Source organism: Actinacidiphila oryziradicis (genome assembly GCF_005047355.1).
Taxonomy (GTDB): Bacteria; Actinomycetota; Actinomycetes; order Streptomycetales; family Streptomycetaceae; genus Actinacidiphila; species Actinacidiphila oryziradicis.
Genome location: NZ_SUMC01000006.1, coordinates 113,152 through 170,822, shown reverse-complemented (window position 1 = coordinate 170,822; position 57,671 = coordinate 113,152). Strand labels below are relative to the sequence as shown.

At 69.7% G+C, this 57,671-nt stretch carries 40 protein-coding genes; 13 read left to right on the top strand and 27 right to left on the bottom strand.

From position 1 onward, the window contains the following. Window positions 1-111 precede the first annotated feature (111 nt). The 6 genes from FCI23_RS08975 to FCI23_RS08950 all read right to left on the bottom strand — a co-directional run bounded on the left by FCI23_RS08975 (window position 112) and on the right by FCI23_RS08950 (window position 9,239). Complete coding sequence (locus tag FCI23_RS08975; RefSeq protein WP_246143570.1) at window positions 112-1,680, bottom strand: amidase family protein; 1,569 nt, start codon at window positions 1,678-1,680, stop codon at window positions 112-114. A gap of 372 nt (window positions 1,681-2,052) precedes the next feature. Beyond that, window positions 2,053-3,687 carry a dipeptide ABC transporter ATP-binding protein gene (locus tag FCI23_RS08970; RefSeq protein ID WP_136722936.1) on the bottom strand — a complete coding sequence of 545 codons (1,635 nt, stop codon included), beginning with the start codon at window positions 3,685-3,687 and terminating at the stop codon, window positions 2,053-2,055. A 10-nt stretch (window positions 3,688-3,697) separates the two neighbouring features. After that, the gene (locus tag FCI23_RS08965; RefSeq protein ID WP_246143568.1) at window positions 3,698-4,585 is read right to left on the bottom strand and encodes an ABC transporter permease; all 888 of its coding nucleotides are present in this window, start codon (window positions 4,583-4,585) and stop codon (window positions 3,698-3,700) included. Beyond that, entirely contained in the window at window positions 4,582-5,538 is a 957-nt protein-coding gene (locus tag FCI23_RS08960; RefSeq protein WP_136722935.1) for an ABC transporter permease, read from the bottom strand. Before FCI23_RS08960 ends, FCI23_RS08965 begins: the two co-directional genes overlap by 4 nt. A gap of 3 nt (window positions 5,539-5,541) precedes the next feature. Next, window positions 5,542-7,014, bottom strand: a complete 1,473-nt coding sequence (locus FCI23_RS08955; protein ID WP_211265254.1) for an ABC transporter substrate-binding protein — start codon at window positions 7,012-7,014, stop codon at window positions 5,542-5,544. A gap of 368 nt (window positions 7,015-7,382) precedes the next feature. Further along, the gene (locus tag FCI23_RS08950; protein ID WP_136722933.1) at window positions 7,383-9,239 is read right to left on the bottom strand and encodes a gamma-glutamyltransferase family protein; all 1,857 of its coding nucleotides are present in this window, start codon (window positions 9,237-9,239) and stop codon (window positions 7,383-7,385) included. 220 nt (window positions 9,240-9,459) lie between these two features. On the opposite strand from FCI23_RS08950, the gene FCI23_RS08945 reads away from it, so the two are divergent. The 5 genes from FCI23_RS08945 to FCI23_RS08925 all read left to right on the top strand — a co-directional run bounded on the left by FCI23_RS08945 (window position 9,460) and on the right by FCI23_RS08925 (window position 15,727). Next, window positions 9,460-10,347 carry a LysR family transcriptional regulator gene (locus FCI23_RS08945; RefSeq protein ID WP_136722932.1) on the top strand — a complete coding sequence of 296 codons (888 nt, stop codon included), beginning with the start codon at window positions 9,460-9,462 and terminating at the stop codon, window positions 10,345-10,347. A gap of 212 nt (window positions 10,348-10,559) precedes the next feature. After that, window positions 10,560-10,916 (top strand): hypothetical protein, encoded by a 357-nt coding sequence (locus FCI23_RS08940; RefSeq protein WP_136722931.1) that lies wholly within the window; start codon window positions 10,560-10,562, stop codon window positions 10,914-10,916. Further along, window positions 10,913-11,776, top strand: coding sequence for an FAD binding domain-containing protein (locus tag FCI23_RS08935; RefSeq protein WP_136722930.1), 864 nt, complete (start codon window positions 10,913-10,915; stop codon window positions 11,774-11,776). Before FCI23_RS08940 ends, FCI23_RS08935 begins: the two co-directional genes overlap by 4 nt. Further along, window positions 11,773-14,751 carry a molybdopterin-dependent oxidoreductase gene (locus FCI23_RS08930; RefSeq protein ID WP_211265253.1) on the top strand — a complete coding sequence of 993 codons (2,979 nt, stop codon included), beginning with the start codon at window positions 11,773-11,775 and terminating at the stop codon, window positions 14,749-14,751. Before FCI23_RS08935 ends, FCI23_RS08930 begins: the two co-directional genes overlap by 4 nt. 37 nt (window positions 14,752-14,788) lie before the next feature. Further along, complete coding sequence (locus FCI23_RS08925; RefSeq protein WP_136722928.1) at window positions 14,789-15,727, top strand: NAD(P)-dependent oxidoreductase; 939 nt, start codon at window positions 14,789-14,791, stop codon at window positions 15,725-15,727. Between the two features lie 191 nt (window positions 15,728-15,918). On the opposite strand, the gene FCI23_RS08920 is transcribed toward FCI23_RS08925, so the two are convergent. From FCI23_RS08920 to FCI23_RS08905, 4 genes are read right to left on the bottom strand one after another with little or no spacing between them, the layout of a single operon-like run. Then, a complete protein-coding gene (locus FCI23_RS08920) occupies window positions 15,919-17,196 on the bottom strand; it encodes a TIGR02679 family protein (RefSeq protein ID WP_136722927.1) in 1,278 nt (425 codons plus the stop codon). A 7-nt stretch (window positions 17,197-17,203) separates the two neighbouring features. Continuing rightward, entirely contained in the window at window positions 17,204-21,259 is a 4,056-nt protein-coding gene (locus FCI23_RS08915; RefSeq protein ID WP_246143566.1) for a TIGR02680 family protein, read from the bottom strand. Continuing rightward, window positions 21,256-22,716, bottom strand: a complete 1,461-nt coding sequence (locus FCI23_RS08910) for a TIGR02678 family protein (protein ID WP_136722925.1) — start codon at window positions 22,714-22,716, stop codon at window positions 21,256-21,258. Before FCI23_RS08910 ends, FCI23_RS08915 begins: the two co-directional genes overlap by 4 nt. Further along, window positions 22,713-24,224: a TIGR02677 family protein gene (locus tag FCI23_RS08905; protein ID WP_136722924.1), complete on the bottom strand. Its 1,512-nt coding sequence runs from the start codon at window positions 24,222-24,224 to the stop codon at window positions 22,713-22,715. The genes FCI23_RS08910 and FCI23_RS08905 overlap by 4 nt, the downstream gene beginning before the upstream one ends. Window positions 24,225-24,883: 659 nt before the next feature. Between FCI23_RS08905 and FCI23_RS08900 the strand changes: the two genes are divergently transcribed. The 6 genes from FCI23_RS08900 (at window position 24,884) to FCI23_RS08875 (ending at window position 33,189) form a co-directional block, all read left to right on the top strand. Then, complete coding sequence (locus FCI23_RS08900; RefSeq protein WP_136722923.1) at window positions 24,884-25,960, top strand: hypothetical protein; 1,077 nt, start codon at window positions 24,884-24,886, stop codon at window positions 25,958-25,960. Next, window positions 25,957-26,346, top strand: coding sequence for a hypothetical protein (locus FCI23_RS08895; RefSeq protein ID WP_169316726.1), 390 nt, complete (start codon window positions 25,957-25,959; stop codon window positions 26,344-26,346). The genes FCI23_RS08900 and FCI23_RS08895 overlap by 4 nt, the downstream gene beginning before the upstream one ends. Window positions 26,347-27,085: 739 nt before the next feature. Further along, entirely contained in the window at window positions 27,086-28,354 is a 1,269-nt protein-coding gene (locus FCI23_RS08890; RefSeq protein WP_136723036.1) for a nucleotide sugar dehydrogenase, read from the top strand. Next, window positions 28,351-30,132: a glycosyltransferase family 2 protein gene (locus tag FCI23_RS08885; protein ID WP_407645940.1), complete on the top strand. Its 1,782-nt coding sequence runs from the start codon at window positions 28,351-28,353 to the stop codon at window positions 30,130-30,132. The genes FCI23_RS08890 and FCI23_RS08885 overlap by 4 nt, the downstream gene beginning before the upstream one ends. A 103-nt stretch (window positions 30,133-30,235) precedes the next feature. Continuing rightward, window positions 30,236-32,380 carry a polysaccharide deacetylase family protein gene (locus FCI23_RS08880; RefSeq protein ID WP_136722921.1) on the top strand — a complete coding sequence of 715 codons (2,145 nt, stop codon included), beginning with the start codon at window positions 30,236-30,238 and terminating at the stop codon, window positions 32,378-32,380. Continuing rightward, on the top strand, window positions 32,377-33,189 hold the full coding sequence (locus FCI23_RS08875) for a hypothetical protein (protein ID WP_136722920.1): 813 nt from the start codon (window positions 32,377-32,379) through the stop codon (window positions 33,187-33,189). Before FCI23_RS08880 ends, FCI23_RS08875 begins: the two co-directional genes overlap by 4 nt. A 344-nt stretch (window positions 33,190-33,533) precedes the next feature. On the opposite strand, the gene FCI23_RS08865 is transcribed toward FCI23_RS08875, so the two are convergent. Continuing rightward, window positions 33,534-35,672 carry a UvrD-helicase domain-containing protein gene (locus FCI23_RS08865; RefSeq protein ID WP_136722918.1) on the bottom strand — a complete coding sequence of 713 codons (2,139 nt, stop codon included), beginning with the start codon at window positions 35,670-35,672 and terminating at the stop codon, window positions 33,534-33,536. Window positions 35,673-35,910: 238 nt separating this feature from the next. Here FCI23_RS08865 and FCI23_RS08860 point away from each other — a divergent pair, with 238 nt between their 5' ends. Then, entirely contained in the window at window positions 35,911-37,566 is a 1,656-nt protein-coding gene (locus FCI23_RS08860; protein ID WP_136722917.1) for an N-6 DNA methylase, read from the top strand. Between the two features lie 109 nt (window positions 37,567-37,675). On the opposite strand, the gene FCI23_RS08855 is transcribed toward FCI23_RS08860, so the two are convergent. Further along, on the bottom strand, window positions 37,676-38,881 hold the full coding sequence (locus FCI23_RS08855) for an McrC family protein (RefSeq protein ID WP_136722916.1): 1,206 nt from the start codon (window positions 38,879-38,881) through the stop codon (window positions 37,676-37,678). Continuing rightward, complete coding sequence (locus FCI23_RS08850) at window positions 38,878-40,749, bottom strand: DUF4357 domain-containing protein (RefSeq protein ID WP_246143564.1); 1,872 nt, start codon at window positions 40,747-40,749, stop codon at window positions 38,878-38,880. Before FCI23_RS08850 ends, FCI23_RS08855 begins: the two co-directional genes overlap by 4 nt. A 350-nt stretch (window positions 40,750-41,099) precedes the next feature. Between FCI23_RS08850 and FCI23_RS08845 the strand changes: the two genes are divergently transcribed. Further along, complete coding sequence (locus FCI23_RS08845; protein WP_246143563.1) at window positions 41,100-41,510, top strand: hypothetical protein; 411 nt, start codon at window positions 41,100-41,102, stop codon at window positions 41,508-41,510. A 171-nt stretch (window positions 41,511-41,681) separates the two neighbouring features. Here FCI23_RS08845 and FCI23_RS08840 read toward each other — a convergent pair whose 3' ends face one another. From FCI23_RS08840 to FCI23_RS08765, 14 genes are all read right to left on the bottom strand, one after another. Then, window positions 41,682-43,319, bottom strand: coding sequence for a hypothetical protein (locus FCI23_RS08840; protein WP_136722914.1), 1,638 nt, complete (start codon window positions 43,317-43,319; stop codon window positions 41,682-41,684). Between the two features lie 46 nt (window positions 43,320-43,365). Beyond that, window positions 43,366-43,743 carry a hypothetical protein gene (locus FCI23_RS08835; RefSeq protein WP_136722913.1) on the bottom strand — a complete coding sequence of 126 codons (378 nt, stop codon included), beginning with the start codon at window positions 43,741-43,743 and terminating at the stop codon, window positions 43,366-43,368. Further along, complete coding sequence (locus FCI23_RS08830) at window positions 43,740-44,270, bottom strand: hypothetical protein (RefSeq protein WP_136722912.1); 531 nt, start codon at window positions 44,268-44,270, stop codon at window positions 43,740-43,742. The genes FCI23_RS08835 and FCI23_RS08830 overlap by 4 nt, the downstream gene beginning before the upstream one ends. 633 nt (window positions 44,271-44,903) lie before the next feature. Next, a complete protein-coding gene (locus FCI23_RS08825; RefSeq protein ID WP_169316725.1) occupies window positions 44,904-46,838 on the bottom strand; it encodes an ATP-binding protein in 1,935 nt (644 codons plus the stop codon). Between the two features lie 254 nt (window positions 46,839-47,092). After that, window positions 47,093-47,605 (bottom strand): DUF6879 family protein, encoded by a 513-nt coding sequence (locus FCI23_RS08820; protein ID WP_136722910.1) that lies wholly within the window; start codon window positions 47,603-47,605, stop codon window positions 47,093-47,095. A 503-nt stretch (window positions 47,606-48,108) separates the two neighbouring features. Next, on the bottom strand, window positions 48,109-48,504 hold the full coding sequence (locus FCI23_RS08810) for a fic family toxin-antitoxin system, toxin component (protein WP_136722908.1): 396 nt from the start codon (window positions 48,502-48,504) through the stop codon (window positions 48,109-48,111). After that, on the bottom strand, window positions 48,501-48,797 hold the full coding sequence (locus tag FCI23_RS08805; RefSeq protein ID WP_246143561.1) for a type II toxin -antitoxin system TacA 1-like antitoxin: 297 nt from the start codon (window positions 48,795-48,797) through the stop codon (window positions 48,501-48,503). The genes FCI23_RS08810 and FCI23_RS08805 overlap by 4 nt, the downstream gene beginning before the upstream one ends. A gap of 38 nt (window positions 48,798-48,835) precedes the next feature. Continuing rightward, window positions 48,836-49,321 carry an ATP-binding protein gene (locus tag FCI23_RS08800; RefSeq protein WP_246143559.1) on the bottom strand — a complete coding sequence of 162 codons (486 nt, stop codon included), beginning with the start codon at window positions 49,319-49,321 and terminating at the stop codon, window positions 48,836-48,838. Between the two features lie 325 nt (window positions 49,322-49,646). Further along, on the bottom strand, window positions 49,647-49,871 hold the full coding sequence (locus tag FCI23_RS08795) for a hypothetical protein (RefSeq protein ID WP_136722907.1): 225 nt from the start codon (window positions 49,869-49,871) through the stop codon (window positions 49,647-49,649). A 69-nt stretch (window positions 49,872-49,940) separates the two neighbouring features. After that, the gene (locus FCI23_RS08790) at window positions 49,941-51,908 is read right to left on the bottom strand and encodes an NACHT domain-containing protein (protein ID WP_169316724.1); all 1,968 of its coding nucleotides are present in this window, start codon (window positions 51,906-51,908) and stop codon (window positions 49,941-49,943) included. A 332-nt stretch (window positions 51,909-52,240) separates the two neighbouring features. Next, a complete protein-coding gene (locus tag FCI23_RS08785; RefSeq protein WP_136722905.1) occupies window positions 52,241-53,680 on the bottom strand; it encodes an MFS transporter in 1,440 nt (479 codons plus the stop codon). A gap of 120 nt (window positions 53,681-53,800) precedes the next feature. Continuing rightward, a complete protein-coding gene (locus tag FCI23_RS63020) occupies window positions 53,801-55,894 on the bottom strand; it encodes a 4-hydroxythreonine-4-phosphate dehydrogenase PdxA (RefSeq protein WP_322973814.1) in 2,094 nt (697 codons plus the stop codon). Beyond that, entirely contained in the window at window positions 55,891-56,367 is a 477-nt protein-coding gene (locus FCI23_RS08770) for an aromatic-ring-hydroxylating dioxygenase subunit beta (RefSeq protein ID WP_211265252.1), read from the bottom strand. Before FCI23_RS08770 ends, FCI23_RS63020 begins: the two co-directional genes overlap by 4 nt. Further along, on the bottom strand, window positions 56,364-57,635 hold the full coding sequence (locus tag FCI23_RS08765) for an aromatic ring-hydroxylating dioxygenase subunit alpha (RefSeq protein WP_211265251.1): 1,272 nt from the start codon (window positions 57,633-57,635) through the stop codon (window positions 56,364-56,366). The genes FCI23_RS08770 and FCI23_RS08765 overlap by 4 nt, the downstream gene beginning before the upstream one ends. Window positions 57,636-57,671: the final 36 nt, after the last annotated feature.

The window sequence follows — 57,671 nt, the reverse complement described above, 5'->3', positions numbered from 1 at the left end:
GGATGGGAGGGGCCCCGCACGGCGAGGTTCGACACTGTTCCTGCCGGTATTCCAGCCCGGAGTGCAGGGGCCGCCCTACGTCGTGGGAGCGGCCCCGCAGAGGCGGAAGGATCAGGGTGCGCAGGAGCCGCTGGAATTCGCGGAGTCGGCGGAGTCGGCGGAGCTGGTGAGAGCGGTGCAACGGTACGGTGCCGGGTTGATCACCGTTGGCGGCCGGCGCAGCTTGGTGGCCTGCTCGTAGTCGTAGGCGTAGCCGATGAGGGTGGGCTCGCTCCACGCCTGGCCGAGGAACGAGATGCTGAACGGCCGTCGGTTGGCGGCCTGGTAGCCGGCGGGGACGCTGATCGTGGGATAGCCCGCCTTCGCGCCGATGGCCGCGCTGCCGCTGTTGGCGAAGAGCAGCGCCGTCAGGCTGTTGTCCTTCATGACTGTGTCGATGCGGTCCTTGCTGTCGGCCAGGTCCTGGGCGCGGTCCGCCTCGTAGGTGGCGGTGTCGGCGCTGTCCGGGCTGTGGTCCATGGCCTGCGACTCCAGCGCGTGGACCTGCCCGAACTTCAGCGCCTGCGCCGCGTGCGCGTTGTTGTGGGCGATGATGTCGGCGAGGCTCTTCATGGGGGCGTTCGCCGGCAGCCTGGCCAGGTAGGTGTCCAGGTCGCGCTGGAACTCGTAGGTCAGGACGGTCGAGGGGTGCCCCGTGGTGTCGAGGGTGACGTCGACGAGCGTCGCGCCCCGCGCCTTGAGCGCGGCGATGGCCGCGTCCCACAGGGTGCGGTTGTCGGTTCCCGTGGCCGGGACCTGGCCGGCGACGACGCCGATGCGGGCCCCTTGCAGGGCGGTGGCCGACAGGTCCTTGGTGAAGTCGTGCCCGACCAGCGGGTTGGAGGCGGTGGCAGGGTCCTCCGGGTCGGTGCCATCGATGGCGGTGAGCGTGGCCGCGGCGTCGGCGACCGTGCGCGTGAGGGGCCCCGCCGTGTCCTGGCTGGCGGCGATCGGAACGATGCCCGTGCGGCTGGCCAGCCCCACCGTCGGCTTGATGCCGACGACGGAGTTGGAGTACGCGGGGCTGAGGATGGATCCGGAGGTCTCGGTCCCGATGGCGACTGCGGCGAGGCCGATCGACGCCGCGACGCCGGAACCGGCGCTGGATCCGCTCGGGGTCTGGCTCGCGTCGTAGGCGTTGAGCACCTGCCCGCCGAGCGAGCTGTAGCCGCCGGGCATGCCGGTGGTCAGGTAATTGGCGAACTCGGTGAGATTGGCCTTGCCGATGATGACCGCTCCGGCCTCGCGGAGCCGCGCGACGACAGGTGCGTCCTTCGCGGGACGGGAGTCGGTGAGCGCCACCGACCCGGCGGTGGTCGGCAGGCCCGCGACGTCGATGTTGTCCTTGACGATCACCGGTATACCGAGCAGGGGGCTGTGCGGGCCCTTGCCACGCCGTACCTTGTCGGCGGCGGCTGCTTCCTTCATGGCGTCGGGGTTGAGCGCACGTACCGCGTTGAGCGAGGGCCCCTGGGAGTTCAGAGCCTTGATGCGCTCGATGTAGGCCTCGGTGAGCGTGGTGCTGGTGACCTTGCCGGCGTCGAGGAGAGCGGTCAGCTGCGCGACGGTCACCGTCTCAAGATCTACGGGGAACGGCTTCCCGCCGGGGCGGTCGGCCGCGTCGGCTCTGGACGTGGTCACCGATGTCGTACCGGCGACGGTCATCGCGGCAGTCGCGATGGCTACGGCGTGGCGCCGGGTGAACGGTGTGCGCGGGAGCGATTGGTCGTTGATTGTGTGCTCCTTTGACGAGGGATAAACCGGTGGGCTTGGTCATGAAAACGGCGGTGATTGTCCCGTGCGTATCAATCCGATGTCGGTCACGTTTCCATGGCGGCAAACAGGCTCGGTTCAGGGAGTGGGTGAATATGCGCTGACCCGACCCACACGGAAGTGACCTCACGTCAGGAAGTCATTGCCGAGGGTGCGTTGTTCGTTGCGGGTGGGAGCCGCCGGTCGCCCGCGCTGACGCGACAGGCACCGCCCCCTGACCGCGTACACCAGGAAGTGAGGTCAGTTGAACATCCCCGCACCGGGGATCGCCTCAAGAAGCTGTTGTGTGTAGGCATCCGCCGGCGAGTTGAGCACCTGGTCGACCGGACCCTGCTCGACCACCCGGCCGCCGCGCATGACCACGACGTCATGGGCGATGGACCTGACGACGGAGAGATCGTGCGAGATGAACAGATAACTGAGCCCGAGTTCGTGCTGAAGGGTGTCGAGCAGCTTCAGAATCTGGTCCTGCACCAGTACGTCCAGCGCTGAGACCGCCTCGTCGCAGACGACCAGCCGGGGACCGAGCGCGAGCGCGCGGGCGATCGCCACTCGCTGGCGCTGGCCGCCGGACAGCTCGTTCGGGTACCGCTGAGTTACGGCGGCCGGCAGCGCGACCTGCTCCAGCAGTTCCAGCACCCTGGCCCGGCGTTGGGCGCGGTCGCCGACGCCGAAGATCCGCAGCGGCTCGGTGATCAGCCGCTCGACCGTGAACGTCGGATCGAGCGACGCGTACGGGTCCTGGAAGACCGGCTGCATGGCCCGGCGTGCCGCACGCAGCCGCGCACCGCGGAGTCCGACCATTTCCGAGCCGTCGAGCCGGATGGCGCCGCTGGTCGCCGGGACAAGCCCGAGCACCATCCTGGCCGTCGTGGTCTTGCCCGAACCCGATTCGCCGACGATCGCCGTCGTACGTCCGCGTCCCACGGTGAAGGACACCTCATCGACGGCACGCAGCACGCCGCCCCGCCCGGGGATGCGGTACTCCTTCGATACCCGGTCGACCTCCAGCACCGTCTCTTCGCTGTGCTCGCCGGGCACGCTGGGCTCGCCGGGCACGACCGCCCGCCGGCGTGGAGTCGCGAGAGAGGGCGCGGCAGCCACCAGTCTTCTGGTGTACTCGTGTTCCGGATCGGTGAGGATCTGCCGTGCGGGGCCCGCTTCCACCACCTTGCCCTTGGACATCACCACCACCTGGTCGGCCCGGTCGACCGCCAGGCCCAGATCGTGCGTGACCAGCAGCAGCGCGGTGCCCAGCTCGTGGGTCAGGTTCTCCAGGTGGTCGAGGATCTGCCGTTGCACGGTCACATCGAGCGCGGAGGTCGGCTCGTCCGCGATCAGCAGATCCGGCCGGCAGGCCAGGGCGATCGCGATCAGCACGCGCTGGCGCATGCCGCCGGACAGCTCGTGCGGGTACTGACGCGCCCGGCGGGCCGGCTCCGGGAGTCCGGCCTGCGCCAGCATCTCGACCGCGCGTGCGGGTGCTTCACGCCGGCCGGCCATGCCGTGCACCACCAGGGTTTCCGCGACCTGCCGCCCCACCCGCGCGACCGGATTGAGATTGGACATCGGGTCCTGCGGTACGAGCCCGATCTCGCGCCCGCGCAGCCGCCGCAGCCGCTTCTCGCCGGCATGCGTGATGTCCTCGCCCCGCAAGCGGATCCGGCCACCGATGATCCGGCCCGAAGCGGGCAGCAGACCCATCACGGCGTGTGCCGTGGTCGACTTGCCGGAGCCGGACTCGCCGACCACCGCGACCCGCTGTCCAGGCATCAGCCGGAAACCGGCACCCCGCACGGCGGGGACCGCGCCGCCCGCGAAGGACACCTCGAGATCGCTCACTTCCAGCAGCGGCTCGGCATCGGATTTCGTCATCACTCAGCCCTCACTTTCCGGTCTTCGGATCGAGCGCGTCCCGCAGGGCGTCGCCGAACAGGTTGAACCCGAGGCAGATCAGCGCGATCGCGATGCCGGGGAAGACCGCCGGCCACGGAGTGCGGAACAGATACTGCTGGGCGTCGGAGAGCATGATGCCCAGGCTCGGGTCCGGGGGCTGGATGCCCAGCCCGAGGAAGGACAGGATGGCTTCGCCGAGCACGGCTGCCGGCATGATCACCGTGGCCTGCACGATGATCGCGGACAAGGCGTTGGGCAGGATGTGCTGCCCGAGGATCCGAAATGCTCCCGCGTCCATGGTGTGCGCGGCGAGCACAAAATCGGTGTCCTTCAACCGCAGGGTCTCGGCGCGGACCACACGGATCATGGTGGGAACGTTGGCTGTGCCCAGCGCGATCGCCGCGTTGCCGAGCCCGCCGCCGTTGATCGCCGCGAGGCCGACCGCGAGGATGAGAAAGGGGAACGCGAGCATGAGATCGGCGAGCCTGGACACCAGAGCGTCCAGTCGGCGCCAGTAGCCCGCGAGCAGTCCGAGCGGCACTCCGACGACGATGGCGAGCAGCACCGACAGCACGCCGACCTCGAACGAAGCACGCGTGCCGTACAGCACCCGGGACAGCACATCCCTGCCGAGGTCATCGGTACCCAGCGCGAAACCGACGGTGTCCGGCTGCTGGAACGGCGTCGAGAAGTGCACCTCGGCCGGCGGGTAGGGCGCGAGCCAGGGCGCGAACACCCCGGCGACGATCACGATCAGCAGCAGCGCGCCGCCGACCAGGCCCATCGGGTTGTGCGACAGCTTGCGCAGCACCCGCCCGCGTACCCGCCCGAGAGCGCCGGCGGAGGCTTCGGCGAGAGTTTCGGCGATTGCGGTCACTGCGCCCTCCCGGACACTCGAATGCGTGGGTCGATGACCGTGTAAAGGAGATCGACCAGCAGATTGATCACGATGTAGGACGCCGTGACGACCAGGACGACGGCCTGGATGACCGGGTAGTCCCGGCTGAGCAGCGAGTCGAGGGTGAGCTTGCCGATGCCGGGCAGGGTGAAGATGCGCTCGGTGACCACCGCGCCGGCGATCAGGCCACCGAGTTGCAGGCCGATGACCGTGGTCACCACGATCAGGCTGTTGCGCAAGCCGTACCGGAAGATCACGGCGCCGCGGCCCAGCCCCTTCGCCCGCGCGGTGCGCACGAAATCGGCGGTGAGGGTCCCGACCATCGCTGCCCGGGTCTGCCGCTGGACGACCGCGGCATGGGTCATCCCGAGGATCACCGCCGGCAGGATCAGGTAGTAGATCCCGCGCAGCGGATCCTGGAAGGGGGAGACGTAACCCGATGCCGGAAACCAGCCCAGCTGCACGGAGAGGTAGAGGATCGCGAGGATGCCGAGCCAGAAGGTCGGCACGGACAGCGCGAGCAGGGAGAAGCCGTTCGCCAGCCACTCGGGCCACCGGCCCCGGAAGACCGCCGCGAGCACGCCCGCCGACATCCCGGCCAGTACGGCGATGACCATCGCGAAGACCGCGAGCTGGATCGTCACCGGCAGCGTCGCGCCGATCATCTGGTCGACCGGCGTACCGGTCCGGACCGAATTGCCGAAGTCACCGGTCAGCGCGTGGCCGGCGAACCGGAAGTACTGCACCGGAAGTGAATCGTTCAGGCCGAGTTGGGCCCGTACCGCCGCGATCGTCGCGGGGTCGGCTCCATCCCCGGCCATCGCCACCGCCGGGTCACCCGGCAGCGCACGCACACCGACGAACACGACGATCGACCCGAGTAGGAGTGTGACGGCGGACTGCCACAGGCGGTGCAACAGGTAGCGCAGCAAGGTTCAGCCCTTCTGTTGTGAGACGAACGCGGCCTTGCCGAGCCGGACCAGGCCGTCGGAGTACACCTCGACGCCGGCGACCCGGGTGGAATACACGGTGATGTTGCGCATCCGGTAGAGGTACACGATGGGGTTCTCCCGCTGAATCAGCTGTACGGCCTGCCCGTACAGCGTGGCCCGTTGTGCGGTGTCGGTGATCTGCGCGGCCCGGGAAAGCAGGTCGTCCAGTTGCGCCGAGGAAAATCCGCCGTAGTTGGAGCTCGCGGACGTGGCAAGGAAACTCGAAGTGTTCGCGTCCGGGTCGATTCGCCCGGACCAGCCGATTTGCATCAGCTCAAAGCCACCGCGCTTGCGCACATCGAGCGAGGTGGCGTATTCGACCGGGACGATGCGCAGATCGAAACCGCCCTCGGCGACGCTGGCCTGTAGCGCCTGCGCATACCGGAGCTCGTCCTGGGAGTTGGCCACCGTGAGAGTCACCTTGAGCGGCACATGGACGCCCGCTTCCTTGAGCAACTGAAGTGAGCGCTTCGGATTGAACGCCGGGCAGGCATTGCTGGCCGCCGAGGCATACGGGGTCGTGGGAGCGATGGGGGAGCACGCAGGTTCGAACCAGTTGTTGAACACGGTGTTGACCAAGGTCTTGCGGTCGACGCTGTAGCCGAAGGCCGCCCGGACTCTGGAGTCCGCGATCGGGGTGTTGATGGTCTTCGGGGGCGTTCCGGCGCCGTCCACATTGCCGGTGTTGAACGTGATTCCCCGGTATCCGAGAAAACCGGACTGGAGCACCTTCAGATTCGGATCCTTGGCCAGCGCGTCGACGTCCTGCGGGGAGATGGTGTCGGCCACCTGGATGTCGCCGGAGCGCAGGTTCGCGGCCCGGATGTTCGCGTCCGTCATGATCCGGTAGGTGATCGTGTCGAGGTGGACGTGGGCGGCGTCGTAGTACAGCGGGTCGCGCTTGACCGTGATGGAGGTCTGCGGGACGCGGTTGACGAACTTGAACGGACCGACGCACACCGGTGAGTTGCCGAAATTGTCGCCCTTCGCGGCCAGCGCGGCCGGCGACATGACCATCCCGGCCCGGTCGGCGAGTGCTGCGGTGATCGGCGCGAACGGGCGCTTGTAGTGGAGCACCACATGGGTCGCGTCGGTTGCCTCGATGCTCTTGATCGGGCCCATTTCGGTGGTGCGCTGCGAAGTCTTCATCGTGAAATCGCGCTGAAGGCTGGTGCGCACGGCGTTCGCGTTGAACGGGGTGCCGTCGGCGAACACGACGCCGGTGCGGACCGGAATCGTCACGGTCAGCCCGTCGCGCGAGATCGTGGGCAGCTGGGTCGCGAGTTGCGGGACGATCCGGCCGCTCGCGTCGAGGTCGTACAGCTTCTCGCAGATCGCGCTCATCACGTTGCGCGTCAACGACGAGCTGGACGTGGTCGGGTCGAGCTGGTCCGGTTCGGCGGACAGGCCCACCACGAGATCACCGCCCGCACGGACCTGTCGGTTTCCTACGGGGGCGCCGTAGACGTCGGTGTGATCGCCGACGACGCCGACGTGCTGTATGGGGACGCAAGAGGTGAGTACTGCCGCGGCCAGGCCGATCGCCGCAAACCGAATCGGGGCACCTCGCGCAAACTTAGAACACCGGAGGAACATGAAACAAACTCCCAGCGCTTCGTTTTATGTGAAGCTCAAGGTAGTTCCTGTGTGCCCGTAGTCGATTGCGGAGAGGTTAAGTACTGTTACGACTTGCATTTATGAAAAGGTGGCACGAATAGCGAATAGAGAACGGCGAATAGCGGCCCGGACCCGGGCCGCTATTCGCCATTCACCCCACCCGTCGGCTATCGCCCAACGGCGTAGCCCTGCATGCCGCGCGGGTTCGCGCCTGCCGACAGGATGCCGGTTTCAGGGTCGCGGGCGACCGCGCAGAGCCGGCCCTCCGACCATGGTTCGCCGACCGTGACCTCGTGCCCGCGGCGTCGGAGTTCGGCAATGGCGAAATCGCCGATTCGCGATTCCACGGTGACGCTTCCCGGCTTCATGACGCGTGGATAGAAAGAACTCGGAAAACTGTCGTTGTGCCAGTTGGGTGCGTCGATCGCACCTTGCAGGTCGAGCCCGCCGCGTACTTTCTCCCGCAATGCGACGGCGAGGAAGAAATGTACGCTCCACTGGTCCTGCTGATCACCACCCGGAGTTCCGAATGCCATGACCGGCTCTCCTTCGCGGAGCGCCATGGACGGTGTGAGCGTGGTGCGCGGGCGCCGCCCGGGGGCCAGGGAATTGGGCAGTCCGGGCTCGAGCCAGGCCATCTGCAATCGGGTGCCCAGCGGGAAGCCGAGGCCGGGCACAGTGGGGTTGGATTGCAGCCAGCCGCCGCTCGGGGTGGCCGCGATCATGTTGCCCCAGCGGTCGACCACGTCCAGGTGACAGGTGTCCCCCCGGGTGGAACCGTCCTTCTCCACCGTCAGTTCACCGGCGTCGGCGGCCGGCTCTCCGGCCGGATGCCCCCAGTGGACCTTCGCCACCGTCGGTTCACCGGCGCCGGCGGCCGGCGGCAGGTCCACCGCGCCGTTGTCGGCGACGTGGCGGGCACGCTTGCTCAGTCGGGGGACCCGGCCGCCGGGGCTGCCCGGCCGCAATTCAAATGAAGCCCGCTCTCCGATGAGGGCGCGCCGGGTGTCGTTGTACTCGGCGGAGAGCAGCGTCTCCAGCGCCACGTCCGCGCTGTCGCCGTACCAGGCCTCACGGTCGGCCATCGTGAGTTTCATGCCCTCGATGAGGGTGTGCACGTAGTCCGGCGTGCCGTAGTCCAGCTCGGTGCCGCGCAGCAGGGCGAGCTGCTGGAGGAACACCGGACCCTGGCTCCACAGACCCGGTTTGGCCACCGTCCAGCCGTTCCAGTCGTAGGTGGCGGGCTCCTCGTAGGTCGCGGAGAACGCGGCGAGGTCCGCGCCGGTGAGGGTACCGGCATGCCGCTCGCCGGATGTGTCCATGGTGGGGCGTGCCGCGAACTCGGCGACAGCCTCGGCGATGAATCCCTCGCGCCACACCCTGCGGGCCGCGTCGATCTGGGTCTCGCGGCCGGAGCCCGCCGCTTCGGCTTCCGCGATGACCCGCCGCCAGGTGCCGGCCAGCGCCGGATTCTGCAGCAGGGCGCCGGGGGCGGGCGATTTGCCGTCGCGGAGATAGAGCTCGGCCGACGTTGTCCACTCGGTTTCGAAGAGCTCCCGCACCGTTTCGACGGCTGCCCCGATGCGCTCGACGGCGGGGTGCCCGTGCTCGGCGTAACCGATGGCGTACTTCAGCACGTCGGAAAGCCGCTTGGTTCCGTGATCGCGCAGCAGCAGCATCCAGGCGTCGAACGCACCGGGCACGGCGGCTGCCAGCGGACCGGTGCCGGGGACAAGGTCCAGGCCGAGTGAGGTGTAGTGCTCGATGCTCGCTCCGGCGGGCGCCGGGCCCTGTCCGCAAAGGACCTGGGGGCGATGGCCGGCCGGGGCCAGGATCATCGGCACTTCGCCCCCGGGTCCGTTCAGGTGCGGTTCGACGACGTGCAGCACGAAAGCGGCGGCGACCGCCGCGTCGAAGGCGTTGCCGTCGTCCTCCAGTACCGCCATGGCCGTCGAGGAGGCGAGCCAGTGGGTGGAGGACACCATGCCGTGGATGCCTTGCAGGGTCGGTCGGGTGGTGAACAACTTGGTCCTTTCCGTTCACGTTCTCAGTGCTGTCCAAGAACGCGCGACAGCTTCCCCGGGCGCGTTCCTCGACTCACCTCACGCAGGTCCCACCAGTTCTAGAACGATCTTTTAGGAAGTAAACACCCGCCGCTACTTTGCGTCCAAGACATCTATGACACCATTCAGATAGCCAATCGCTATCAATCCCTATCGCTATCGATCAGTTCGTGAGGACTCCATGGAACGCCGCCAGCTCGAGTACTTCGTGGCTGTCGTGGAGCAGGGCGGTTTCACCCACGCCGCACGGTCGCTGCGCGTCGCCCAGCCGTCGCTGTCGCGTGCGATCCAGAAACTCGAACGCGACCTCGGGGTCACGCTCTTCCACCGGGTCGGCCGCAACGTCGTGCTCAGCAACGCCGGGGAGATGCTGGCCGACAGGGCGAGGCTCGTGCTCCGCGATCTCGACGCCCTGCGTGCCGCGGCGCGGTCGATCGGCCATGGAACGGTGGGCAGGGTGGATGTCGCGGCGACGTCATCCTCGGCGCTGGAGCCCGTGACGAGCGTTGTCGCCGAACTCCGCGAGCGTCATCCGGGTGTCACGGTCAGCACCTCGTCCGCCCTGTCGGCGGCCGAAGTGATCGCCATGGTGCTCCAGGGCCGCTGCGAGGTCGGGGTCTCCGGCAGCGCCGAGCGCCCCACCGGCCAGGGGCTGGTCGCACATCACCTGCGAGACGAAGAGTTCCTGCTCGTAGTGCCACCGAACACGATGGCGGACACCGGGCCCACGGTGACTCCCGAGGCGCTGCGCGGCATGCGGTTCGTGGTGACCAAGCCGGCGACGGCGGTCCGCGCCCTGTTCGACCGGCTCGCCGCCACCGTCGGCGATATGACCATCGCGGCGGAGGTCGGTGACCGGAGCGTGGTCCTGCCCATGGTGCTCAAGGGAATCGGGGCCGGCCTGATGCCGGACGGCTGGGCTGATCTCGCCAGGCGGGCCGGTGCGGAGGTCTACCGGTTCTCGCCCGCGGAAACACTTCCGCAGTGGCTCATATACCGGGGTGGCCCCGTCACCGCCGCGACCCAGGCCTTCATCGACACCACGTTGGCCGCCAGAGACGGCCAGTGACCGGTGATGCCTCCGAGGGGGGCGGCATGGGCTTCCATGCCTTGGCCGACGCGCTCCCGCACGGGGCGGGCCCCCGGCCCGGTCCACTCAAGCGGGATCTATGCTCATAGAAAATGCGTCCGAGTGACGCGACACAAAACTCAACCGCCATGAGGCACGAACCGCACACTGCCCTGAGTATCGGCACGGTGCGCGGGGCACGGAGGTCGGAAATGTTCGGACTCACGACTCGCTGGTCCCTGGCCGGCACCGGGTCGGACGTCAGTGATCGGCTGCGGGAGTACGTAGGCAAGGAGTCGCAGCCGAGGTTCACCGGTCGGCCCGGGCTGATCGAGAAAATCTGGACCATGCAGCCCGGGGGATTCTTCGCCGGCAACTACCTGTGGGCCACGGAGCAGGCACGAAGCGAGTTCGTGGCATCGCTGGCCACGACACCCTCGAAGGTCACCGAGATCGTCGGCCACGGCCCCGACATCATCGTGGAGTTCGAGGTCATCGCTGTCGCCGAAGGCGGCGAGGGCATGGCCGGCATCACCGAGCTGGGCACCGCCTTCCGCGCCTCGGCATGAAACCGGCACCATTCGACTACACGCGCCCGCGCCACCTGGCCGAGCTGCTCGGCACGCTGGTCGATGGTGATGTGCTCCTCGCCGGTGGACAGAGCCTGCTGCCTGAACTGAACGAGCGGAAGCGCAGCCCGCGGCGGCTCGTCGACATCAACGGGATCGGCGGGTTGCAACGCCTCGACGTCCGGCCGGACACTGTCGTGCTGGGTGCGCTCACCCGCCACCAGACTCTGGCCGACAGTCCGGAAGTGCGTGCTGCGGTCCCGGTGCTGTCGTGCGCGGCGGCCCGCGTCGGACACGCGGCGGTGCGCACCCGCGGCACCCTTGGTGGCAGCATCGCCAATGCCGACCCGGCCGCCGAGCTGCCCGGCATCGGCGTACTGCTGGGCGCTTCGGCGCAACTGCGCTCGCCGGACAGCTCCCGCACGGTCGGCGTCGGGGAACTGCTGCACCCGAGGGCGATCGGGGAGCAGGAGGTGATCGTCGCCATCGAGCTGCCCCGCATGACTGGCCGGGACGGATGGGGTTTCCGGGAGGTGAGCCGGCCGGGCGCCTACGCCTTTCCGCTGGTGACCGTCGCGGCCACGCTGAGGCTGGCGGTCGACGGCACGGTGTCGGCGCTGCGGGCCGCTGTGACCGGGGCCGCCCCCGTGCCCTACGCCCTGGGCGACGCCGCCGGTGAACTGATCGGCCGGAGACCTGACCAGGAGTGGTTCGGCGTGGTCGCCGACCTCCTCGTAGGGCGCGCCGACCCTGTGACCGACCTGTACGCGAGTGCGGCCTATCGCCGTCGGCTGATCCGTCACCTGACCCATGGGGTGCTGGCGGACGCCCTCCAGCGCGCCCGGGAGGCGATGTCGTGACCGGCGTGGGGATCAACGTCAATGGCCGAAAGTACGGACTCGAAGTCGAACCGCGCACTCTGCTGTCCGATGCGCTGCGTGACGGCTGCGGCCTGACCGGCACGCATGTCGGCTGCGAGCACGGTGTGTGCGGGGCGTGCACGGTGCTGATCGAGGGCCGGCCGGTCCGCTCGTGTCTGATGCTCGCCGTTCAGGCCGACGGGCAGGACGTCACCACCGTTGAAGGGCTGGCCGGAGCGGACGGGCTGAACCCGTTGCAGGAAGCCTTCCGCGCCGAACACGGCCTGCAGTGCGGGTTCTGCACACCTGGGATCCTGGTCACCCTGACCGCCCATCTGGCCGATCACCCGGATGCGACCGAGGCGGAACTGCGCCACGCGGTGTCCGGGAACCTGTGCCGGTGCACGGGCTATCAGAACGTCATCGCGGCCGCGGTGCGCGCCGCGCGGTCGGCATCCGCGCGTTCGGCATCCGTGCGGTCGGCATCCGCGCGGCCGGACGAAACCGAACCGACGGCGACCGGTCCCGGCGAAACCAACACGGCGCCCACCGGACCGGCGGCCACCGGACCGGTCGGAACCGAACCGGCGACCAGCGGGCCGCTGGGGGCGGCGATCACCCGGCGCGAGGACCATCGGCTGCTCAGCGGCACCGCGACCTTCGTCGATGACATCGCGCTGCCCGGCGCGCTGCACACCCATTTCGTGCGCAGCCCGCACGCCCACGCGTCCATCGTCACCATCGACGCCTCGGCCGCTCGTGGAATCCAGGGCGTCGTCGGAGTGTTCACCGGCGCGGATCTGGCCGCCTGGACCGTTCCGCTGCGGATCGCCCCGCCGATCGACGGCCTGGTCCCGTTGGAGACCGAATCACTGCCGACGGCCAAGGTGCGCTTCGTCGGCGACCCGGTCGCGGTCGTGGTGGCCGACAGCCGGTACACGGCGGAGGACGCGGCCGCACTGGTCAGGGTCGAGTACGAACTGCTCCAACCCGCGCTCGACCTGGCGGCGAGCCTGGAGGGTCTCGCGCCCCTGGTCGACGAGACGGTGGACTCCAACGTCGTGTTCCGCGAGCACTTCTCCGCGGGGGATGCGGCGACCGCCTTCGCCGGGGCGCACCGGGTGGTCCGGACCCGGTTCTCCCACCAGCGGATGACCCACGCTCCGATGGAGACACGGGGCTGCGCGGCGGTCTGGGACGCGGGCCGCGCCGAGCTGACCATGTACACCGGCACGCAGGTGCCGCACCCATATCGCACGCAGCTGGCCGCGCGCCTCCGGCTGGCCGAGCATCAGGTCCGGGTGATCGTGCAGGATGTTGGAGGTTCCTTCGGGCAGAAGCTCATTGTGCACCGGGAGGAACTGGCGGTGGCCGCCCTCGCCCGCCACCTGGACCGCCCGGTGCGTTGGCGGGAGGACCGCGTTGAGAACCTGACCGCTGCCCTGTCGGCCCGTGAGGACTCCGCCGAAGTGGAGACCGCGGTCACCGCCGACGGCCGGATCCTCGCCATGCGGGCCCATCTGACCAGCGATTTCGGTGCCTACGCGCTCTTCCCCGCGAACTACATGCTGCGGGTCGTCGCGATGATGATGCCGAACGCCTACCGGTTGGCCGACTACGAGTACGACATGACCGTGGTGCTGTCCAACAAGATCCCGGCTTCTCCGATGCGGGCGCCCATGGCGATCTGCACCTGGGTCACCGAGGGCACCATCGACGCGATCGCCCGGGATCTGGGCCTGGATCCGGTCGAGGTACGCGAGCGCAACATGCTCCGCGAATCCGAGTTGCCCTATGTCACCGCGGTTGGCGAGACCTACGAGGAGATCACTCCGTACCGGACCTACCGGACCGCGCTGGATGCCTACGGCTACGCCGAGTTCCGCCGGCGGCAGCGCGCCGATCGCAAGGCCGGGATCTACCGCGGCCTGGGAATCGCCTGCCTCGTGGAGCCGACGACCTACGGGTCGGCGTTCTACCGCGCGGCCGGCATTCCCGGCTCGGGGCACGAGTCGGCCTGGGTCCGGATCGACCCGAGCGGTGCCGTGGTGGCCTCGGTGGGCATCGCCCCGGCCGGCCAGGGACACGAGACGACCATCGCGCAGGCGGTCGCGGCAGGGCTGGGCGTGCGGCCCGAGGACGTGGCCGTACGGCTGGGCGACACCGAGGTCGCTCCGTACGGGATGGGAACCCGGGGCGCCCGCAGCGGCACGGCCGGTGGTGGTGCCGCACTGCTCGCGGCGCAGCGCCTGAAGGACAAGGTGCTGGCCATCGCGCGGGAGCAGCTGGGTATCTCCGGCGCCCTCGGAAGCGGCGCCGCGGACGAGTCCGGGCTGGACGTCCGCGACGGCGAGATCGTGCGGGCCAAGGACGGCGGCGTCGTCGGCACGGGCGTCGCCCTCGTCGACATCGCCCGTACCGCCTACCTCGACCCGCTGTCGCTGCCCCCGGGAATGGAGCCGGGGCTGGTCGCGCACCTGGCCTATGACCCGCCGCCGATGACCTATTCCAACGCCGCCCACCTGTGTGAGGTCGTCGTCGACCCCGTCACCGGCCAGGTGCGCATCGAGCGCTATCTGGTCGCGGAGGACGCCGGCACCATGATCAACCCGAAGGTGGTCGAGGGACAGATCCACGGCGCGGTCATGCTCGGCACAGGCGGCGTGCTCTACGAGGGCGTGTCCTACGACGCCGAGGGCAACAACCTCACACCGACATTCCGCGACTATGTGCTGCCCTCGGCACAGGAGGCGCCGCGGATCGAGGTGCTGCACTGCGGCACACCCAGCTCGCGTACTCCGGGTGGGATGAAAGGCATGAGCGAGGGCGGGGTGATGGGCTCTATCGCCGCGGTGACCGCGGCGGTCAACGACGCGATCGCGCCGTTCGGCCTGGTCATGGAAGACCTTCCGATCACCGCCCCCCGGCTGTCGGACCTACTGGCCGGCCGCACCGCTGCGCTGCCCACCGAATGATCCATCCCACCCGTCCCCCGGAAAAGGACCGAATGCCATGCCTGCGTCCACTGCACTTCCCCGTTCCGTCGCCGTCGTCGGACTCGGCGCCATGGGCGCACCGATGGCCCGAGTCCTGCTCGATGCCGGCTTTGACGTCGCCGTGGTTCCGCACCGGCGGCGCGAGGCCGCCGAGGCGCTGGCGGACAAGGGCGCGAAGATCGTCGACAGTGTGGCGGCCGCGGCCCGCGACGCCGACGTCGTCATCGCCCTCGTGCCGGACCTGCCGCAGCTGCTGGAACTCGCCGAAGGCCCGAGCGGGCTGGTGCAGGGCAGCCATGAGGGTCTCACCCTGCTCAATATGAGCACGGTGTCGCCGGACGGCGTCACCGCGCTCGCTGACCGGCTCGCAGCGGCGGGCATCCGGATGGTGGACGCCCCGATCAGCGGTGGCCCGGTCCGCGCGGCCGACGGCACCCTCACCATCATGGTCGGCGGCACCGACAGCGACATCGACCACGTGTCCGGCCTGCTCGACGCCCTCGGCCGGAACATCTTCCGCACCGGTCCGCTGGGCACCAGCCAGGTCGCCAAGCTGTGCAACAACATCCTGACCGCGACGATCATGGTTGCCAACTCCGAGGCACTCACCTTGGGCGCGAAGGCCGGGCTGGACCCGGCGCAGCTGCGGGAAATCGTGCTCGCCTCGTCGGGCGGCAGCACCGTGCTGGACACCTGGGTCCCGCGCAACCTGCTGCGCGACGTCTACGAGCCGGGGTTCGCCCTGCGTCTGATGTACAAGGACGCCGGCCTGGCCCGCGACCTGGCACGCCAGTCCGGTGTGCCGATGCCGCTGGCGAATCTGGCGCACGAGCTGTACGGCTTCTGCATGCAGGGTCCAGGCGCGGACCAAGACTATTCGTTCGTCAGCACGCTCTTCCAGGATGCCGCCGATGTCACCGTGGCCACCGGCCGCCCGCGGAGCCAACCGGAATAACCGGGTCATCCGGCCTCCCGGCCGCGCGCGACCGGGAGGCAACGGGGTCCCCGGCCCGCACGCCCCTCCTCCGGGCCGGGCCGGGCCGGGCCAGGGCCCGATCAACCGGTTGTGGCGGTGGCCTCCGGGTCGTCTGCGTTCGGATCCCTGTGAAAAATCACAGCAGTTGGCGCGGGGCTGCCTTCGCCTGCTCAGGAACTATGCCAAGGAGGCGTGGCGACGGCGAGGTCCGCGAGGAGCGCGGGGAGCAGGCGCTCCTCCATGACGGCGCGTCCCTCTCCGGCCATCAGCCCGGCGAGTTCCGGTTCCCAGGGGCTGGGGGCCGCGGCTCCGACGAGCGGGGTGGAGTCGCCCGCCGTGAGGGCGGTGCGGTAGTCGGCGACGGCCATCCGCCAGGGGCTCGCTCCTCCGGCGGCGAGGGCCGCACCGACGATCCGCAGACCGGTCCAGTCGAAGTCGGCCCGCACCCGCAGCCGCGCCCCGGCGTGCACGGCGGCGTCGAGGAGGCGCCGGCAGGCCGCCGAGGGCACACCTTCCGTACACACCAGCGGAGCGCTGTCCGGGCCCAGTTCCGCAGCGGCGGCGCGCAGCACCGCGGGGTTCTCGCAGACGAAGACCTCGCGCGCGGCGAGGGCGGGCGGATACGCGGTGAGTTGATGCAGCGTCAGCCGGAAGGGGATACCGAAGTCGGCCGCGTCGTCGAGCCAGTGAGCGACCACGTGGTCGCGGGAGGCACGCAGATTCAGCACCAGGACCTGACTGGCCAGGTCGTCCGCGACGGCGCCGAAACGCTCCCACAGCAGCCGCTGACCGACCCGGTCGCGGGGCAGGTCCGACTCCGCGCGCAGGGCCAGGGCACGCAGCACCAGCGAGGCCAGGGGAGCGCCCGCGACCAAAGCCTTGGTGTCGCCGGTGGTCCACTCGGCGAGCACGGGCAGCGGGAGCGGCGGCCGGTGCTCGGGCACCGGAAGCCGGTCCAGGACGGCGACGGCCCAGGGCACGAGCCGTGCGTCGCCCCGGCGCAGCAGCCGGGTGAGCGTCCCGTCCCCGGTGATCGCCTCCGTCCAGGTGGCGTACCAGGATTCGCCGGCGTGGCGGCCGGCGTCCAAGGCGGCGCGAAGTCGGTCGCGCTGCTCCGCTTCTGCCTGCCGTTCGCCGGGCCGGTCGCGCAGCGGTCCGTGCAGCCAGGCCAGTACCGTGGCCAATGACCGGCCGTGCATCTCGCGCAGGGCGGCGTCCAGGGCGGCCAGGTCCACGGTCAGGCGTTTGACGCTCTCGGGCCGGTACTGGCCGGTGACGCCGATCACGACCCGGCGCTCGGCCTCGCTGGGGCCGGTGAGGCCGACTGCGCCCTCCAGCAGCCCGCCGGTGCGCTCCAGCCGGCGCCGGGCGGCGGCGAGCAACCGCTGCCAGCCCTCGCCACGCAGTTCCTCGAGGGCAGAGCCGGGGTCTGCCTGTCGCCCGGTCATGCCGCGGTCATGCCGCGACCGGGCGGCGGCGGGTGCCCGGCGAGCCGAGGGCTACGGTCAGTTCGCCCGCGTCGTCGGCGAGCAGCCGGGAGCCGTCCCAGACCAGCAGCAGTGCGCTGACGGTGTGCTCGATCGGGGAATGCGCCAGGTCGTAGTGTGCGGCGGCAGGCACGGCGGCTTGGGCCGCCCACAGGTCGTAGCCGGTCATGAAGAGGTCCAGGTCGAACTGGGCGGCCAGGCTCATCAGTTCGCCGCGCCCGGTGTCGTCCACCCCGGCGAAGGCCTCGTCCAGGGCGAGCAGCCGGGGTGCGTGCGGGTGAGCGGAGTTCAGCATGGCGTGGGCGGCGGCGAACAGCGGCAGGTGCAGCGACACCGACTGCTCCCCGCCGGACAGGCGGCTGTGCCGGGCACGGGTCAGCCGCTCCTCGGCTCCGCCGGGGCGCACCAACTGGAAGACGAACTGCCGCCAGCTGCGGTAGTCCAGCACCTCCGCGAGCAGTTCCCGGTAGGGACGGTCGCGCCAGCGGGCCCGGGCGTTCTTGATCTGGGTGGCGAAGTGGGCGCGCATCCGGGCGAGGGAGTCGGGGCCGAGCCGGGTCGCGTCGGCGTCGAGCAGGGCGCAGACGGCTCGCTGCTCCTCGTCGAGGTTGTCGGCAAGGAGCCAGCTGACGCCGACGGTGGTCCCGGACGACATCTTCCGGGAGCGCATCTCGGCGTTCATCCGGTGGATGAGGTCGCGGGCGTCCACGGTACGGTCGTGGATCTGCTGGGCGAGCCGGGTGAGCAGGGCGTCCTCCAGGATGCGCTGCTCGGAGTCGGTGAGCAGCTGCTGCTGGTCGCGGCGGGCGGCGGCGATCCGGGCGGCGAACGCGCCGACCGGCAGCGGGCCCTGCTCGTCGGCGATGCGTACGACGATGACGCCGTCCGCGCCGTCCCACTCGGGACGGTAGTCCTGTCCGGCGGAACCGAGCTGCGCCTGGAGGTCGTCGAGGGCCTTGGTGAGGCGGGTGGTGGACTGCTTGAGTGAGGTCTCGGTGGGGGTGAGTTCCCGGGTCGCGGCCAGGATCGCCTCGTGGACCGCGGTGACGGCGGCGGGCAGTTCCTCGGCGGCCCAGTCGGCTTCCTGTCCGGGCCAGACGAGACCCGGCGGGCACTTGAGGACGTCCAGCAGTTCCCGTTGTGCGTAGGGGGCGAGTCCGCGGGCGGTTTCGCGTTCCTCGGCGGCGGCGACGGCGTGGGCCTCGCGGGCGGCAGTGAGCCGCGCTCCGGCAGCGGCGGCCTCGGTGAGGGCGGTGCGCTCGGCGGCGCGGGCCGCCTCCGACTCGGCGGCAGCGTCTGCGAGACCCGCCTCGGCCTCCTGGACCTGGGCGAGGACCTGCTGGGCGTCCGCGCCGACAGCGCTCTGCAGGGCGTCGAGCTTGGCGGCCTCCTCGGTGTGCCGGCGGCGGGCGGCGCGCTCGGCGGCGGCGGCGGTCTCCTCGTCCTCGGCGCAGTCGCCGAGGCGGATGTCGGCCGCGGCAGCGGCCTCGCGCTGGCGGTCCTCCTCGCGGCGCTGCCCGGCGAGGGTGCCGGCGGCGGCGGCGAAGCGGTGCACGGCGGCTTCGACTGCGTCGGCGGCGGCCGGGTCGAGGCGGTGCTCGGCAGCGGTGCGGCGCAGCGCGCGCTCAAGGACCCCGGTTGCGGCGACGGACTCGTCGTAGCCGGCCTGGGTCTGGTCGGCGGCCTCGCGGATGGCGCGCAGCCGGGCGTCGGCGCGGGCCAGTTCGCCGAGCGCGGCGGTGATCGGGCCGGTGCGTGGCAGCGCGGCGCGGGCGGTGTCGAGTTCGGCGAGCGCGTCCGCGCAGCGCGCCGCCTCGGCCTCCTGCTCGCTGAGACGGGCGTCGAGGGCGGCGAGGCGGGTGTCGCAGTCGGCGAGGCGGGCGGCGCGGCGGCGGGCGCGGGCCGTCGCGCCGATGTACTCGGCGCGCGGTTTGCGGTGCGCTCCGCTCTGGACGCCCTGGGAGTAGCGGCCGTCGGGGGCCACGAGGGGGAATTGCAGCGCGGCGGGGTGGGCGGCGGGGTCGCCCACGGTGGCGACGGAACGCAGGATCGCCGCGATGCGCTGGGCGGGGACGGCGGTGTCCTCTTCGGGGAGGAGCACATCGGCGAGGCTGGCGCCGGGCGCGGGAGGGCCGGGGCGCAGGTAGGCGTCGCTGTCGCCGGGCGCGAGGGGCTGCTCCTCGGGGGTGATCCAGGAGTCGAGGAGCCCGGCGGCCTCCAGGGCGGCTTCCAGGCCGGCGGCCTGATCGTCCGTCAGCTGGTCGGCGAAGCGTACGAGTTGCCAGAGCGGCGCGCCGGTACGGCCGTCGCGGGGGGCGGTGCGGGCTGGATGCGCGGGAGGGGCGTCGTCGTGCTCGGCGGCGATCCGGGCGCGTTCGGCGGCGGTCTGTTCGCGCTCGGCGGCCGTGCGGGTGCGTTCGGCGCGCAGCTCGGCCTGGCGGTCGCGCAGTTCGTCAGCGCGCTCGGTGGTGGCGGAGGTGAAGACGGCGGCGAGGGCGGGGGCGTCCGGCTCTCCCACGGCGGCCAGGGCTTCCGCGAGCTCCTCGGCGGCGCCTTCGGGCAGCAGGGCGTGGTGGCGCGCGGTCCAGGTGCCGAGTTCGGCGGCGGCGCGGTCGCGGGCGGCTTCGACGCTTTCGGCGGCGGCGCGCTCGGCCTGCTCGGCCTCCTCCACGGCGGCCAGGGCCCGGTCGAGGGCGAGTCGGGCGAGGTCGCGGGCCTGTTCGGCGCTGCGGTGCGCGGCCTGGGCGGCCCGGACCGCGCGGACGGCCTCGGTGCGCTCGGCGGCTCGCGCGCCCGCGCGGTCGGCGAGGCCGCCGGGTTCGGCGTCGGCGGCCTGCCAGCGGACGCCTGCCGCGGTGGCGTGGTCGGTGAGCTCGGCCGCGGTACGGGATACGGTGGCGGCGAGCTCGGAGAGCAGTGCCTCGGCGCGCTCCAGGTCGGCGCGGGCGCGGCTGGTGGCGGCGGCGCGGCGGGCGTGCTCCTCGGCGGCGGACCGGGCGTTCTGCTCACAGGTGCGCACCAGCCGTTCCAGGTCGGCGAGCTGTTCCAGGGCCTGGTAGGCGGCACTGGACTTGAGCTGGTCGAGGCGGGCCCGCAGCGCGGCGAGGGCGTTGTCGGCGGTCTCCAGCCGGGTCGCGGCGACGGCCTGGCGCTCTTCGGCGGCGGCGAGCCCAGCGGCTGCCTCGGTGACGGCGGTGCGGCGGGCTTCGGTGCCGGTACGTCGGCGGGTGAGCGCGTCGGAGGCCCAGCGGGCGTGCACCCGCAGGTAGGTGGTGTAGCTGGCGAGGAAGGCGCCGGTGGCCTCGTCGGCGGCGGCCAGGCCTTCCAGGGTGCGCTGTACGGCCTCCATGTCGTCGAAGGACCGGGCGGCCTCGGCGACCAGATCGTCGTCGACGGGGCGCAGGCCTCCGGTGAGGGTGTCGGAGAGCTTCGCCGGGTCGAGGTTCTTGGCGAGCTGCGGCCGGCGCAGCGTCAGGATCAGGGTGAGCAGTTGCTCGTAGCGTTCCCGGCCGAGGCCGAACAGGCGCTGGTCGATCGCGGTGCGGTAGTCGGCGGCGGACGTGTGCAGGCACTCCTCGCCGATCTCGGCGGTGAGCTGCTTCTTCGTCATCGGCCGGTCGTCGTCGGTGAGCAGGGAGAAGTCCTCGCCGACCCGGCCGTCGGTGACGAAGTGCCAGCGGGCGGGCTGGTCGCGGTGGCGCTGGGCGTGCAGTCCGATGCCGACGGTGACGGCGTGCCCGGTGTCGCGGTGCCGCAGTTCCAGCCAGACGTAGCCGAGTGCGCTGTCCTGCCCCCGGAAGAGCAGGTTGGACTTCATGGTGCGGTCCTCGGCGGCGAAGGGGTTGAGCCGCTTGGGGTCGATCCGGCCGTCGAGGACGAAGGGGAAGAGGACTTCCAGGGCCTTGGTCTTGCCGGAGCCGTTGGGGCCGCGCAGAATCAGCCAGCCGCCCGCGAAGGAGAACTCCTCGTCGCGGTAGTCCCACAGGTTGACGATGCCGGCGCGGGTGGGGACGTAGCGGGTCACGGGGTCAGGTCCTCGGATCGGGTCGCGGTGCCGGGCTCGCTGCCGGGCGCGGTGTCGGACAGTGTCGGCTGGGCGGCCGGGGCTGCGGCTGCCGCCTTGGGCCGGGTTTTGACCTGCGCGGTGACGCCCCGGTAACGGCCGAGCAGCGGCAGTGCGAGCACCCCGCCGTCGACGGGGGCGACCAGCCGCAGCGAGCCGAGCAGAGCGATCGCGCGGGCGGTGAGCCGGTCGGGGTCGTCGCGCAGCTCCGCGGACATGCCTTGGCCGTACGTGGCGACGAGGCGTTTCATCGCGCCACGGAGCCAGGCGTCGGTGACGAACGGATACGCCGCTTCGTCGGCCGGTCCCGACGCCTCATCGCCTTCCGCGCTTTCCGTACCTTCCGTCTCCGGTACGGGAGCCGGCGCGGGCTCGGCGATCTCGGCGAACAGCCCGCGCTCGGGCAGGGCGCTGTCGATCCGGGCGGCGGCCGCGGCCCGCCGTTCGACGGCGGTGGCCGCGGGCAACCGCTCGGTGCGCGGCTTGGCGCCCTGCTCGGCGATCCTGGCGGCAAGCAGCAGCGCGGCCTGGGCGACAGTGCCTCCGGCCGGGAAACGGAGGTCGGAAAGCCGCCCGGAGGTGTCGATGAGGGCGACGCCTTCGGCGCGGCGTTCCAGGGCGAGGCCGGTGAGGCGTTCCAGGTCTTCGGCGAGGGCGGGTGAGCGCAGCTGCCCGCGCAGCGCCTCGTCCACGTCGTCGTAGTAGACGGCGGGCTGCTCCAGGACGAGGCGGCGGGCCCGGCGGGCGGCGGTGCGGCGCTGGGTCTCGCGTCCCTGGGCGAAACCGGCGGGGGTGTCCTGGTCGAGCAGGTCGGTCACGGAGCCGAGGTGCTGCAGCACCCTGCGGGGCCGGTAGAGCGCGCCGGTGACCTCGCGGTCGATGTCGTAGAGCGCTTCGGCGCGATCGGGGTCGTTGACCCAGGCGGCTGCGGAGCCGTCGGCGGTGCGCAGCGCGCCGCGCGCCTCCAGCCAGGCGACAGCGTCCACGAAGGCGTCCCGGTCGGGCTTGCGCTCGGTGTCCATACCGAGCCCGTCGACGCGGGCGGCGTCGGCGGCGACCGCGTCCGCGAGCTCGCCCAGCGCGATCTGGGCGCCGGAGCGGCCGAGCGCGGCCAGGGTGAGCACCAGGTAGGCATAGCGGCGGCGGTCAAAGGGCCGCTCGCCCCGGGTCAACGCGGGCTGGGTGGCGTCCAGTTCGTCCTGGACCCGTAGCAGGCGGGCGGTGTCGGCGGTGGTGATCAGCCGGTAGCCGAGCGCCTCGGGCAGGTCCGCGCGCAATTGCTCGGCCCAGCGCCGGACCAGCGGCAGAGCCCCCGCGTCGGGCCACACCTTGGTGACCAGGGGGTGGCGCAGGACCAGCCGGACGGCCTTCTGGTAGTCGGCGAGTTCCAGCGGGCCGACGGCCTCGGCGACCCTCATGCGGTGACCTCCAGACGCAGGCCGTCCAGGTGGAGCCGGCCCCGTACGGTGTGCACGGTCGTGGACCCGGCGGCGGGTCGCAGGGTCAGGCGTACGCCGTGGGCTCCGGCGGCAGCGACACCCCGGCTGACCGGGACACGGGCGGACAGGGCGAGGTCGAGCAGGCCGAGCAGGGCCTGGGTCTCGGGCTCGTCGAGGACTCTCCCGTACACGCCGTCTCCAGCCAGTGAGCCGGCCGCGCTGCGGGCCTGCGCCTGCTCCTTGAGCTGCTGGGCGCGCAACTGCTGACGCTGCGCGTCGTTGCGTTCGATCCGGCCGGGGCCGTGCAGGGCGGGGGCGCGTCCGGACTGGACCAGGGTGCGGGCGAGCACCACCGGTTCGGCCTCCCACCATGAGAGCCGGTTGGGGATCAGCTCCGGGTCCTCGTAGGGGACGGCGATGTGCCGGGGCGAGCCCAGGTCGAAGGCGACGCGGAACAGCGCGTGGGCGTCGGCGTCGCTGGGGCAGGAGGTGAACCACTGGGCGAGGTGCCGCAGTTGGCTCTCCCGGCTGACTCCGCCCTTGCGTGACTCGGTGACCCGGCGCAGCAGCGCCAGGACGCCCGAGATGGCGGTGACGGTGGCGGACTGCAGACGCTCGCTCTCGCTGTGCTCGCCCTCGGCGAACCAGTGCACCAGGCCGGACCAGCGCTGCCGCCAGTCCTCCAGCCGCTCCGCCGGGCGGCGGAAGAGCCGTTCGTCGGCCTCGGCCGCGTGGTCGATGAGGCGGTCCACGCCGGTGTCGGCGACCTCCTGCACCGCGGCGGCCAGCAGCGGGGCGTAGCGGGCGAGTTCCGCGGTGAACTCGCGCATGTGCGAGAGCAGCGCGTCCTTGTGTGCGAGGAACACCTCGGGGCGGGCGTCGTTGGTGCGGGCGAGGTCACCGAGCATCAGGTAGAAGCGGGCCGAGCGCTGGGCCATGTCGGTGAGGACACCGTCGAGGCGGGACAGCTTGCGGTAGACCTCCTCGGCGTCGCCGTCAACGTTGGCTCGGGCCAGGGCGCGCAGGTCGGCGAGGATGTCGGGGAAGACCAGGCGGGACAGCTGGGCGTCCTCCAGGGTCGCGCCGAGCACCTCCTCGACGGCACGGAAGGCGCGGTAGCCGGCCTGGGTGAACTGGTAGACGTAGTGCCGGTTGCGGTACTCGGCGAGGTTGGCGGCGCGGGTGCCGTCGTAGCTACGGTCCAGCAGCTTCCAGTCGGCGAGCGCGTCCAGCAGCGGCTGCACCTCGCCGACCGCGTGGGCGGCGGGGTGCTCGGCGGCGAGTTGGGCGAGCAGGTCGCGGGCGTCGGAGGCGTGCAGCAGCACCTGGTAGTTGGCGCGGCCGCGGTCGAAGGCGCGCAGCAGCCACAGGTAGTCGTGGCGTTTCTCGGCGGCTGCGAAGTGGAACAGCCGCAGCCGGTCGTCCAGGGTGAAGGCGTCGATGCCGAACGCGCCGGCGTTCGGCTCCTCTCCCAGGTCCGCTGCCATGGACGGGCCGTCGGTCACTGCTCTCCCCCGGCTGCTGTTCAACTCGGTTCCGGTACGGCTGACCATTGTGTCAAAAGCCGGGGCCCGGTATGGACGGGCCCGGGACTTCACTCCGAGCGTATCCACATAAGCACGACCGGATGATACAATCCCGGCGCAACGGACATCCGACGTATGAGCACCGTCCTGGCCGCGGCTTGCCCGCACAACGCCGAAGTGGGCTCACATAACCCTCCGGCACCGCCTCCGGCCGAGCAGACCATGGCCCTCAGCGTGCTCACCGGCGTACGGCCGGTGATCGAGACGCGCCCCCGGACCAGGCCGACGACACCTTCCAGCACATGCTCGCGGCCGGGCCCGCCTTCCGTATGGTCCTCACCACCAGAAACGGAAGGCCATTGACCAGAGCCTGCCCTGAAGACGCCGGGTCGGACACTGGCAGACTCGCGTGCCTATGGCCAGCCGTTCCGCCGGAGGCAAGTATGCTGCCCGCCGTACCGCCACGCCCGGAGCGTCCCGACACGGGCGGGCAGCGCAGAGGGCATTTGGACACTCTTCCCGGGCCCGCGGGGGGAGGATCCGAGCGCCCTGTCAGTGACAGCCCACCGTCGGCTCGCCAATCCCTCCCGCTCCGGGGGTACCTCGCGCCCTGGACATGGATGTTGAGCGTCCGCGACCGGTCCCCGTCAGCGCAGCCTGCTGCCGCCCACCGTGCCCTGAGCGTCCTCGCCGGCGTCAGCCTGCTGGCCGGCATGCGTCTGCTGTGGAACAGCACCATCACGGACTACCCCCTGTACGGCGCCGTCGTCGTCGGCAGCTACGGCGCGATCATGGTCCTCGCCGCGGCTGCCGTTGCCGTACGCACCCGGCGTGCGCTGACCGTGGTGGACGCCGCCGTGCTCGTCGTGGGCATCGCCCTCTTCATATGCTCGGTCCGCACGACGATGGTCCCCGGCCATCTGGCCACGGCGAACGACGTCGGCATGGTGATGCAGTCCGGCGCCGACGAGATCCTGCGCACCGGGCGCCTCTACGGTGACAACTGGCCGCTCGCGCACTCCGCGCTCGCTCCGGGCAACAGCATCATCAGCCCCACCGTCCTCTTCGACGGCAGAATCGTCTCGAACTACGGTTATCCGCCCCTGGGCGCACTGCTCGCCGCCGGCATCACCGCACTCACCGGCGCACCCGCGGGCGCGCTCCTCGCCGCCGTCCTCGGCCTCATCGCCACCTCGGTGCTGATGTTCAGGCTGCTGCCCGCGCAGCTGCGTCCGCTGGCAGCCGTGGCCTGCTTCGGGCTGAGCATCCTGCCCCGCTACGCCCTTAGCGAGTATCCGGTCCTCGTCGCGCTCGCCTTCCTGGTCGTCGCGGTCGCCGACTGGCCGACCGTCGGGGCCGGCGACAAACTCGGCCTGCGCGGGGTCGTCCGCGCCTACTGCCTCGGTCTGGCCGTCGCCACCCACCAGCTCGCCTGGTTCGTCGCGCCGTTCCTGGTACTCGGCCTGTGGCTGGTCCGGCGCGGCCGGAGCCGGACCCTCAGCGCCACCTCGCTCACCGCCAGGTACACGGGCATCGCCGCGGTCTCCTGGCTGCTGCCCAACCTGCCCTTTATCCTTCGATCGCCCTCCACATGGCTGAACGGCAGCCTCGAACCGCTCCCGAGACCGGCATCCAGATCCCCCCGGCGTCAACCGCGTTCAAGCTGCGCGCCTTCACCACCGCCCCCCAGACCATGAGCAGCGCCCCGATCGCGCACGGCCTTCACCCGGTCGCCGTCAAGGCCGTCCTCCTCACCGAGCTGAGCAACGCCAACCTTGCCCCGGGCAAGCACGTGCGCATCACGGTCCAGCTCCGCGACTCGGTCGGCAACGACATCCACCGCGCCGGGATTCCGGTGCGCCTCAAAGCGGCGTGGATCGCTTCCAAAAGCCAGGTCGGCCAAGCCGTACTCGTCAACGGCAAGCCGGTCGCGAAAGCACCCGCCGCGGTCACCGGTGCGAACGGCCGGGCCGCCGTCTTCACCGTCACCTCCGACACCTCGATGACCGAACCGGTGGTCATCACCCCGAGCACCTCGTACGGCGGGTCGGCGGGCAGCGTCACCTGTCTCTGGCACGGATAGCGCGGGCGGCGGCCGCGGAACAAGCTGATGGTTGACGGGAAGCCGCGACGCGATATCCGGCGCTGATCGGCTTCTCGACACTCCGGGGCCCGACGCCTGGGACGCCATTGGCATCCCAGGCGCCTGCGCGCAGCCGAAGGGCGGCCCGACGACGGCCCGGGTTGCTCTGCAGGCCGGGGCCGCTGAACACGCTCAGCGCAAGGGGCGCCGCACGGCTGCGGGAGTTCGGCCTGCGTACGGTCGCCGACCTGGCGCCACATCAGCCCCTCCACCACCGAGAACCCTGCCGGTGCACACGTCGCCCGCGAGCTCAGCGGAGCGGATCACGCTTTCATCACGAAACACGCACATTGGACTCGAACACATAACGACTAAAAGCCTCAATTGCCTACGCAAAATGTTAATAAATCAGGCAATCCGACATCGTGGATGCGATGCGTTGATGACTTGACCGTCAACTGAGTTCACAGACATTCTTAGCGAGCTGGAACCCCACCGCCAGACAACCTCGGCTCGGTGGGGCCCGATCTCTGGGACACCTGTCCTCTGAGGGAACCGCACATGTGCACGCACTCGCCGGACCGGTGGGGCGTACCGAGGGCTGCGCAGGCCGCAGCCGAAACCTGGATTCCCTGTCGGCCGGCGCCGCTGTTTCAACCCGCAACTCTCTTTCGTGGAGCGTCTCGTGCAACTCCCCCACCCCCTGAGAACCTCCGACCGGAGTTCTACAAGTCCCAAGATCCTCTCGCCCGCAGACCACGCCAGCGCTGCGGTCGCCGTCGTCGGCCTCGGTTACGTGGGCCTTCCCACGGCTCTCGCGCTGCTCGCCGCGGGCAATGAGGTCATCGGAATCGACGTCAGCGAGGCGCGGCTCGACGCCATCCGTCTCGGTGCGGTCGACTTGCTGCCCAGCGACCACGAGCGACTCGCCACCGCCGGCGAGCGTTTCACCCTTGCTGCGGACCCCGCCGCCATCGCCGGCGCTCGCACCGTTCTGATCTGCGTGCCGACCCCCGTCGACCGCCATCTGGTGCCGGAGCTGGAAGCCCTGTCCTCCGCCTGCGCGGCCGTGGTGGCGCACGCGGTCCCCGGCCAGTTGCTGGTGCTCACCTCCACGACGTACGTGGGCACCACTCGCGACCTCCTGGTGGAACCGCTGAATGCCCGCGGTCTGAGGGTCGGCACCGATGTCTTCGTAGCCTTCTCGCCCGAGCGCATCGACCCGGGCAACGCCCAGCACGCCCAGGACCGCACCCCCCGCGTGGTTGGCGGCACCGGCGAGTTCGCCAGTCTGCTGGCGGCCGCCGTACTCGAGCGCACCGCGCCTTCCGCTCACATCCTCCCTTCTCCGGAGGACGCCGAGATGACCAAGCTGTGGGAGAACACCTTCCGCGCCGTCAACATCGCGCTGGCGAACGAGTTCGCTGAGGACTGCAACGGCCTCGGCCTGGATCCCCTGCCGATCATCGAAGCCGCCGCGACGAAGCCGTACGGCTTTATGCCCTTCTACCCCGGCCCGGGAGTCGGTGGCCACTGCATACCCTGCGACCCGCATTACCTGCTCTGGCAGCTTCGAGCACTCCGCATCTCCTCCCCGCTCATCGACACGGCCATGACCGCCATCGCGAGCCGCCCCCGGAAGGTCGTCCGGCGGGCCCGCGAACTGCTGGCCGACCGCGGCCGGAGCACCTCCGGTGCTCGAGTGCTGGTGGTGGGGGTGGCCTACAAACCGGGCGTCGCCGACGTGCGTGAGTCGCCCGCGCTCGAGATCCTCGAGGAGTTGGCCGAGGAGGGTGCCAAGGTGCACTTCACCGACCCGCTGGTGCCGTCCCTGCGGTTGGGTGCCGAACTCCTGTCGAGCGTGGCCGTCCCGGAAGCCGAGAGCTGGGACCTGATCCTGGTTCACACCATGCATCCCGGCGTGGACCTGAGTTGGCTGGCCGACCGGACCGCCGTACTCGATGCCACCTACCGGCTCAACTCGGTCCCGGCCAAGGCGGTCGTGTGAGCGACAACTGGTACGACGGCCGGTCGGTCCGTCACGAAGGGGACGGGGAGGGCAGGTTCGCCGGATGGGAAGCGCAGCAGGACACCACGACGGGGACGCCCGCTTCGGGCCGGCAGGACGCGCCCGGGCACCGGCCCGAGGAGCCGGCGCACGCATCGCCCTGGACGCCCTTTCATGACCCCGTCCCCGTCTCCGGCCACATCCCTGCGCACGCCCCCGCCCGCGCCGCATCATCCGCTCTGCCCGCCTCGCCTGTCCCGGCGTCCGGGGGAGGCAGGCGCGGCACCCGCCGCGCCTCCCGGCCGGTTGTGCCGCGTCCCCGCCCGGCTACGGCCCCAGGGCCCCGGCTGCGCTCCGCCGCCCGGCGTGCCCCCGGACCGGTGCGCCGCCGGCTGGATCGGCTGGACCCGGCGATCCGCCATGCCGCGCGGCGGGTACTGACCCTTCTCTGCCTGCTCCCGCTGCTGCTGATACTGGCCCACGAGGCGCCCCGGCTCGCGCAGAGCCCGCTGGTCCTCGGCTACGGCTTCGTCGTCCTGGTCGGCACCATCGCCATGCTGTTCATCGCCTACAGCCGCTACGACGACCCCTCGGAGCGCATGCTCCGCAAGCGGCCGCGGGGGCTGGGCACCTTCCCGGCTCTGCCTTCCAACCCACGGGTGAGCTTCCTGCTCGCGGTCAAGGACGAGGTTGACTGCATCGAGGACTGCGTCCGCTCCATGGCCGGAAGCGACCACCAGGACCTGCAGATCATCGTCGTGGACGACCTCTCCGAGGACGGCACCCGGGATGTGCTGCGCCGTCTGGAGGCCGAGCTCGGTATCACCGTGATCTACCTGGAGAAGAACGTCGGCAAGAAACATGCTCTGGTCCACGCCTGCGAGGTGGCCGACGGCGACGTCATCGCCTTCACCGACTCGGACTGCATCCTGGCCCCGGACGCCCTGGCCCGCTGCATACGGGCCATGGTCGATCACCCGGAACTGGGGGCGGTGAGCGGCCATGCCCGGGCGCTCAACGCGAACCACACCCTGTTCACCAAAATGCAAGACGTCTGGTACGAGGGACAGTTCCGGGTGGCGAAGGCGGCGGAGTCCACCTTCGGCTCGGTCAGCTGCGTGTCCGGGCCGCTGGCAGTGTTCCGCCGCGATGCCATCTACAACTACCTGCCGGCCTGGGCGGGCGACCGCTTCATGGGCGCGCCCTTTCTCTTCGCGACCGACCGCCAGCTCACCGGATACGTTCTGGGCCAGCGTTGGCGCGGTAAGGCGCTGAAGCGCAAGTACGCGGACTCGCCGTTCGTCACCGCACAGGACTATCCCGAGCGCGCATGGCGGATCGGCTACGTGCAGTCCGCCAAGGTGTGGACCAACGTCCCGGCTCGTTTCCGGCCCTTCATGAAGCAGCAGATCCGCTGGAAGAAAAGCTTCATCCGCAACCTCTTCTTCACCGGTTCCTTCATGTGGCGCCGGGGCCTCGGGCCGGCCGCCCTGTTCTACGGCCACGTTCTGTGGGTGGTCGCCGCGCCCTTGATGGCGTTCCGCCACCTCGTGTGGGCGCCCGCGCACGGCGCGGGTTTTCTGACGCTGCTCTACCTGTGCGGAGTGATCCTCAAGGGCTGCGTCTGGGGCCTGGCCTTCAAGGTCGACAACCCTGGGGACACCCACTGGCGCTATCGACCCCTGATGAGCCTGCTGTCCTCAGTGCTGCTGGCCTGGTTGCTGCCGTACTCCCTCGCCACCATCCGGCGCGGAGTCTGGTCGAGGAGCCTCACCTGATGAAGTCCCTGCACGCCGTCGGCCGGCTGCTCGCCGCCCTGCTCTCCATCGCCGTGGTCTGCGGCATATACGCAATCGTTCTGACTCGAGGAAGCATCCTGCCGTGACCTCGCCCCACCTCTCCTCCCTGCCGCCCGCCGGTGCGCGCGACCGCGCGCACCGTCCCCGCCGCGGACCCGCACACTGGCCGGCCCGCATCGGGCTGACCCTGCTCGCCACAGCAGTCCTGGCGCTGCCCTTCTACGCGGCCGCGGAGTACTACCTCTACCAGAAGTACATGAGCCCGCAGGCCAGTCCGCCGGTGGTCCGTCTCAAGCCCGCCGACACCACGGCGTGGGCTCGCACGGTCAAGGGGCTGCCCGCCGCATCGGCCCCGATCGTGCTGGCCTACCACGACCTCAACCCCCACAGCTCCAGCCAGTACGTGGTCACCCCGGCCGCCTTCGACGCCCAGCTGGCCGCGCTCGAGAGCGCCGGCTACCGGAGCCTGACCACCGACGAGTTCGTCGACTACCTCAAGGGCGGACCGGCCCCGCCGCGGTCGGTCTACATCACCTTCGACGACGGCACCAACGGGCTGTGGGTCTACGGCGACCGGATCCTGGCCCGGCACCACATGCACGGCGCCGTCTTCCTGATCACCGGCCGGGTGGACCAGAACCGCCCGTACTACCTCACCTGGAACGAGATCAAGCGGATGGCCGGCTCCGGCCGATGGGACTTCCAGGACCACACTCACGACCTCCACCATCGCCAGCAGGTGGACGCCGCCGGGCACACCGCATCGGCCCTCGCCAACCGCCTGTGGCTGAAGGACCAGCAGCGGCTGGAGACCCGGCAGGAGTACGAGGCCCGGGTGAACGCCGACATCAAGCAGTCCTTCAAGGACATCACCAGCCACGGCCTGCCGAAGCCCCAGGTCTTCGCGTACCCCTTCTCCGAGGCCACCGAGCGGGTCAACGTGCCCAGTGGAGGGACGACTCTGCAGGAGCTGCTGTCCAAATATTTCGTGACCACCATGACCAACGTCTCGACACGGCCGCTCACCGCCAGCCGCCGTGCCGCGGCCGCGCACCAAGTGCAGCGACTGGAGCTGCACAGCTCGACCACCCCGGAGCAACTGCTCTCCGGGATCGCCCGGTGGACCCAGGTCGCGCCCGCCGCCTCCAAGCCCCTGGCTCAGCCGGCACTGTGGACGCGCACCGACGGTACCGGCCGCAGCGGTATCGGAGTCTTTACCGGCCAGGGGCCCTTCCCCGGCAACGAGCGCTACGCCGCCGCCGACTACCGCGCCGTAAGCAGCGTCGACTGGACCGGCTACCAGGTGGACGCCACCATCAAGGGGTTCGGCAACGGGACCAACCAGGCCTCGATCGTGGTACGCAACGGCAGCCTGGACCCCGTGACGGTCAGCGTCAGCCAGGGCAATCTTGTGCTGACCCACAGCGGTCGCCGGGTGGCGGTCCGCAAGCTGGCGCCTACGACGTCGCACACGGTGCGGGTCACCGTGAGCGGCGCCACCACCACGGCCCGCGTGGACGGCACCGCGGTACTCAGCTGGACCTCCAAGGAGACTGCCGGTGACCTCGCCGGAGGCATCGGCATCCGGGTCGGCATCAACAGGCCGGGTGTCTCCTGGACGGCCTTCACCGCACTCCGCGTCTCCGCACTTCCCCAGGACGCCAGTACGGCCACCGGCAGCCGGCAGACCGTGGCCGGATCAGTGCTGCTGGACCCGAACGCCCGTTGGGAGAGCGCCCCCGGCGTGCAGGCGCCGTTCCGGATCGGCGGAGCCCAGCTCGAGCCGCAGGGGCGCACCCTGTCCGCCTACGGGGCCTACCGGCCCGAGCAGACAGGTGGGTGGACCGACTACACGGTCAGCGGCACCATCGCCAGGCTCTCGTCCACGGGTGTGAGCGGCGCGCTGTGGGTCCGGGTGGGCAGCCCGCTGGCGATCAGCGTCCAGGTCTCCCGCGACCGGATGGACGTGTACTCGGGCGACGCGAACAGCCAGCGGCTGGTAGCAACGCGACCGCTGGCGGCGGCCGCCGAGCACCGGGTCATCATCACGGTGACCGCAAGCTCGACCGCGATCAACGTGGACGGGGCGATCCGCACGACCCTGCTGGCCAAGGGAGAGCCAGGAGGTGTGGCCTACTCCGCGTACCGCGATCTCACCCGGCGCTCCTGGCCTGCCCTGCTCCAGGTCACCGTGGCCCCGATGGCGACCGCGGTGACGCCGGGATGAGCGGGGCCGAGCTGCCCCGACCGTCCCGGCGGACGTTGATCGGTGGGCTGACACTGGGAACCGCAGCGGCCACCGCCGCCGCATACGGGGCCGCGGAGCTCGTCGGCCCGCACGAGGCCGGAAATCCCTTCACGGCCCGCTTCCCCCAGGACGGCCTGGTCACCAACGAATACGCGTACCGCAATCCCCACGACCGCAGGGCACGCACCTCTGCGGAGTGGGTGGTCACCAGCGGCTCCCTCTTCGCCCACAGCGGTGACGGCTGGACGGGGCTGCCGGAGGTCGGGGAGACGGGGCCGGACTCATCTCGGTTCACCGACTCCGCCGTCTTCCGCCTGGTCACCCGCAGGCGGGACTTCGGATCGGTGATAGTGCGCACGGCGGTGCGCCTGGCACCGCCGATCACCACAGCACAGACCCCGGCTCAGGACTGGGACGGCGGCCACCTCTGGCTGCGGTACCACAGTCCCCAGGAGCTGTACGCGCTGAGCTTCCGCCGGCGCGACGGACTGATAGTGGTCAAGCGCAAGATCCCGGCCAAGGACGCATCGGCCGCGAACGGCGGGGACTACGCCACGCTGGCCGAGGCCCGGCACGCGCTTCCCTACGGATCCTGGCACCAGTTGGCGGCAAGCGCGGTGAACAGCCGCTCAGGGACGGTCCACCTCCGCCTCGACATCGACGGGCGGACGGTCCTCACCGCCGAGGACCGCACTCCCGGCCGGCTGCTGACGCCGGGCGGGGTGGGGCTGCGGGTGGACAACACCGAGCTGTACTTCCGGGACTTCGCCGCGGCGCCTCATGGGTGAGCTGCGGCGTACGGGGTAGCCCTCGGCGACGGTCGCAGGGCTGGCGGGCGGAGCAGGAACGTCTTGCCTTGCCGACGGCACCCGGAGATCACCCCGAGTGCGGCGCCGCCGCGCTCATCACCGGCGAATGCGGCGAGCGCGGACCCCCGGTCGAACATCTCGGCGGGCCTCGGCAAACTCGGCACCGGCACTCCCCATGTCTGCGACAGCTACATAACTCGACTTATGATAACTGGACCTACGCAACTTTCCGCATGCGCGCGGACACTCTCAGGCGTATCCATGGGTGAAGATGCCGCGTATGCGCACATGCCGACCGTGCCCGCGTAGAGGCCTTGGCAGGACTACGCGGCCAGGAAAGAACTGGGGGCGCCGCTCCACGAGACATAGAGTGCCTCGCGCGCACGCGTGCAGGCGACGAACAGCAGGCAGCGTTCGGCGAGCAGGTCGGTCTCGTGCTGCAGCCGGTCGACCGTCTCGTCCGTCACCGCACGGGAGAAAGGGAAGGCGCCCGCGGTCACGCCGACGACCGCCACGCATCGGAATTCCAGCCCCTTCATACTGTGCGTCGTGGCGATCCGCACACCCTCCTCGTCCGCTGCCGGGTTGTCCTTCACCAGCGCCACCGGGATCCCGACGGCGACCAGCCGGTGCACGGCCTTGTCGATCAGATTGTTGAAGCGGGTGCAGACCGCGATCTCCGAGGTCCGCACCCCTGCATCGGTCCATTGCCTGACCTGATCGACAAGCGCCGTCAGCTCCGCCTCCTCCGAGCCGAACGCCGCGGTCCGCGGTCGGGCCCCGTGCAGCACGGACTGGTAGCCGGCCAGAGTCTCCATACCGTCGCCGCCGAGGTCCTCCACCAGCTCGTTCCTGACGATGCCGGTGGCCCACACCAGAATCTCCTCGGTGTTGCGGTAGTTCACCCGCAGCCGACTGGACCGGCCGGCCACCGAGATGCCGAGTGAGCCGAGTGCCACCTTCGAGTCGTAGATGCGCTGATGCGGGTCGCCAGTGATGAACAGGTCGTCAGGCCGTTCCGGTACGACGGCCCGCAACAACCGCCACTGGGCCGGATGAAGATCCTGCGCTTCGTCGACGACCACGTGGTCATAACGCGGGAAGTCCGGACCGGCATTACGGCGCAGCCGGGCCGCCTCGGAACACAGCTGCAGATGTGTGCGCTTGCCCTCGGATTCCAGCTGCCGGGTGAACTCCTCCAACGCTCGCCACACCTTCGCCCGCTGCAACGGACCCAGCGCGCTCCCCCGCCCACGGCGCACCGCCTTCAGGTACTCCTCCGACGAGCCGATGTCCTGCGCGAGGATGACATGCCGGTACTCCTGCGCGAGGAACTGCTCGGTCCAGGCCAGGTCGAACTTCCTGACGAGCCGCCCCCACCGCACCCGCTCGTCCGCGTCATTGATCAGCGCAGGCGCCCGGCCCTTGCGCTCCTGCACGACATAGTGGGCGAGCGAGTTGACGGTGGTGACCTCGACCCGGTCCAGCAGCGCGGGATCCTCCAGCAGCAGAGCGAGATTCTGCCGCAGGGCCGCGGCCATGGCGTTGGTGAAGGTCGTCAGCAGGATGCGGCCGCCATCGGGTGAGCGTCCCAGCAGGTGTTTGACGCGGTGCAGCGCCACCACGGTCTTGCCGGTGCCCGGCCCGCCGGTGACCTGCACCGGTCCGCCGTACGAAACCCGGTACGCCACCCGGCGCTGCGTCGGGTGCAGGAAGACCCGCCAGGCGGCGAAGGGCTTGCTGAGCACCTCCTCGAGCTCTGCGGGTCCTGACACGAAGGTGATACGGCTGCTGGTGTTGGCGATGGCAGTGGCCAGGTCCTCGGTCGGCTCCGGTCCGGCGTCAGCCGGCCGCCGCACGGCGACGACGTCGCGGTAGACAGCGTCGGGCTTGAAGCCCTCGGCCAGATACTGCAGCACCTCGAACTGGTCTTCCGGGAGCAGCGTCCCGAATGCCTCCAGCTGTGGCTTGTCGATGATGGTCCGTATCGCCCGCAGCGTGCCCTCGTCGATCCCGAGCTCGCGCAGTGTGAAGTCCGAATACTCCTCGAACAGCCTCGACGGTGCCTGCGCCGCGGCCTGCTCCAGGACCGGCGTCAGCTGCTCGATCGCCACCACATTGCGGACCTCCAGCCCCCGGGTGGCCGTATTGACGGTATAGATCCGCTTCGACGCCCACTCGTACGCCTTGTCGTGGGACACGACATTGACCAGCAGGAACGTGTCGCTGCCGTCGTCCGGCGCCAGGACTACGCCCCGCCAGAAGTCGTTGATCCGAATCGTCCGCATCCGGGCGTCGCGCGCTATGTCTACCGACTCGAGATGCAGCCCCTTGTCGGCGTGCAGTTCGGCGACAGTGAGCTTCTGGAACTTGCTCATCGCCTTCCGGACCCCGGCCTTGACTGACTTCTCCAGGACTTCGTACTCGTCCCAGAAGGTGTTGGCGAAGGCAAGCTGCGGCAAGGAACTGCTCCTTCGGGGGCTGCGCCAGGGTGTCGATTCACTCTACTGGGAGGCTTGACGATCAAGGGTCGAATGCCCGTTTATCGGAACACCGGCATCTGTAGGTATGACCCCGCGTGCTCCCGCAGGCTCCCTATCGCCCCGCCAGCCTGGTCGCCCCATAACATACACAGCATGTGTACGTCGCCAACACGAATTAATCTCTGAGAGCGATCCCTTCGCCGTGTACGGTGACTGCATGAAGGACGACACTCGCTCCGCCTCTGATCCGCTGATCACCGGTGCCGAGATCGCCCGGCTGGCAGGAGTGACCCGGGCCGCCGTCGCCAACTGGCGGCGCCGCTACGACGACTTTCCCGCACCGGCCGGCGGCGGGACGAACAGTCCTCTCTTCCACCTCACCGAGGTGCGTGCCTGGCTCGCGAAGCAGCGCAAGGGACACGATGTGTCCGACGAGGTCAGGCTCTGGCAGTCACTGCGCGGCGCGTACGGGGACGACTTGATCCAAGGGCTCGCCGCGGTCGCCCGACTCCTCGCGGACGGCACCCCACCACCAGGTCTCGCGCCCGAGATCACCCAGCAGACGATGGAGATCGCCGGGAACACATCGAATACCGAGCTGATCGCCGCTCTCGGCGAGCGCTTCCTGGACTCGACTCGCCGGGCTGGCTCCGATCAGGTCACCTCCCCCCGGATCGTCCAGGCTGTGCAGCACTTCGCGGGGCCCGTCCCGAAGACCGCGAGCATCCTGGACCCGGCCTGCGGGATCGGCACCCTCCTCCTCTGCCTCGGCCCGGCATCCGGCCCCACCCGTCACGGCCAGGAAGTCGGCCCGGCGATGGCCGACTTCGCCCAGCTCCGCGCCACCCTCAGTGGCCGCACCCCCACCGACGTCCGGGCCGGCGACTCACTGCGCGACGACCAGTGGCCCGACCTCAAAGCGGACCTCGTCATCTGCGACCCGCCGGTCGCCTCGCCCGACTGGGGCCGTGAAGACCTTCTCCTCGACCAGCGCTGGGAACTGGGCACCCCTTCACGCGCCGAGGGCGAACTCGCCTGGCTCCAGCACGCCTACGCCCACACGGCTCCCGGGGGCAGGACCATCCTGGTGATGCCCGCGTCCGTCGCCTACCGCAAGGCCGGCCGTCGTATCCGCGCGGAACTCGTCCGCCGTGGCATCCTCGTCCAGGTCGTCGCCCTCCCGCCCGGCACGGCCACAGCCCACTCCCTCCCCGTGCACCTCTGGTTCCTCCGACGCCCCAACCCGGACGGTGTACAAGCCGTCCAGATGGTGGATCTCACCACGAACTCCCCGGACGGCCCCCTCGACCCCGAACCCGACCAGGCTGTCGACGTCCCTCTCATCGACCTCCTGGACGACACCGTCGACCTGACCCCCGGCACCCACGTCCGTGGGACCCACCGCGACTACCTGACCGAGTACGCGACCCTCCGCAGCCAGCTGCAGGACCAACTCCACGCCCTGGAGGCCCTGCTGCCCCAACTCGCCCCCGGCGGCGGCCCCGGCACCCTCGACAACGCGTCCGTCAGCGTCGCCGATCTCGCCCGTGCCGGGCTCGTCGAGTACACCGACGGCGATCCTGCCTCAGCCAGCGACCACCTCGACACCGATTACCTTCACGGATTCCTCCTCAGCCCCGCCAACAAGCGCCGCTCCACCAGCACCAGCGGCGCCTTCCGCGTCGACGCGCGTGGTTCCCGCATCCCTCAGATGGGCATCCAGGAGCAACGCCGCTACGGCGCGGCGTTCCGCGCGCTCCAGGAGTTCGAGGAACGCACTCGGCAGCTCGCCAGGCTCAGCGGACAGGCCACCGCCCTCGCCCGCGAAGGCCTCACGAACGGTGCCCTGAACCCGCCCCCCGAGGGTGCCTGACTCTCCCGCTCACCCGTGCACGGGCAGGAACCCGGCGCGGGCGCACGCCACGAACGCGAGCTGCGGCACGGCGGAGCTCGTTACCCTCGGGCGGATGGTCCGGCGGTGCTCATACGCGCAGGTCGCTGGCCATCCGGTGGGCCAGGGCACACACCGACACGAGGAGTTCGTCCGGTGCTTGGTCGAGGTCCAGAGCGTGCTGGTGGATGACGATCTCAGCGCTCCGGACCCGGTGTGAGGCGTGCGGAGCATTGCCCTTCGCGTAGACAAGGTGGCCCTCGGGCAGTCCGAGTGCCGTGCAGTAGGCGAGCATCTGGTAGAGATCGGCTTCCGGGAAACCCTCGGGTTTCTCCGCCTTGTACTTTGCGTCGGCGACGGCGCTTGGTCGGCCTCCGTCCTTGTACCACACGAGGTCGGGGCGCATCCGAACGGCGTCGTCCTCGTCGAGGTGGACCCCACGGGCTTGGAGGGTGCTCCGCCCGCCGTACGGAGCCAACGCCTCTCGGAGCGCTACGCACACGAAGCCCTCGAAGACCTTGTTCATGTCGAAGAGGAACGCGTCGACGGCGACACCCCCCGGCAGATGCTCCACCGACGATCCGCGCAGCACCGTTTCGGCCAGTCGCAGCGCGGGCTGGTAGCGGGCATTGAGGCGGCTGGGCCGCCACCGCGGCAGCTCGTGCCCGCTCACCAGCGGCTCAGCGTCGGCGAGCCGCGCGCGGTGGTGCCGGAGCCTGCGGCGTACGTCGCCGGGCACCCGGGGCAGGCGGCAGATCCGTTCGGTCGCGGCACGCAGCAGCCGGTTTTCAGCGATGTCGGTGCCGTACTCGTCGTAGGCCACCTCGACGGGGAAGGCGCGTCCGTGGTGGCGGCGGATCTGGTCGGCCTCCCGGATCCGGCCGCGGACGACCAGGGCGGCTTCCTCGGTGTGCCGGTAGCCCTGGAGCACTCCTTGCCGCAGCGCGCGTTCGAGGGCTCGCTCGTAGGCGTGAGCGACGGCCGGGAGCACCTCGGTGTGCTCGGCGACATCCACGGCGCCGTCGCGGTGCACTTTGGGGTTCAGCGCGTATCCGAGAAGGAAGAACAGCCGGGCGATGGGCACCTTGGGCGTGATGCGCAGCGTGACGGGTTCGCCTTGCGGGACCTGCAGCACGACCGCACCGACCTTGCTGCCGGCCCGCAATCGCCAGCTGCCCGGCTGATACGGGTCGGGGGCGGCATCGACGATACGGGAGGCGGCGAGTGCCCGGCCGACCTCGGCCGGGAGTGGCCGGGTGACAGCCGGGCCGTGTTCGGCGAGTTCGACGACGGTCACGAGGCGAGCTCGCCCTCGCTTCCACCCTTGCCGATGGCCGTCCGCAGCGCGTGCAGCCCGTACCGCTTCTCGATGTCGACGTCCTCCCCGTAGTGGTGTTCCTCCAGCAGCGGCAGGATCTTGGTACGCCAGGTCCGCTCCAGACCGCCCTCCCGGTAGACGCCTTTCTTCATCAGATACGAGGGTCCGATGCGCAAATCGGCATCGTCGATACGGGAGTTGAGTTCGTCAAGGAGGTTGGCGGGCTCACTGTCCATATCCTGACGAGCGAGCCAGCGTCGCAGCAGTCCGCTGGTCGGTTCGGTGCGTGGCGACAGCTCGACGAACGCGAACCGCCTGCGCATCGCCGCGTCCACGAGCGCGATGGACCGGTCGGCGGTGTTCATCGTCCCGATGACGAAGAGGTTCGGCGGCAGCGCGAAGTCGTCGCCGGAGTAGGTGAGCCGCACCGACTTGTTGCGGTACTCCAGCAGGAAGTACAGCTCTCCGAAGACCTTGGCGAGGTTGGCCCGGTTGATCTCGTCGATGATCAGGAAATGCGGGATGTGCCGGTTGCCCTCGCGGGACGCCAGGTCGGCGAGTTCGCGCAGCGGCCCGGCGGTGAGCCGGAAGGCGACTTCGCGGGTCTCGGGGTCCTCCTGCGGGCGGAAACCCTCGAAGAAATCCTCGTAGGCGTACGACGGATGGAACTGCACCAGCTTGACCTGCTCGGGCCCACCGCCCAGGAACTCGGCGAGTTTGAGCGCCAGATATGTCTTGCCCGTTCCCGGCGGGCCGTACAGCACCAGCTGCCGCTCGTCCCACAGCAGATCGCGGACCTCTCGCAGCCACTCCACGTCGTGCACCAATAGCTCGTCCGCCAAGTCCTGCTGCGGCTCGGGAAGCTCCAGCTCGCGGCGGGCGGTGATGGCCGGGATCTCGCCGCTCGGGTCGCGCTCTATGGCCTCCGCCCCGTCCACCAGTTCCTCGTCGGTGAGCCCGAGCCCGTCGATGAGGGGCTGTACGGCGGCCAGGTCGACGACGTCATGCTGGACGGACAGCTTCTGCTGGAGCTCCTCGGGCAGCTCGTCGTACGCGTACCCGGTGCTCTGCCACTCGACCGGCCGCCGCAGGTTGGACCGACCGCCTTCGGACGCGGTCTGCTCCGCGGACCCGGTGACCTCGCCGACGTAGAACTGTCCGCCGGAGATCGTGCACACGGTGTCGCCGGGCTTCATCCGGGAGAGGAAGGCGTGCAGTTCCTCGACCAGCTCCAGCTTCTGGTTGTACGTCGCCGTGGACCCGTAGTCCTGCTCGACGAAGGTGCGCAGCCCCTCCTTGCTCGCCCCCTGCCCGACGCCCTGGCGCAGCCGCGCCGCGGAGAGCGAGACCCGCCCCTCGGGCAGCCAGAGCCGCTGGACGAGGTCGCTGCCGGACACGTTGGAGCCTCGCACCAGCCAGGCGCGATTGGGGCCCGACCAAACGCCTTCCATGAAGTCCGACAGGGGCGCCCCGGCCTCCGTCTTCCACTCCACCCAGCCGTTCCGAGGAGCACCGACCAGCACTTCCGCGGCGAAGGACGGCGATCCGCACTCCACGTCCTCGGCCAGTTCGAGCCATCCGGGCCACCGCTCGGAAGGGCGCAGTACACCTTCGGCCTTCAGCACCTCGCGCCGCCGGTAGGTGCCGACGAAGTGCTTGGGAAACGAGGGCATCACATGGTCGCGGGCCGGGGATCCGGCATGGATGAGGAACTTGCGGCTGCCGTTGGTCCCCACCGCGTCCAGCAGGACTCCCCGCGCCCTGTCGATCCCGTCCCCGCCGGGCAGCCGCAGCTGGAACTCCGGGAACTCCGTCGGCTCGGAATGCTGCCCGCTCTCCTCGCTCACGCACACTCCTCGACCGGGGCACATCTCGCGTGCCCGCCTCACCGGTGGTTCTTCCCGACCCTACCCATGCGACTGACACAGCGGATACGTTCTGTACAACACCCGGCACGCCATGTGCCGTATCACCCACCGGCCCGAAGGCACGGCACACCAGGAGACTCGTGGACGATCTCACTTTGCGGCAGGGCGGCACCCGATCCGAGAAATCCGGAACCACATGCTCCGGAGAATCGTCGACTGGCGTGGCTGACGATTGGCGCCTTTCTCTCCCTGGTCGCCCTCTGCTGACAATTCACGACACCCGGTGGAATAACGGCGAGCGGGACCTCGTGCTTTATCAGCCCGCGGTCGTGCCCGAGATGCCGGCTGCCCTCTCCAACCTGCACAACCGGCGACGTGCCGGCATCGAGCCCGGCGCCGGGCGCCCGGGCCGACTGCGGATCATGGCATGGCTGGCCTGGCCGGGCCCCCATGACCGCCCTTTCTTCAAGAAGTCCCTCACCACGGAGAAGCTCGCAATCAGCTGCGGCCTGCAGGACTTGCGCGACCTGACCGCCCGCCCGGGCGTGACCCTGGCACCGGCCTTCGACCACCCCGACCTCCCTTCGACAAACCTGGAACACCCGCAGGACGTGAAGCCCCTCCAACACGCCGTCTACTTTCCTAGGGAGGACAACGAGACCCCCGTCATCGCTTTCACCCTCTTCCGGGTCATACCCACGCTCCGCCATATCGGCTGGCTGCCAGAGATCCTCGTGTGAGCGCGGGCCGCCTGAGGCCCGAGGAACGGCTCATCGGACCCCGCCGGAGATGGCTGCACATACTTCTGTCTCCTGCAGAGCGCTCCTCTGCCGCCTTGAGGCCGGAGCGTATCGAGAGCCATGGCTTGGACTGGCCTCTTCCCGGTCAACATGACCGCACAACCCGTTCCGTCAGGTGAGCGTGTTGGTGAGGTGGGGACCTATGTAGCCGACGAATATCCCGTGCTCGGCGCAGGATCCGTCGAAGTAGTGGAGACGCGGTGCGACCGTGTTGCCTCCGCCAATCCGTAGGTGGGCACCCATGAACACCTTGCCGCTGGAGTCCACATACTCGGGTATAGGAAAGGTGCGCTCCCTGCGCCAGTTGGACTTGGACTTCACCGTCTTCGACTCATCCCGGACGATCTTCCGCGGTGAAATCGTGTGCACACCGCCCGGAGCGTCCGTGCACCACTGCTTGAAATCGCAGTTGACCTTGCCTTCGGCTGCTGCATCGGCGAAGTCCTGCAGCGCCAGCACGGCGTCCCAGGTCATGCGCACCCACGAGGAGCCGTAAGCCTGGTCGTCGAGCTCCAGGGCGACCTTGCTGGAGCCGGTGAAATGCAAGCGCGGCATCTCGCCGATCCTGCCGAGGATCTCCGCGAAGGATTCTGGGTCGGTGGGAGAACTGTCGATAGGGGAGAACGCGGCTTCGCCTGCTCCCATGACCAACAGCCGCTTCTGGAGGGCCAGCACCTGTGCCTTGGCCTTGTGGAGCTGCTGATACTGCTCGTCGTAATCGACGGTAAGCAGCGACTCGTTGTCCCCTGCTTGCTGCAGTTCGTGCTTCAGGTCGCGGATCTCGTCGGCTCGGACGCGCTGTTCCCGCCCGGCCTCTTCCAGGATCTCGAAGAGGGCGTGGTTCTCGTCGCGCAGCCGCTCCAGCTCGGAGGTGCCCACGGCGTCCCTGGTCCGGGTCCGCATTACCGGGACCGAGTCGAGTTCTGCGGGCAACGGCATGCGGGTCGCCAGGCCTTGCGGCAACTGGGCCAGGATGCGGCTGGCACGGCCAGGGTTCTCGGTGATGAGCCGGCGGGACATCACGCGGTGCCGCTGGCCGTCCGCCGCCCAGGCCGGGTCCACTCCGGGCAGATAGGTACGGATGCCGCCGCCGAAGACGCGGTGGTAACCCAGTTCCTGGTTGAAGCGGGCCTCGGCCCCGGGCGCGAGAACGTAGAGGATGGCCAGGCCGGCCAGAGGGCGGACCAGAGGGTCCACCGTCTGCTCCAGCCAGCTGTCGAAGTCGACACCGTACGGGCTGCTCGCAATGACGATGGGCAGGCGCCGGTCCTCGTCGCACAGCTCGTCGATGACGGCGTCGACGTCATCCGCTTCGACGACCTGAGGGTCGGGCGTCACATCGGCTCGGCCGTCGCGTGCCTCCAGGACGCCGAGCAGGCTTTTCGCGAGCCGAGGTGTCTTGGCCGGTACGGGTGCGGTGTCAGGGTCGTCCGGAAGGTGCTCGACGTCCAGCTGGACCCAGGTCGGCCCGCCTCCGACCTGCCGTATCAGCACTGTGGTCTGCCAGGTCCCGTTGGGGGCCGTCTCCCGCAGCCGCCAGCGTCCGTAGACACCGGTCGTCCCGGTCGTGGAGTCGTGGTCGAGGGTCACGCCGCGGGCTATCTCATTGCGTCCTTCGGCGAAGGCGTCGATGTCGTAGGCCTTCGGCGGCTCCCGCAGCCAGCGGCGCAGCTGGTCGTCGACCTGCGCACCTGTCCTGACGTAGTCAAGCCCGCTGGTGACCACCATGCGGTAGCGGCGGTTGTCCACGGTGTGTGGTTTCCTTTCGGACGGTGGCGGAGCGAGCCGCGGTAGGTCAGAGCCGGGCGGAGGGCAGTACGCGCAGTAGTTCGGTGACGTCCTGGTGCCAGGCCCGGACCTCGGCAGGGGTGGGCGGCAGTTCGTAGCTGTGGTGGTGGCAGGCGGCGCTGAGGGCGGACCAGACCGCGTACCACTGGCGGGCCACGGAGGGTCTGACGTACGACTCCAGGCAGAGCATCCTGGTTCGGCCGTTGCGGGTCATGTTCGGGGTGATGCTGCGCCAGAACTCGTCCATGGTCTCGTCCAGGGCCAGCCGTAGCAGGGCTGCGGCGGCACGGGCGCGAAGACCGGGGGTGAGGGTGTGGGTAACGCCCGGCGGGGGCACAAGCAGCTGGTCGGCGGCAGCGACGAGGCCGCTGGCGGAAAGGGTCACCGGCCCTGCACCGCCTTAGCAAGCCGCTCGGTGCTCTTTACCAGGTCCCGTCGGTCGGCGACCGTGGGCAGGGCCTGGTGGGTTCCGGCGTTGCACTGCTGGATCAAGGTCCGTGCCCACGGCCCGTGGTCCCGCGCAACGGCTTCCAGGACCTGGGCGCGTTCCATCGGTGTGTCGGAGAGCGCGAGCGCAGCGAGTTCGGTGAGCGGACGCGCCTTGCCGATCTTCTGCTCGACGGAGAGGTAGCTCAGCCCGGTGGCGCGCAGTCGGCGCCGGGCAGGCTCCAGAAAGGCCGCCTCCAGGGCGACGCGGCACATCGCGGGCAGCACGCGGTCGGCGACCTCCTGCGGCAGGTTCCCGTCCAGCGCGACCGCCCGCGCCTCGTCGAGCGCCCGGTCGACCGGGTCGCTGACCTGGGCCACGTGTACGACGGAGTCGGTCTGGCGGGAGACTTCCAGGATGGTCGCGGGGATGCTCAGGTGACTGATGGCCTGCTGGAGGCGGGTGTCGTGGGTGAAGACGATCACCTGCCGGCTCGCGCCATCCGGCGGCCGAGATGGACCGCAGGTAGACGGGCCCGGCCCGCTCGGCGCCCCTGGCCTGCTCCTCAGGCAGCAGCTCGCGCAGCAAACCCTGCGCCTCCGGGGCCAGGCCCGCGCCGCTCAGGCGGCTAAGGAGCAGGTCACGCAGGGAGACGGGAGAGGAAAAAGTCTCGTCAGTCATGTTGGTGGTCCCTTGCGTTGGGCGCGACTGTTGAGGGCGGCGCGGCAGCTGTGGTCTGCCGTTGCCGACTTGAGCATGTCGCACATACGTTAGCAACGTCAACGGATTTCAGAATCATCACAACATCGAATATGTGTACGTCAATGGCTGAAAAGAGCGGCCTTCGGCGGCGTACGCGGCTCCCGGGTCCGGCGTGGAGTGCGAAGGTCGCATTGCCTCGCCTTGGTCTTTGAGTGGTGGCGCGGGCGCCGCCGTCGTAGCCGCAGCCAGGAACGGCCCGATCGAGTGCTTCCGAAAGAGGCTGCTTGCCGGGCAGCCGGTGAAGGTGGAGAAGGTCTGGCTTGGCGACAGACTGTGCCGTGAGCACGCCGTACTCGACCGCCACCACCCGCCTGCGGACTGCCGCTCACGCCCACCTGATGACGGCAGAGCCACGGTCAGCTGTCGGCGGCCCTTCCCTCTGACGTAGGTCCGCCGCCCCCGCAACGTCCACGAATCTCCTCGTGCCTGGGGTCACCGAGGGCTTCGTAGAGGTCGGCCGCCAGGCTCCAGTAGGCATGTGCCTCGGTGAGGCGGCCGGAGTCCCGGCATACGTCGCCGAGTGACAGCAGTGCCATAGCTTCGCTGCGCCGGTCGTCGAAGCCCCTGAATACCTCCAGGGCCGGTCGGAGATGGTTCAAGGCGTCATCATGGCGACCCGCGTCAGCAAGCGCCGCAGCCAGGGGGAGCGCTCCCCAAGCAAGCGTCCAGGGGTCATCGATATCCGCGAAGATTTCAACAGCGGCTTCCCCGTGAGCGATTGCCTGTGTCAGATCGCCGCTCGCACGCGCGCACTTGCCCATGCTGAGCAGCGACATGCCTTCGCCGCGCCGGTGTTCACTTGCCCGGAAGACGCGTAGCGCCGCCTGGAAGCAGCCCTGTGCGCCCGTGGCATCTCCTTGCTCCTCCCGAAGAAGACCCAGCCCTCGCGAGGCGAACCCTTCTATCCAGCCGACCGGGATGTCGTGCGCGATCCGGGACGCCTGCCGGTACTGGTCAGCGGCCTCCTCCAACTGGCCATTCCGCCAGGAGACATCAGCCAGGATGAGGTTGCTGACGGCTTCGCCGAACTCGTCACCCAAGGCTTGAGCCGCGGCGAGGCCGGCCCGCACGCTGTCCTCCCAGTCCAGCCAGTACGACCGCAGTTCGAAGAATCCGCTGGTTGTGATGGCGAGCTTCCAGGCGATGTCCAGGTGCCCGGACTCCGTGGCCTGCCGGAGGGCCGCGAGAAGATTGACGCGTTCCGTCGCGAACCACCGCATCGCCTCGGTGCTGTCGGCGAATGCGCTTCTGATCTCCACCCTGCGAGCGGGCACAAGCGGGACCGCCGCAGAGTGGGGCAGGATGGCGCACCTGCCGAGGTCCGCGACGAGCAGGTACCAGGTGAGCAGGCGGCGGACGGTCTGAGTGCGTTCACCTTGTGAGTCCTCGGCTGCCGCCTGCTCGGTCGCGTACGAGCGCAGCAGGTCGTGCATCCGGTAGCGATCGGCGAAGACTTCCTGGAGCAGGTGGACGTCCACCAGGGCTCGTAGCTGTCTCTTCGCCGTTGTTACGTCGCAACCGATGAGGGCAGCCGCCGCATCGACGCCGATATCGCTTCCGGTCTGCAGGCCAAGCCGCCGGAAGGCTTGCTGGAGGTCGGGGACAAGGGCCCGGTAGGACCAGGAGAAGACGGCTCGGGTGTCACTCAGCTCATCCTCCAGCGAGGCGAGAGCGTCAAGTCTGACCCGTTCGTCGACCAGTTCTCCGACCAGTCCCTCCAGCGAGAGATGGTGTCTGTTCGACGCCCGCTCACCGACGACTCGCAGTGCGAGCGGGAGATACCCACACAGTTCGGCAACGCGAAGTGCCATGGCTGGCTCCGCGTCGATCCTGGATCGGCCCACGAACCGGGAGAGGAGCGCGACCGACTCTCCGGGCGTCAGGACATCGAGTGTCATCCGCATCGCTCCCTCTCTCGCCACCAGGCCTGGGAGTGCACTTCGGCTTGTGACCAACGTAAAGGAGTCCGGGGTAGCCGGTATCAACGGACGCACCTGCGGTGACGACGAAGCGTTGTCCAGGAGAACCAGAACCCTTTTGCCTGCGAGAAGGGACCGGAAGAGCGCGGACCGCTCCTCAAGCGTTTCGGGGATTCTGTCGGCGGGTGTGTCGAGGGCGCGGAGAAACGCATCCAGTGCGCTCAGCGGAGTGACGGCCTGATGCGGGCCATAACCCTGCATGTCCATATAGAGATCGCCGTCCGGAAACCGCTCGCGCACGCCGTGCGCCCAGTGCACAACGAGCGCTGTCTTGCCAACGCCCGGCGCACCGGCCACGGCGGAGAGCGCCACACCATTCTCCTCACCACCATCCGCTTGCGACGCCTGGAGAAGCTCATCGAGTCTTCTGATGCTGGAACGCCGGTTCACGAAGCCGGTGGGCCGCATCGGAAGCTGGTGGGGCGACGGAAAAGGTGGCCGTGCCGTGGTCGTCAGGTGGATCCCGCCGTGTACGGTTCCGGCCTGCACGACCGCTTGCGCTTCGCCGCCGGAGAATTCGTTCGAGATGCCTGACCGCTGCTCCGCCGCCTGGTCATCCTCGTTGGTCACTGCGGCCGGTAGTCCTGGTGATCCACCGCGCGCTCCCACACCGCTTCGAAAGCAGACGAACAGAGCTTCACGACAGCGGATTCCTCCACGATCTCTTGGCCCAGGTAGTCACCGTCGCCGGCGAAATGGCCGAAGCGTACGAGGCGGTCGTCGAATACCCAGAAATCATTCCCAGGCAGAGCGAGATCCGACGCCAGGCGCCGGGGAAGCCAACGGACCCGCTCCCCTGCGGGGATGTTGAGAAGGGGCGTCACCTCGAACTCGTGGCGGATGAAGTCGGTCACGGGCTCCGAGACGATACGGGCGCGACGAACCTCTACCCCACGGCCGACCGTCGCGACGATCAGGTCGTACCAGTCACGGAACCGCTCGACGGGATCGAAGGGTACGCCGGCTTTCCAATCGATGTATGCGGGGTCATCTGGGGTGTACATATCCCGCATCTCCAGATGCACAGCCGAGCGCCGGCACCCGTCGAAGAGCTCATCGAAGGTCGGCCGCTCCGTCACCACACGCCTCCAGGATGATCGCCCGCATCCGTGCCGGCAGCCGCACGATCCTCTCGTGCTCTGCGATCGGGCTCCGAGCCCCGACCTCAGCCAGGGTAGCGTGATCAGTGACTTCCCAACCCTGAAACACCAGGTCCCCTGATGCCTCGTCAATCCAGACCGACGGGCAGTTTCCGCCATTGGTATTCGGGTCGATCCCGATGAACCTCAGTGCCATGACTCCCCCAGAGGACGACTTGTTGGCGACCGTGTTCTCAGGGTCGGGGCGGTGGGCCAGGCCGTCAAGGGCGTAAAATGGTCGGCACGTCGTGCCAGCAGGCGGCAATGCCTCCAAGCTCATGGAGGACGATCGCTTGGCCGCCGGAGGGCCTGGTTGTCCAGGCATCGGCCGCGAGGCGAAGCCGTCACGGACAGACATGGCGGGGGCATCGGCGACCGCAATGCGGCCACCGCCCACATTCGTTGAGCATGGATCTACACCAAAACAGTCAGCCCTGCCGCGTTCAGCTGATCGTCCAGGCGCGGAGTTGACGGGCCATCTGAGCGACGCCAACGGTGCCGGTGGCAGCGTCCCGGACGAGGGCGACCGCCGCTTTCGGAGCATAGTCCAAACGGTGTCCGCCAAGAGCGAGAAATGCCTCGGTGCAGTGCCAGGCGTAGGCCTCGTTGGAGCGTTCGAGACAGGGGATTTTCACCAGGGTCTGGAGCAGTGCGGCGCCCTTGAGGTGGTGGGAGCCGTAGATGTCGCGGTCCATGGCGCGGGCGTAGACGCGGGCGACGGCGGCATAGAGCGGTCCGTAATCATCGACTCGCGGGTCTCCGGGGAGCCGCTCGGCCGCGTGCAGCAGAAAAGGTACGTCGATCCGGTGCGGCTGGTGCGGTGGTTCGGGCTGGCTCACGCGGCGCCGCCCTGCTCATGACGCTCCAGGTCGCGACGGGCCTGCTTCTCGGCGGCGCGCTGCTCGGGGGCCGGATCGATGCTGCTGGGCTCGGCGGCGAAGGCCTCGTGACTGCGGGCCACCGATGCCTCGAAGTGAGCCAGGAACGTCGCCTCGACGGCGGTCGCGCGCTCGTAGGCAGCCGACAGGATGTACTCCTGCATGCTGACCCCGGCCTCCTTGGCAGCAGCGGCGATGGCAGAGCGCTGCTCGGGGTCGGGGAAGCGCAGGCTCATTGCTTTGGGTTCGCTCATGATACCGAAGGTATCAGCGATACCATGCGATCGATCCATCACGTCGAGGCACCGCCGATCACCACGGCGGCGGGCGGCGCCAACTCCGCCCAGACCGTCTTGCGCGCGGGCGGGGCCGGGCAGTGATCGACACCCCAGCGGCCCGCGAGGGCCGTGACAATCAGCAGGCCCCGGCCGGCTTCCCCGGCAGGGCCCGCGTGAGCAAGCTGGGGCAACCGGTCGGCACGCGCGTCGGTCACCTCGATACGCAGGTGGCCGTCGGAGCCGAGGATGAGCACCAGACGGAAATCTCGGCCCCGGATGCGTCCATGCTGGATCGCGTTGGCCGCGAGTTCAGCAACGATCAGCACCGCGTCCTGAGTCGCCTCGCCGCCCCGGGGCCAACCCCAGTCGGCGAGTTGCTGCTCAGCGAGCAGCCGGGCCAGGCGCGCACCGCGCCGGGTGGGGCTGAGGAGCTGCGCGAACGTGCTTGCGGGCGGGGCGGGTTGCGCCTGGGGAGCGGCGGCTTCGGCGTCGGCTTGCATGTCACTCAGCGTGGCCGGGTGGCACATACGAGTACCAGCATGTCGGCTGGTACGAGGGTCCGGGTACCGGTACCGGAATGTGGTCGTACCGGTCGTCGGCCGTGACCGGCAGCCGATGGGGCAGCGCGTGACCCCTTGACCGTACACACATCCGTACTACGTGATCGGCGTTGACATGACGTCAGTTTGCTTTACGGGTGGGGGAACCCGCGGTGATATCGATCGACTTAGGGATTGTCGACGGGTCGGAGGGGCGGGCCGCCGGCTCCGACCCGGTGCGCCTGACCGCCTCGGACGCCGTCAGCGAGTTGCTGCGCGCGCCGATTCACGGCGCTGGTGGGGCAGGGTGCCTTACGAGCCATTGCTGGAGTTCTCGGTGGCGGAACTGGTAGCCGGTGCCGGAAAGACGCAGCAGGCGTGCGGTGTACGCCCAGTCGAGGAACGTGCCCAGAGCCAGTGGAAGTTGCTTCTTCGCTCGACTGCAGAGCAGGAACGCCAGATAGCGCCGCCCGGCGTCGGTCCCGACGGTAAGGGCGAGCGTAGGCCCCAAGGTTATGAGACCGCCAGGCCCCAACACGCACGCCCCCAGCCCAATGACGGCGCCCGCGGTGAGATCGGATCAGATGATCTTTGTAGGCCTGTCGGCTGCAGCGGGCGCGTCAGTGAGAGCTGCAGCCAGCCCGCCAAGCACCGAGATCGGTACGGCAATCAAGATGGCGGGCAGCAGAATGACCAATACCTCGATGATTGCTCCGTAAAAGAATCCAAAGAAGAGGGAAGTGAATACATGCCCAGTGCGCGAGCTGTTCGGATCATTCGGAATGAGAAACGCGTCGGGGCGCAAGGGTTTAGGGAGCCAGACCGGCAGTTCGATTATCCCCAGGCCGCTCACCAGGACTGCTGTCATCGCGTACGCGGCCGCGAACCATGCGAAGGTCACGGCGAAAAACCGATAGGGCATATCAACGAGGCGGTCAAACCATTTGCCCTGTTCCTCACGAAACACCCTGATTGCCGCGCGCATGCCAGCCGGTGTACGCAGGCTGCGCCAGCGCAGCCGCCGGGGCATCCGTACATTCCTGCGCCCCGCCCATGCACCAGCGGTTAAGGCGAAGACGAACACGAAAATCTCTGCGGTGAAGGGCTGGGGAGCGATGACGAACGTCAGGGGGGCAGAGAGCAAGAGAACAGTCAGGGTGGTGAGGATGGCGTCGGTTGCGCGCACGGCACGTCTTCCCGCCAGTGGCCACAGCCGGTGAAGGGCCAGGTCTGTCCCTCCGGAACTGTCAGTGGCGCCCGGGGAGGTGGTGTGGGTGAGGTGGTGAAGCCAAGCGTGGACCTGGTCGGGAGTGTAGTCGCGGGGGTTGGGGGTGAGTGCGGTTACGGATGGGATGAGGCGGGCGAGGAGGTGATCGTCGAGCTCAACCGGGCTGGGGTGGCTGAGGAGATCGGTGGGGTCGCCCTCGTGGCGGTAGACCGTGGCAGCAAGAGAGAGGCGCCACGGGGTCGACAAGGTGTGTGCCAGAAGACTGGTCGGGCGGTCGCGCAGGTGCTGGAGCAGGGGCTGCCAGCGGGCGATGCCGATGCCGCGGCGTTCGAGGTACGTGACTGCGTCCCCCGGCGTGACATGTGCGATGCGGATGCGGGCCGCGGTGCGCAAACGGTCGACGTCGGGCAGAGCGTCGTAGTGGGCGCCACGGCAGGTCAGGACCAGTGGCCCGGGTGCCAGAAGATCTTGGCCGTCCTGGTAGGCGTTCAGCAGATCCAGCGCCGCCCGGGCGCGGGGAGCGTCGGGGTCGGGTACCGGGTTGCCGTCGATGTCGAGCACAAGGTGACCGTCCTGGGTGAGGGTGGGATCCATTTCGTCCAGACCATCCAGAACGGGGAGGATCAGACCGTGCCGGACCAGCAGTTCGGCTCGTTTCGGAGGCTGGTCCAGGTTATGGACGAGATGCTGGACGAGGAAGTCCCGCAAGCTCGGCGCCGCTTGAAGATCCCACCCGGCCATTGACAGGCGCACCGGCACGGGATCGGTCTCAGACCGATGACTGCTCAGCTCGATGAGCAGAAATAGGGCCAGGACCGATTTGCCGCCGCCGGGGGAGCCGGTCACAACCAGGCGGGCGGGCCGAGTGCCGCGGTAGAACGACGCGATACCCGGCACGGCGGCCGTCACAACTTCATCCACCAGACGCCCCTCGCTGGCGGGCGCTGCGGCTGCCGCCAAGTCGTTGGCCACTTCGAGGGTGTAGCGGAGGTTGATGCGCTCATGGACCCCGCCGACCATACGCTGCAGTTGTCCACCCTCGGCCTGCGCAATGTCCCGGGCCAGATTGGCGGCCGCGGCCCGGGCGGCACCCGTGTCGTCCTCAGTCTGCATCGACGCCGTCAGGTCCTGCCTCAGTCCGGGCACCGCGATAGCCACGCTGACCAGTGCGATCGGCAGGCCGAGCAGCGTCACCGCATCGACGGCCGACACCCCTGCCCGCAGTTGCGCCCCCACCCACCAGGCCGCCGCCGCGACCGCCACCACACTCAATGCGACAAACCATCGGATGAACCGGCGCTCCCGGCGTCCCCCACTCATGCCGGGATCATCCCGCACCGACCTGACCCTTGTGCCCCGAACGCCTCGCAAATTACACATCACGTTCCCGTGCCCGCCGGCACCCTTTGCGGCGGATGGCACGCCCTGAGTCAGTGCGCACTGCGCCGCCGTCCTCGGCGACCCGGCCTGGTCCAAGATGGCCGACTTCTACGCCCGGTACCCGGAGTGGCTGAGGGAACACCTGGCCCAGCCATGACCAGCGGCCCGTTCAAACGGCCCGGGAGGCCGGGGGCTGGCGCCGGGCCCCGCGTCGCCGGAGCGCAGGCGCGGGTGGTCGTCCACCCACGCCGCGCGCACCGGACGACGAGGTGTCAGACCGCGGAGGTCGGTCCGACTGCAGGGCTGCTGTCCTGGGCGAGTGGCGGAGTTGCCTGGTCCGCTGTGCCGTCCGGCTGGGACGACCGGTCCGCCCGCCTGCCGTAGCGGAGCCCTAGCAGAAGGACCGTCAGGGCCGCCGCGAGCATCGGCACGGACATCGCGTAGAACACCACGCTGGGCGACCACTTCATGGCGAGCGCGGCGCCGACCACGATCGGCCCGATGATTCCGCCCACGCGCCCGACTCCCAGGGCCCACCCGACGCCGGTGGACCGTATCGGTGCCGGGTAGAAGACCGCGGCGAGGGCAATCAGGCTCTTCTGGCCTCCGCTGATGCAGCAGCCGGCCAGGAAGTCGGCCGTCAGCAGGACCCACAGCGGGGCGTGGAAGGCGGCGCCGGTCAGGGCCACGAAGACGAAGCCCACCAAGTACAGCACGCCCAGCGTCGCGTAGGCGCCCAGCCGGTCCATGGAGGGGCCGGTGACGAACGCGGCGGCGATGCCGCCCACCGTGGTCAGGGTAGTCGCGGTCACGACGACGCTCATGGGGTAGCCGAGGTTCGTCATGATGGATGGAAGCCAGCTCTGGAGGGCGTAGAACTCCGCCAGGTTGATCATGAAGACCAGCCAGAGTAGTACGGTGCCCGGGAGCAACTTCCGCGTGAAAAGGCTGCTGAGGGCGGTGCGCATGCCGCTCTCGTTCTCCGCGACGCCGAAGACCGGCGGGATCTGGTCGGTCAGCGCCGCGGGCAGTGCGGGGTCCATCCGGCGGAAGATTGCGTAGATGCGGTGCGGATCCATGTTCCGCTGGATCATGAAGACAGGGGATTCGGGCAGGCCGCGGACCAGGAAGGGGATCAGCAGTACGGGCGCGGCGGCACCGGCCCAGAACATCGAGCGCCAGCCGTGGCCGGGGATTAGCCACCCGGCGGCCAGGCCGGCGGCGATGAATCCTACGGAGAAGCCGCAGTAAATGACGAGCACGAAGGTGGCGCGCAGCCGTCTGGGGCTGAACTCGCCGGTCAGGGCCACGGCGCTGGGCGCCGCGGCGCCCAGTCCCATGCCGGTGACGAAGCGCAGGGTGACGAGCTCCGTGAGGTTTCCGGCCCAGACCGCAGCCAGGGTGGCGGCACCGAAGACAGCGGTGGCGGCGATGATGACGCGCTTGTGCCCGAACCTGTCCGACAGCGGTGACAGGGCGAGATAGCCGACCATGAGACCCACCAGGCCGGCCGAGAAGATCTGGCCGAGCACCGTCTGGGACAGGCCCCACTCCTTGGCGATGTGCGGGGCCATGTAGCTGATCGCCTGGGTGTCGAAGCCGTCGATGAACATGACGAAACCGCAGAGCGCGACGATCCCGTACTGATAGGCGGTCACGCGTCGCTGATCGATGAACTCCGGTAGATGCAGCCGCAAGGGTGGCTGAGACATGGTTGCCTCGATTCGGTGGGGGCCGTCCGCTCTGGCGGGACGGTCACGGATGCACGGACAGGGGGTACCAACGGCGCCGCTGGAAGTGCGGCTCGCGGCGTCGTTCGGCAGGGGCAGCGCTCAGGCCGCTGGTACGGAATCGCCGGAGGGCACGAATGCGTCGCTGTGGAAGCTGTCGGGACCGAGTCCGCCCAGCGTGATGAAGTCGTCCTGCGCCGCGCCTGTCATCAGTGGGCTGCCGCAGGCGTAGACCTCGTGGCCGCTGAGATCGGGGTGATCCTCCAGCACGGCGTGGTGGACCCACCCGGTGCGGCCCCTCCAGGACGGGCCGGGCTGCGACAGCACTGGAGTGAAGGTGAACCAGGAGGCGCGCGCCGCCCAGCCCGCGGCGAGGTCGCTCAGGTAGAGGTCTTCCTCGCGGCGGCCGCCCCAGTACAGATGCATGGGCCGGTCGGCACGACGCTTGATCTGGTCCTCGACGATCGACTTGACCGGGGCGAAGCCGGTACCGGTGGCCACCAGCACGGCGGGCCGGTCGGAGTCGGTGTCGAGCGAGAACTGGCCGTAGGGCAGTTCCACCGTCAGTGAGTCGCCCTTGTCCAGCCCGGACAGCACGCCGTCGGAGAACCGGCCTCCGGGGACGACGCGGATGTGCAGCTGCACGCTGTCGTTCTGATGCGGCGGATTGGCCATGGAGTAGTTGCGGCTGTCGCCGTCCGGCAGGAACAGCTTGAGGTACTGACCGGCGGTGAATTGGGCGCGCTGCCCGGTGGGCAGCCGCAACTGCAGTGCCACTACGTCCGCGACCGGCCGGGTGATGCGATGGACCTTGGCCGTCACCTTCTTCCGGGCGGGCTGCCCGCGCTTGGCGATGCGCTGGGGCGCGATGCCGAGATCGGAGCAGGGGCGCGTCTGGCACAGCAGCACCCCTTCGGCCGGACCCTCGGCCGGGGCCCGGCCGCGCACCTCTGCGCGGCCGGAGGACAGGCCTGCCTCGCAGGTCGAGCAGACGCCCTTGCGACAGGAGTACGGGAGCGCGTATCCGGCCCGTTCTGCGGCGTCCAGCACCGTCTCGCCCGGTTCGCAGGGGAAGGTGATGCCGGTGTCGTCGACGTTGACCTGGTACGTCATGAGGGTGCCCCCGCAAGATCGCCCCGTCGCGGGGAGCGGCCGGTTGCCGAGCCGATCAGGCGTACGGCCCGGATCACCGCCGCCGGGTCGGCGACGCCGTGGGGTCGCCGCCGGGTCGGCGACCCCACGGCCGGCGATGTCGAACGCCGTGCCGTGGCCGACGCTGGAGAAGGCCAGGTCCGCTCCGACGGACAGCGCCGAGGCGTTCCGGCCGGCGAGCAGTTTCATCGGGATGTGGCCCTGGTCGTGGTACATCGCCACGAAGGCGTCGTACTGCCCGCGGCCGTCGGGGTTACCGAGCAGCAGATCGGCGCCGGCCGGGCCCCGGGCGTCGATGCCCGCCTCGCGCAGACGTGTCACGGCTGGCCCGGTGATCCGCTGGTCGTCGTCCCCGAACAGTCCGTCCTCACCGGCGTGCGGGTTGATCCCGAAGACCCCGATGCGGGGGGAGGTGACTCCGAGCGAGGCGAGGAAGCCGGCGGCAGCGAGGCCGGCGGATTCCACCAGATCCGGCGACAGTCGGGAGAGGGCGTCTCCGAGCCGCTCGTGCAGGGTCGCGTGGACGATCCGCAGGCCCCCGTCCACCAGCATCAGGAACACCCGGTCTGGGTCCGTGCCGCTGAGCTCGGCCAGCAGCGCGGGGTAGCCGCGGAAGGAGATGCCCGCGCGGTTGATGGCCGTCTCCGAATGCGGGCAGCCGACGATGCCCCGGCCTCGGCCCTCGCTCAGCGCGCGGACCGCCGCGCGGAGATAGTCGACTGTCGCGGCGCCCGCCGCGGGGTGCACCTCACCGGGTCGGAACGCCTCGTAGGGCAGGGACGGTACAGGCAGTAGGTCCAGCACGCCGGGCGCGGGCCCGTCGGTGCCGTCGGTCTCGCGCACCCGCAGGCCGTCCCGGCCCGCGTAGTGCCGGACAACCATGGGGTCGCCGACCAGCACGGGGTTCAGAGCGGGCGTGCCTCGCAGGGCCTCCACCGCCTTTACTGCCAGTTCTGGGCCTACCCCGTTGGGGTCGCCGATGGCCAGCAGGACCCGGGGGTCCTCTGGTGCGGCCGGAGCGGGGGGCGTGTGCGCGGCCGTCATAGCGGCAGCGCCAGCAGGGTGTCGATGGCAGAGCTGTCGCAGACCACGATCCGCTCGGCCAGGCTCGCCCGCCCGTTGTCGAAGCGGTACCGGTCGATGTAACGGCCGGTGGCGAAGATGCCGGTCGTGCCGTCGCGCATCACCCGTACGACGATGAAGCCGGTCTCGCTGCGGGCACCGTCGCCGAACTCCTCCAGGATCGCGGGCTGGCCGAGGATGTGCCGGTAGGTGTGCGCCTCGTAGATGTTGGCCTCACGCAGGGCGGAGATCCGGTCGGCGAGCATACGCCGGTTATCGGCCCAGACCACTCCCGCCTCCAATCCCTGGCGGTGGTTGTCGGCGGTGGTGATCCGGTAGTGGCAGTCCTCCTCGAAGAACGCGGGCCAGTCCTCCAGTGGGCCTTCGTCGATGCACCGGGCGTATTCGGCCTGGGCGCGGCTGAGGAGCCCGAAGACGTCCGTGGTCACGGTCACTGGTTCTTCTCCTGTCGCAGGTTCATGCCTTCGCGGTACGCCTTCCAGAAGCCCCGGACCGAGGCCTCGGTCACGCGGCTGTCGCTGGACTCGGCGGAGGCGCCGCCCATCTCCAGCACGGCCTGCTGGTCGCTCGCGCCCGCGATGCCGCGCTGGACGAAGCCGCCGACGCAGCCGTCCTCCATCGAGATGTAGCCGGCGGGTCCGACCAGGTTGCCTTGCTTGAGCCGCACCGTGCGCTGCTCTGGGGTGTCCTCCTCGAAGCCGAGGTACGTCCAGTTCAGCCGGGTGGACGTCACTCCGCGGGGCAGGATCTGACGGACAGCCACCGAGTTCTGGATCTGCTGGAGGACGAAGCCGGGGAAGACCGAGAGGATCTGCAGGGTGATGTCGTCGCCGACCTCGCTGAACCCGTTCAGGAGCGAGGGGTCGGCCAGCGTGTACTCGCTGTCGGAGCGGATGTTCTGCTGGGAGTAGGCTGCGTCGTGCTCTATCTCGGGGTCGATGGCCGAGTAGCTCACGTGGTGGGCGCCGCTCTCGCTGACGATGATGCCGCCGCGCTGGCCGAGCCGGTTGATCCCGAACGTGGTGAAGAACAGATGCAGGATGCTCGCGTGGTAGGAGTCCTTGACGTTCTCCATGTAGAGCTTCCAGTTGTTCGGAAGCAGCTGCGTGAAGCGGCCGAGGACGACCGGGGTGCGCCCGCCGAGGACCCGCTCGATCCGGCTGAGGATCTCGTCGCCGAGGTAGTCTTCGATGTCCGGCACGTCCTCGTCGAAGCTGCCGAATACCAGGCCGCTCACGACGGCGAGCCGCAGCTTGCGCGGCCCGTGGTCCTCCAGGCAGAAGTGCTTCGACATGCCGCCGCGGCCGTTGATGCCGTCCTTGAAGGCGACCCCGGTGAGATCGCCCTGAAGGTTGTAGCTCCAGGCGTGGTAGACGCAGGTGAAGTCCTTGGCGTTGCCCCCGTCGTCGAGCGCGAGGAGCGCGCCCCGGTGGGCGCACCGGTTCTCGAAAGCGTAGAGCTCGCCGTCCTGGTCGCGGGAGACGATGACGGGGGTGTCGCCGAGGAAGCTGGTGCGGTAGTCACCGGGGGCGGGGACCTCGGCCTCCAGGCAGAGGTAGCTCCAATAGGGTCCACGGAACAGCTTTTCCTGCTCGGCGCGGTAGATGTCCTGGCGCTGGAAGACCCAGTACGGCACGCGGGTGAGTTCCGCGGGCCACTCCGGGCGGTCCCGGTCGTCCGTTTGGGACACGGTGTTCGGCAACGCTCCTCCTTCTCTTCGCGGGGGCTTGACAAACCC

Bases quoted from the DNA above. Each gene is read 5' to 3' on its own strand.
- FCI23_RS08970 (WP_136722936.1), bottom strand. From the start codon at position 3,687: ATGACGAAATCCGATGCCGAGCCGCTGCTGGAAGTGAGCGATCTCGAG.
- FCI23_RS08945 (WP_136722932.1), top strand. From the start codon at position 9,460: ATGGAACGCCGCCAGCTCGAGTACTTCGTGGCTGTCGTGGAGCAGGGC.
- FCI23_RS08940 (WP_136722931.1), top strand. From the start codon at position 10,560: ATGTTCGGACTCACGACTCGCTGGTCCCTGGCCGGCACCGGGTCGGAC.
- FCI23_RS08935 (WP_136722930.1), top strand. From the start codon at position 10,913: ATGAAACCGGCACCATTCGACTACACGCGCCCGCGCCACCTGGCCGAG.
- FCI23_RS08925 (WP_136722928.1), top strand. From the start codon at position 14,789: ATGCCTGCGTCCACTGCACTTCCCCGTTCCGTCGCCGTCGTCGGACTC.
- FCI23_RS08920 (WP_136722927.1), bottom strand. From the start codon at position 17,196: ATGACCGGGCGACAGGCAGACCCCGGCTCTGCCCTCGAGGAACTGCGT.
- FCI23_RS08910 (WP_136722925.1), bottom strand. From the start codon at position 22,716: ATGAGGGTCGCCGAGGCCGTCGGCCCGCTGGAACTCGCCGACTACCAG.
- FCI23_RS08905 (WP_136722924.1), bottom strand. From the start codon at position 24,224: ATGGCAGCGGACCTGGGAGAGGAGCCGAACGCCGGCGCGTTCGGCATC.
- FCI23_RS08900 (WP_136722923.1), top strand. From the start codon at position 24,884: ATGTTGAGCGTCCGCGACCGGTCCCCGTCAGCGCAGCCTGCTGCCGCC.
- FCI23_RS08895 (WP_169316726.1), top strand. From the start codon at position 25,957: ATGAGCAGCGCCCCGATCGCGCACGGCCTTCACCCGGTCGCCGTCAAG.
- FCI23_RS08875 (WP_136722920.1), top strand. From the start codon at position 32,377: ATGAGCGGGGCCGAGCTGCCCCGACCGTCCCGGCGGACGTTGATCGGT.
- FCI23_RS08860 (WP_136722917.1), top strand. From the start codon at position 35,911: ATGAAGGACGACACTCGCTCCGCCTCTGATCCGCTGATCACCGGTGCC.
- FCI23_RS08805 (WP_246143561.1), bottom strand. From the start codon at position 48,797: ATGAGCGAACCCAAAGCAATGAGCCTGCGCTTCCCCGACCCCGAGCAG.
- FCI23_RS08800 (WP_246143559.1), bottom strand. From the start codon at position 49,321: ATGCAAGCCGACGCCGAAGCCGCCGCTCCCCAGGCGCAACCCGCCCCG.
- FCI23_RS08790 (WP_169316724.1), bottom strand. From the start codon at position 51,908: ATGAGTGGGGGACGCCGGGAGCGCCGGTTCATCCGATGGTTTGTCGCA.
- FCI23_RS08785 (WP_136722905.1), bottom strand. From the start codon at position 53,680: ATGTCTCAGCCACCCTTGCGGCTGCATCTACCGGAGTTCATCGATCAG.
- FCI23_RS63020 (WP_322973814.1), bottom strand. From the start codon at position 55,894: ATGACGGCCGCGCACACGCCCCCCGCTCCGGCCGCACCAGAGGACCCC.